The sequence below is a fragment of the Streptomyces sp. NPDC096079 genome, assembly GCF_040303145.1.
GTDB lineage: Bacteria > Actinomycetota > Actinomycetes > Streptomycetales > Streptomycetaceae > Streptomyces.
On the sequence record NZ_JBEOST010000001.1, the window covers coordinates 767943 to 823189 of the forward strand.

A 55247-nucleotide genomic window follows, 5' to 3' on the forward strand; every position below is an offset into this window, starting at 1 on the left:
CTCTGACCCCGGCGGTCGTACGGAGGGCCCGGCAGCGGACACGTCCGCTGCCGGGCCCTTCGGCTACCCCTTCCTGAGGAGCCGCTTGGCGCCGACGACGAGGACGGTGGCACCGGCGAGGACGAGGAAGCCGGTGGTCACGTTGCCCTTCTCGCCTTCGGCGGCGGGCGACGACGGGGAGTCGGGGGCGCCGCCGGGCGTCTTCGTCGGCTGCCGGGCGGGCCGGTCGGTGCGGTCCACGCGCACCACCCGGCTGTTCGCGCCCTCGGTGCCGAACAGGAACGCCGAGCCGTCCGGGGTGTACGTGACGGATTCCGCCTGGCCCTGGAAGGGCGCGCCGACGGGCGTGCCCTCGTCGCCGAGGCGGCCGTCCTTCCAGCTGTACTCCCGGGCGCTGAAGTAGCCGCGCAGCACGAGCCGTTCGCCGTCCGGCGAGAAGGCGCCGTCGGTCACCCACGGCACCTCGTCGACGCGGCGGAAGACGTTGGTGCCGGACGGGGAGAGGCGCTCGGGGCCGGCGTACAGGCCGCCGCCGTCCTCGTTCTTGCTCGCGATGTACACCCGGCCGGTCTTCGGATGGACCATGAGGGCCTCGGCGTTGCGGGCCCCGTCGGCGTACTTCACGACGTACTGCGTGGCCCGCACGGTCTGGTCCTTCAGGGTCTTCGGCTCGGGGAAGCGGTAGATCCAGACGTGGTCCCAGGTGCCGTCGCGGTTGTCGCCGATGTCGCCGACGTAGATGTCCCCGTCGGGGCCGACGGAGATCGCCTCCATGTCGCGGGGGGTGCCGACGCCGGCCATCGTCAGGGTCGCGACGGTCTTCCCCGTACGGGAGTCGACGCCGTAGATCAGGGGCGCGTCCTGGTCGTTGTGCGTCCAGTAGATCCCCGGGTGGGCACGGCTCGCGGCGAGGCCGCTGGACTCGGTGATCCGGGAGTCCTCGATCGTGAAGTCCCGGTCGGGTTCCTGCCCTTCGGCACGGGCATGGCCGGCCGGGAGCAGCGCGAGGGCGGCGGCCGCGCCGAGGGCGCACAGAGCAGATCGCATGGATCAAGCGTGCCACGGCGCCGGGGAAACCTGCTTGACCTGCGCGGAAGGCACTGTCATGGTCGCGCCCATGCCTACCTTCCCCGCGCCCGACGGAACCCTGCTCGCGTACCACGCGTCCGGTTCCGGCGACCCGCTGATCTGTCTGCCCGGCGGCCCCGTGCAGGACTCCGTCTACCTGGAGGGCCTCGGCGGGCTCGACGCCCACCGCACCCTGATCCGCCTGGACCTGCGGGGCACGGGGTCCTCCGCCGCTCCGGAGGACCCCGCCTCGTACCGCTGTGACCGGCTCGTCGAGGACGTGGAGGCGCTGCGCGTCCACCTCGGGCTCGACACGGTCGACCTGCTCGGGCACTCGGCGGGGGCGAACCTGGCCGCGCTGTACACGGTCCGGCACCCCGAGCGGGTGGCCCGGCTGGTGCTGCTCACCCCCGGCCCGGCGGCCGTGGGCCTGGAGACGTCCGGTGAGGAGCGGCTCGCGGCGGCGCGGCTGCGGACCGGGGAGCCGTGGTTCGCGGAGGCGTACGTGGCACTGGAGGACCTGACGGCGGGCCGGGGGACGGCGGAGACCTTCGAGGCCGTCCAGCCGTTCTTCCACGGGACCTGGGACGAGGCGGCGCGGGAGCGGAACGCGGCGACGGTGCGGCAGCGGAACGACGAGGCCGCCGGGATCTACGGGAGCGAGGGCGCGTACGAACCGGAGGCGACGCGCGCGGTGTTCGCGGAGTTCGGCCGTCCGGTGCTGGTCGTGGCCGGGGAGGGCGACGTGAACACGCCGGTGCCGACGGCCGCCGCGTACGCGGAACTGTTCCCGAAGGGCGAGCTGGCCGTCCTGGCGGGGGCCGGGCACTTCCCGTGGCACGACGACGCGGAGTGGGTCGTGTCGACGGTGGACGGGTTCCTGGCGTAGGGGGTGACGTGCCGGCCCGGCCGGCAGAACACCCCCAGGTCCTCGTGTCCCGGATCACGTCGCCGGTCCGGGACGGGGTCCGCGATGATGTGACCATGCGTTTTCTGTTCGTCGGCGACAGCATGACCATCGGACGCGCCGGCGACTGGACCTGGCGCTACCGCATGTGGGAGCACCTGGAGGCGACGCTCCCCGGCGGGTACGAGATCGTCGGCCCGCGTTCCGGCCTGTACGACCCCGCCGTCGACGCGCCGGCGTCGGAGGCGTACCCGGATCCCGCTTTCCCCGCCGCCGCCCGGCGCCACCTGGCCGGGTGGGGCGAGGGCTGGCTGCACATGGCGCCGGCGATCGGCGGGACGGTCGCCGCCACCGGCGCGGACGTCCTCCTGGTCTCGCTGGGCCTGATCGACCTGGGCTTCTACACGAACAGCGACCAGACGGAGGAGAACGTCCGGGCGTTCGTGGCGGCGGCCAGGGCCGCGAACCCGCGCGTGCGGGCCGTGTTCCTGCCCGTCATCCCGAACGTCCGGGCCGGGTACGACGCGGGCTTCGCCGCCGAGTGCGCGCGCTTCAACGAGCTCCTCGCGAAGGCGGTCGCGGACCTGGACACGGCGGCCTCGCCGCTGCTGCTCGCGTCGGTCCCGGAGTCGTACGACCTCCGCGTGGACACCTACGACGGCACGCACCCCGGCCCGACCGGGGAGCGGAAACTGGCCGCCGCGTTCGCCGACGCGATGCACCAGGCGTGGTCCCTGGGGGGCCCGTACCGGGGCTGACCGGCGGGTGCCGCCCGTCAGGCGGCGCGGGTGAGGCGGTTGGCGAAGGTCGACAGGGTGTAGGCGCCGATGCCGAGGACGACCTCCAGGGCGTTGCGGCGGGTGTAGCCGGCCTTCTCGAAGGCGGCGAGGTCCTCGTCGCTCACCGCGCCGGAGGAGGCGAGGACCCGCAGGGTGAACGTGCGGACGGCGGCGAGGCGTTCGGCGTCGGGGGCCGGGCCGAGGGCGGCCGCCTTCGCCTCGTGCAGGTCGACGCAGAGGTGGCACTGGTTGCGTTCGGCGACGGTCAGGATGACGGTCTCGCGGGAGTGCGGGTCGAGGGTGGTGGACTCGAAGGCGGCGCTGAGCTTGAGGAAGCCGTCGAGGGTCTCCGGAGAGGTCTCCTTGAGGAGGGCGACGGCGGCGGCGGTGCGGGCGGACAGGTCGAGCGGAGCGGACAAGGCGGGTTCCCCCCGGAGTAGGATGGACAACATGGTTGACCATGTCGCGGGAGAAAACGTAAACCAGGTTGTCGATACTGGCAAGGGGGTTCCGGACGACACCCCCGGATTCGAGCTGCCCCTGCTCCTCTTCGGCGGCTTCCGCACCCTCATCGACCGGCTCCACGTCCGCCTCGCCGACGAGGGCCACCCCGACATGCGCCCCGCCCACGGCTTCGCCATGCAGGCCATCGGCGTCCAGGGCGCCACCGCCAGCGAGATCGGCCGGCGCCTCGGCGTCTCCAAGCAGGCCGCGGGCAAGACCGTCGACCGGCTGCTCGCCGTCGGCTACGCCGAACGCACCGACGACCCCGAAGACGCCCGGCGCAAACTCGTCCGCCTCACCCCGCGCGGATACGACGCCCTCGCCCGCTCCGCCGCGATCTTCGACGAACTGCGCGCCGAATGGATCGCGGCCCTCGGCGCGGACCGCGTCCGCGACCTGGAGGCGGCCCTGCGGAACGTCGTCCCCGCCGAGACGGCGTTCCGCCTGGACGCCACGAGCTGGCTCGGGACGCCGTAGCGGGCATCACCAGGCGAAGGCCTCCGGGGACGGTCCCGGACCGGGGAAGGCCTCGTCCAGACCGGCCAGCAGCTCCTCGCTCAGCTCCAGCTCCAGCGCGCGCAGCGCGCCCGCCAGCTGCTCCGGGGTGCGCGGCCCGACGATCGGCCCGGTGACACCGGGCCGGGTCAGCAGCCACGCCAGCGCCGTCTCGCCGGGCTGGAGCCCGTGCTTGTCGAGCAGGTCCTCGTACGCCTGGAGCTGCGCCCGCACCGCCGGGTCGGCGAGCGTGGCCGCCGCCCGCCCCTCGGTGCGCCGCTTGCCCTCGGTCTCCTTCTTCAGGACACCGCCGAGCAGCCCGCCGTGCAGCGGCGACCAGGGGATGACCCCGAGGCCGTACTCCTGCGCGGCCGGGATCACCTCCATCTCGGCGCGCCGCTCGAAGAGGTTGTAGAGGCACTGCTCGCTGACGAGCCCGACCGAGCCGCGCCGGGCGGCGATCTCGTTGGCCTGGGCGATCTTGTAGCCGGGGAAGTTCGAGGAGCCGGCGTACAGCACCTTCCCCTGCTGGATCAGCACGTCGACGGCCTGCCAGATCTCCTCGAAAGGAGTCGCCCGGTCGACGTGGTGGAACTGGTAGACGTCGATGTAGTCCGTCCCCAGCCTCTTCAGGCTGGCCTCCACGGCCCGCCGGATGTTGAGCGCCGAGAGCTTGTCGTGGTTGGGCCAGGCCTCCCCGTCGAGGCCCATGTTCCCGTACACCTTGGTGGCGAGGACCGTGCGGTCGCGGCGACCGTCGCCCTTCGCGAACCAGGAGCCGATGATCGACTCCGTGCGTCCCTTGTTCTCCGCCCACCCGTAGACGTTGGCGGTGTCGAAGAAGTTCAGCCCCGCGTCGAGGGCGGTGTCCATGATGGCGTGGCTGGTGGCTTCGTCCGTCTGCGGTCCGAAGTTCATCGTCCCGAGGACGAGTCGGCTGACCTTGAGTCCGGTGCGTCCGAGCTGCGTGTACTCCATGGCGCTCAAGCCAACTGCTTCGAGCGCACTCGAAGCAAGGGAGTTCCCCTGAGAGGGGCTGGGGGTGCTACTGGCCGGCCAACGACGCCACCGCGATGATCGCGAACATCAGTACGAGCACGCCGGCCATGATCCGGTTACGGGTCTTCGGGTCCACCTCACGAGGTTAACCCGAGCGCCCCTCCCGCCCCTCAAGGGGCCAGGCACCCACCGTCTCGTACCGGGGCTGCGCGCCCGGCACCCCACCGCCCGGCAGGTTCGACCGGACGAGCGCCAGCTCGGTCACGGGCCAGCGCGTGCCCTCGAAACCACCCAGCTCGTCGACATAGGAACCGAGCGCCACCCCCGCCCCCCGCGCCCGGCCGACGGTCAGGTGCGCCTGGTAGCGACGGTGCTCGTCCATCGCGACCCCGGCCCGGCGGGCGGCGGCGTCGGACCGCTCGGCGAGGAGCCGCAGCGTGTCCAGATCCCCGGCGACCCCGGCCCACAGCGTCTGCCGCCCGAAGTGCCCGCCGCCGTGCAGCCGCAACGAGAAGGCCGGCGTCCGGTGCGCGGCCCGCCCGAGCCGCACCCGCAGCTCGGGCAGCAGCTCCTCGTCGACCTCCCCCATGAAGGCGAGCGTCAGGTGCCACCCGGGCCGGGAGGTCCAGCGGAGCCCGTCCGCACCGGGCAGCCCGTGCAGCCGGTCGACGACGCGTCCGAGCTCGTCGAGGCGCTCGGGCGGCGGCACGACGGCGGCGAAGAGCCTCATGGGGAAAGTCTGGCAGCCGCTAGCCTCTCCGGCATGAAGATCCGGAAGGGCGGGGCGGAGGACCTCCCCGCGATACTCGCGATACTCGACAGCGCCGTGGTCTGGCTCAACGGCAAGGGGATCACCGCACAGTGGGGGACGGATTCGTTCTCCGGGCGGCCGAAGGCGGTGGAGCAGGTCGAGCGGACGATGTCCGAAGGCGACCCGTGGATCGTCGAGATCGACGGCGTCCCGGCGGGCACGATGACGCTGACGCCGCACCCCGGCCAGTACATCGCCCCGGCGGACGAGCCGGAGGTGTACGTCCGGCTCCTGGCGACGGACGCCCGGTTCCACGGCCACGGGGTGGGGGCGGCGCTCCTGGCCCACGCGGAGGCGGAGACGAGGCGCCAGGGGGTCTCGCTCCTCCGCGTGGACTGCTTCGCGGGCAGCGAGGGCCGCCTGATCGCCTACTACGAGGGCCAGGGCTTCACCCGCACGGAGCCGTTCCAGGTCGGCGACTGGCCGGGCCAGGTCCTGGAACGACGCGTCTGATGCAGCGACCGGGGCGGGAACGACACCCACCGGACCGCACCGGGAGGCCCGCACCGGAGGCCCCGGCCCGGGAGGACCCGCGCCGGGAGGACCCGGTCCAGGAGGACCCGGCCCGGGAGGACCCGGTCCGGGAGGGCCTCGGTGCGACCCGCGCCGGGGCCCTTGCATGAGGGCCCCGGTACCGGTCCGCCGCCCGCCCGAGGGCTACGCCGCGGTGGCCAGGCGCTCCCGCGCCACGAAGCGCACCCGCGGGTGCCCGTCGTGCCATCCCATCGCGACCTTCAGGCCGCCGACCCGGGCCAGGACCAGGCCCACGACGACCGCCGCGGCCAGCGAGATGACGCCGCCCGTGGCGAAGCCGACGCGCGCGCCGTACGTGTCGGTCACCCAGCCGAGGAGCGGGGCGCCGATCGGCGTTCCGCCGGCGAAGACCATCATGTAGAGGCTCATCACCCGCCCCCGCATCGCGGGGTCGGTGGCCATCTGGACGGCCGAGTTCGCGGTGATGTTCACCGTGAGGCCGATCATGCCGATCGGCACGAGCAGCAGCGCGAACAGCCAGAACGCCGGCGACAGGGCCGCCGCGATCTCCAGGACGCCGAAGACGGCCGCGGCGATCACCAGCATCCGCAGCCGGGTGGAGCCGCGGCGGGCCGCGGCGAGCGCGCCCACGAGGGAGCCGGCCGCCATGAGGGTGTTGAGGAAGCCGTACGCGCCGGCACCGACGTGGAAGACGTCGCCGGAGAAGGCGGTGAGCCAGATCGGGAAGTTGAACCCGAAGGTCCCGATGAAGCCGACGAGGACGATCGGCCAGATCAGGTCGGGTCGGCCCGCCACGTACCGCAGTCCTTCCCGCAGCTGGCCCTTGCCGCGCGGGACGCGCTCCACCGGGTGGAACTCGGCGGGCCGCATGAGCAGCAGGCCGACGATGGGCCCGAGGAAGAAGAGCCCGTTGAGGAGGAAGGCCCATCCGCTGCCGACCCCGGCGATGAGGACACCCGCGACGGCCGGTCCGATGAGGCGCGCGGACTGGAAGTTCGCGGAGTTCAGGGAGACGGCGTTGCGGAGCTGTTCGGGGCCGACCATCTCGGAGACGAAGGTCTGCCGGGCGGGGTTGTCGACGACCGTCACCATGCCGAGGAGGAAGGCGATCAGGTAGACGTGCCAGACCTGGATGGATCCGGACAGGGTGAGGGCGGCGAGCGCGAGCCCGCACAGGCCGAGGGCCGCCTGGCTGACGAGGAGCAGGCGCCGCTTCGGGTAGCGGTCGGCGATGACACCGCCGTACAGCCCGAAGAGCAGCATCGGCAGGAACTGCAGGGCCGTCGTGATGCCGACGGCGGCGGCGGAGCCGGTGAGGCTCAGGACCAGCCAGTCCTGGGTGATCCGGGCCATCCACGTACCGGTGTTGGAGACGATCGCTCCGGTGAAGAACAGCCGGTAGTTCCGGATTCTGAGCGAGGAGAAGGTTTCCCCCCGCCCACGGGTCTTGAGGGTGGGTTGATGGACGGGTGCGGAGTCTGCTCCGGGTCCCGTACTCAAAGTGCGTCGCCTCCTTGGCGCATCGGTTCAGAGGTGGGCGAGCTTCTCCAGGACAGGGGCGGCCGCGCGCAGCTTCGCCCATTCGTCCTCGTCAAGACCTTCGGCGAGGGAGGCCAGCCAGGCGTTCCGCTTGCGGCGGGATTCCTCGAGCATGGCTTCCGCCTGCTCGGTCTGGCTGACCACCTTCTGCCGGCGGTCGTCGGGGTGCGGCTCCAGCCGGACCAGTCCCTTGGCTTCGAGCAGCGCGACGATGCGGGTCATCGACGGCGGCTGGACGTGCTCCTTGCGCGCCAGCTCACCGGGGGTGGCGGAGCCGCAGAGCGACAGGGTGCCGAGCACCGACATCTCGGTCGGGCTCAGCGACTCGTCGACGCGCTGGTGCTTGAGGCGTCGGCCCAGTCGCATGACGGAGGAGCGGAGCGCGTTCACGGCCGCGACGTCGTCGGCGGTGCCGTGGGACAGATCTGGCATGTTCTTTAGCCTAACTCATTACCCTGTCTAAATACCAACAGGAACGGGCGGACGTCGCACGCATCACATGCACAACCCGCACCCCGGGCGGCAGCACGGCACACGCCGGATCACGCTTCGGCATCCATGTATCACCCAAACGAGTGAGTCGGATCCGGAAAGTGACGCGAAGGAGCCCCAGCTGCCCCGACCCTGAACGGCATGGGATCGACAGTGCTCAGCCTGCGCATCGACGGTGAGCTGCTCGACCGGCTCAGGAGTCACGCCGCGAAAAGGGGAATGAGCGTCCAGGACTACGTGGCCCGGACGCTCATTCGCGAGGATTTCGACGAGCGGTTCAAGACCGCGGTCGACGAGACGGAGAAGTTCTACGGTTCAGCCTGCGGTCCCGCCGCGGCCGAACCCGGCGGTGATCACGTGAGGCCGAGCGCCGGCATCGCGTAGTAGAAGACGAAGACCGCCGACACGACGTACATGGCCACCGGGACCTCACGGCCCCGGCCGGCCGCGAGGCGCAGCACGCTGAAGGCGATGAAGCCGATGCCGATGCCGTTCGTGATCGAGTACGTGAACGGCATCATCAGCATGGCCAGGAACGCCGGCACCGCGATGGTGTAGTCGCTCCAGTCGATCTCCTTGATCGACCCGGCCAGGATCAGGAAGCCCACCGCGAGCAGCGCAGGAGTCGCCGCCTGCGAGGGCACCATGGTCGCGAGCGGCGTGAGGAACAGCGCCACCGAGAACAGACCGCCGGTCACGACCGAGGCGAGACCCGTGCGCGCGCCCTCGCCGACACCGGCCGTGGACTCCACGAAGCAGGTGGTGGCGGAGGAGGAGGTCGCGCCGCCCGAGGCGACGGCGAGGCCGTCGACGAGGAGGACCTTGTTGATGCCGGGGAAGTTGCCGTCCTTGTCGATCAGCTTGGCCTCGTCGCCGACGCCGAGGATCGTGCCCATCGCGTCGAAGAAGCAGGACAGCAGCACGGTGAAGACGAACAGGACGCCGGTCAGCATGCCGACCTTGTCGAAGCCGCCGAAGAGGCTGACCTGGCCGACGAGGCCGAAGTCGGGCGAGGCGACCGGGTTGCCGGGCCACTCCGGGGTCGTGAGGCCCCAGGACGGGACGGTCGCGACCGCGTTGATCACCATGGCCACGATCGTCATGACGACGATCGAGATCAGGATCGCGCCCGGCACCTTGCGGATGATCAGGGCGAGGGTGAGCAGGGTGCCCAGGATGAAGACGAGGACCGGCCAGCCGGTGAGGTGGCCCGAGCCGCCGAGCTGGAGCGGGACGGTGGTGTGCGCGGCGTCGGGGATGCGGGAGACGAAGCCCGAGTCGACGAGGCCGATCAGCATGATGAAGAGGCCGATGCCGATCGCGATGCCCTTGCGCAGGCCGACCGGGACGGCGTTCATGACGCGCTCGCGCAGACCGCTGGCGACGAGCAGCATCACGACGACGCCGGCGAGGACGACCATGCCCATGGCGTCAGGCCAGGACATCTTCGGCGCGAGCTGGAGCGCGACGACCGTGTTGACGCCGAGGCCGGCGGCGAGGGCGATCGGGACGTTGCCGATGACGCCCATGAGGAGGGTCGTGAACGCCGCCGTGAGGACGGTGGCGGTGACGAGCTGGCCGCTGTCGAGCTGGTGCCCGTACATGTCCTTGGCGCTGCCGAGGATGATCGGGTTCAGCACGATGATGTAGGCCATCGCGAAGAACGTGGCGAAGCCGCCCCGGACCTCGCGTGCCACGGTCGAACCGCGCTCGGAGATCTTGAAGAAGCGGTCGAGGCCGGAGACGGGGTGACCAGGGGTCTCCGGGGGCATGGCCTTGGCGGGGGCCGTCGTACTCATGGGGGTTCCTCTTCGGAGGTTCAGAGAAGTCCTTTTTGGCGGTTCATACGAAGGGAACCCGCCAGAGGCAAACCGTTTCAGTATGAACACATGAACGAGAGGGAGTCCATCTCCGCGCGTAGACCCCGAAACGCGCCACCTAGACTGAGCCCCATGGCGAAGTGGACACCGAAGCACGAGGCACCCGAGCCCCTCGAAGGGCCGGTCGTCGCCACCATCACCGGCGGAACGATCCTCTGGTTCGTCCTCTTCCTCGTCCAGGTCCCCTTCTACGGCTGGTTCGACGACCGGGACCTCACCTGGTGGGTGTGGACCTGCCTGGCCGGAGCGGGCCTCGGCCTGATCGGCATCTGGTACGTACGGAAGCGGGACGCGGCGATCAAGCGGCACGCGGCGGCACAGGCGGCCGAGGCTGCCGGGCCGGGCCAGGGCCCGGAGTAGCGTCCGGCACCGTAGCCCCCCGCCGTAGCCCCCGAGACCCCGCGGGCCGTGTGGGACCAGGGGACGATTCCCCTCCTCCCCCGGTCTGATCTTCGCCCTTCTCGGCAGGTGAACGACCGAATCCGGCCGTACCGTCGGAAACATGACTCAGCGGGCGAAGATCGACACGGACGGCGGCGGGACGGGAACCAGCGGGCCGCCCGTCGTGCACCGCCCCGCCGGACTCACCTCCGCCGAGGTCGCCGAACGCGTCGCGCGCGGCGAGATCAACGACGTACCCGTCCGAAGCTCCCGCTCGACCACGGACATCGTCCGCGCGAACGTCTTCACCCGCTTCAACGCGATCATCGGCGTCCTGTGGGTGATCATGCTCTTCGTCGCCCCGATCCAGGACAGCCTCTTCGGCTTCGTGATCGTCGCCAACACCGGCATCGGCATCGTCCAGGAACTCCGCGCCAAGAAGACCCTCGACGGGCTCGCCGTCATCGGCGAGGCGAAACCCACCGTCCGGCGCGACGGCAAGGCCGCCGAGATCTCCACCTCCGAGATCGTCCTCGGCGACCTCATCGAACTCGGACCCGGCGACAAGGTCGTCGTGGACGGCGAGGTCGCGGAGGCCGACAGCCTGGAGATCGACGAGTCGCTCCTCACCGGCGAGGCCGACCCGGTGGTCAAGAAACCCGGCGACCGCATGATGTCCGGCTCCTTCGTCGTCGCCGGCGGCGGCGCCTTCACCGCCACCAAGGTCGGCCGCGAGGCGTACGCCGCCCAGCTCGCCGAGGAGGCGTCCCGCTTCACCCTCGTCCACTCGGAGCTGCGCACCGGCATCTCCACGATCCTCAAGTACGTGACGTGGATGATGATCCCGACCGCGATCGGCCTCGTCATCAGCCAGCTCGTCGTCAAGGACGACGACTTCAAGAACGCGATCGCCCGCACCGTCGGCGGCATCGTCCCGATGATCCCCGAGGGCCTCGTCCTCCTCACCTCCGTCGCCTTCGCGATCGGCGTGATCCGCCTCGGGCGCAAGCAGTGCCTCGTGCAGGAACTCCCCGCGATCGAGGGCCTCGCCCGGGTCGACGTGGTCTGCCTCGACAAGACGGGCACGCTGACGGAGGGAGGCATGGACGTCACGGAGCTGCGCGCACTGAACGGCTCGGACGAGACGTACGTACGGAAGGTGCTCGGCGCCTTCGGCGAGTCCGACCCCCGCCCGAACGCCTCCCTCCAGGCGATCATCGACGCCTACCCCGACACGGTGGAGTGGCGCTGCACGGAGAGCCTGCCGTTCTCCTCCGCCCGCAAGTACAGCGGAGCGTCGTTCAGCGAGGGCGACGGCGAGAACTCGACCTGGCTCCTGGGCGCCCCGGACGTCCTCCTGAAGGCCGAGGACCCGACCCTTCCCGAGATCGACCACCTCAACGAACAGGGCCTCAGGGTCCTCCTCCTCGCCCGTACGACCCGGGAACTCGACTCCCCCGACATCAGCGCCCACACCCGCCCCACCGCGCTCGTCGTCCTCGAACAGCGCCTGCGCCCCGACGCGGCCGACACCCTCGCCTACTTCGCCGACCAGAACGTCGCCACGAAGGTCATCTCGGGCGACAACGCGGTCTCGGTGGGAGCGGTGGCCGGGAAACTGGACATGCCGGGCGCGGAGAACACCGTGGACGCCCGCCGGCTCCCCGGCGAACGGGAGGCCATGGCGAAGGTCCTCGACGAGAACGCGGTCTTCGGCCGGGTCACCCCGCAGCAGAAACGGGACATGGTCGCGGCGCTCCAGTCCCGCGGCCACACGGTCGCCATGACGGGCGACGGCGTCAACGACGTCCTGGCCCTGAAGGACGCGGACATCGGCGTCTCCATGGGCTCGGGCTCGGAGGCGACGAGGGCCGTGGCCCAGATCGTGCTCCTGAACAACAGCTTCGCCACGCTCCCGTCGGTGGTGGCGGAAGGCCGGAGGGTCATCGGCAACATCACCCGGGTGGCCACCCTCTTCCTCACGAAGACGGTCTACTCGGTCCTCCTGGCGGTCCTGGTGGTCTGCTCCCAGGTGGAGTACCCCTTCCTCCCCCGCCACCTGACGCTGCTGTCCACCCTCACGATCGGCGTCCCGGCCTTCTTCCTCGCCCTCGCCCCCAACAAGGAACGCGCGAAGCCGAACTTCGTCCGGCGGGTCATGCGGTACGCGATCCCCGGCGGCGTCATCGCGGGCGCGGCCACCTTCACCACGTACCTCCTCGCCCGCCACCACTACAGCGGCGAGGACGCCCTGGCCGCCGAGACCAGCGCGGCGACCCTCACGCTCTTCCTGGTCTCCCTGTGGGTCCTCGCGATCATCGCCCGCCCCTACACCTGGTGGCGCGTCACCCTGGTCGCCGCGATGGCCGCCGCCTTCCTCCTGGTCCTCGCCGTCCCCTGGCTCCAGGACTTCTTCGCCCTGAAGCTGGTGGGCGTGACGATGCCCTGGACGGCGGTCGCCATCGCGGCGGCGGGAGCGGCGCTCCTGGAGGTCACGTGGCGGTGGGTGGACCGCCGGTTCCCCGCGTAGGGAACCGCCCGCCCCTCCTACGCCGGGCCGGCGCCGGGCTGCTCGCGCGGGGCCGTCCACTCCTGGAGTTCGATCAGGTTCCCTTCCGGGTCCTCCAGGTGGGCGACCCGCATCCGGTCGCCCATCGGGGCCGGGGCCCGGAGGAACTCCGCCCCCTTCGAGGCGAGCTCCGCGTGTGCGGCGTCCAGGTCGTCCACCCGCAGCACCACCAGCGCGCGGTGTCCCTCCGGCTCCGCGCCCAAGCGCTCCAGCAGGCCGGCCATCTGCGCCCGGTCCTGCAGCGCGACCGCCGCGTGCCCGGTGCGGGGGCTGAGCTTGGCGTACGGGCCGCACTCGGCCTCGAACTGCGGCGCGAAGCCCAGCACGTCCCGGTAGAAGCGGTAGACGGCGGGGAAGTCGGACACCAGCAGGCGTATCTGGGTGAGTTCCACCGCCGTCACCTCACGTCGACGTGGTCGGCCGCGGCCTTCACCACGGCGGCGGCCAGACCGGTACGAGTGCGTGCGCGCAGGCGCAAGGGTCCCCCCGAGGACAGGATCCGGCCCCCTGGCCGGATCGCATGAGAATCTGCGCGGAGTCTACGGACCGCATCCGGCCGCGCCGGATGCGGTCCGCCCGCGGGCCCGGTCAGAACAGGTCGCGGTAGACGTTCCAGCCCGCGCCGATGGCGACGCGCGGCTTGAAGGCGCCCGTGCCGGTGGACGAATAGCGGTAGAGCACGCCCGCCCGGTCGACGGCCAGGAGGTCGCCCCTGCCGTCCCCGTCGAGGTCCGCGGCCGCCGCCAGCTTGCCGTACGCCTGCCAGCCCGTGCCGATCCGCACGCGCGCGGCGAAGGGAGCGGCGCCCCGGCCCGTCCCGGCGTACAGGTACAGCTCGCCCGCCGGGGTGCGGGCGACGATGTCCGCGCGGCCGTCGCCGGTGTAGTCGCCCGCGCCGAGGATCCGGTCGTACGCCTGCCAGCCGGTGCCGACCTTGACGCGGGCGTCGAAGGCGGTCCCCGCCGGCGTCGCCAGACCGGGGTCGGTCCGGTAGACGTAGAGCGTCCCGGACCGGTCCCGGGCGAGGAGGTCGCCCACCCCGTCCCCGGTGAGGTCACCGGGGCCCAGGATCCGGTCGTAGGCGTCCCAGCCCGCGCCGATGCCGGTCCGGTCGGTCGCGCTCGCGCTCAGCTTCCCGCCGCAGACCGTCAGGAGGTCCGGGCGGCCGTCCAGGGCGAGGTCGACGGCGAGGCCCCGGACGGCCGGCCCCGTCCCGCAGCGGGCCGGGGTGCGGGCGAGCTTCCGGGCGGAGAGCGTGCCGTCGCCGAGCGTGCGGTACTCGTACAGCTTTCCGTCGGTGCCGAGCGCCTGGATCCCGTTCTTCCCGAAGGCGGGGACGCCGCCCGCGCCCGCGAAGACCTCCGCGTCCTTCCAACTGGTGCCGCCGGGGCGGAGCGTGCGGGCGCCGAGCCCGCCGCGGCCGTCGCCGCTGTAGAGGTACAGCCGGCCCTCGACCGTCCTGGCGACGAGGTCGCTCACCCCGTCGCCGTCCATGTCGTCGCCGCCGGCCACCTGGTTGTAGACGCCCCAGCCGGTGCCGACCCTCACCGGCTCGGCGAACATCCGGGCCGGGTCACCGGTGCCGGCGTGGAAGAACAGCTCGCCCTTCGGCGTCCGGGTGTACACGTCGCCGACCCCGTCGCCGTTCGCGTCGGAGGCGCCGACCACCTGGTCGTACGCCTGCCAGCCGGAGGCCACCCGGGTCGCGGACGCGAGGTCGCCGGCGAGGTGCAGGTACACGTCCCCGTCCGGCGTCCGCGCCAGGACGTCGGCCTTCCCGTCGTCGTTCAGGTCGCCGGGCGACAGCACCTTGTTGTACTTCCGCCAGCTGCGGTCCGTGCTCCTGGGCCCGAACACGTTGAACCAGCTGCTGTCGTAGAAGACGTACAGCGGCTTCAACTCGCCGTCGGCGGTGAGATGGAGGACCTCGGTCAAGCTCTCGATGCCGCCGACCGCGATGTAGTCCTTGATCGCGATGTTCTTGTAGGCCTCGTCGACCGCGACGTCGAAGTGACCGGTGGTCCCGAGCCCCGTCCTCAGTTCGAGCGAGCCGCCGTACGAGCGGTAATAGAGGTCGCTGTGGCTGCCGTCACGGTAGAAGTCCGCCCGCGGCGGCGCCGGCACGGTCCCGGCCGCGGCCGGCTGGGCCAGGGCCAGGCCCGCGAGGACGGCGAGGCCCGTACAGGCCGCGAGGAGACCGGCCCGCGCCGGGCGTCGGCGCGGGCGGGCGGATGCGGGCGTCTCTCGTCCCGGGAATCGTCGAGTCACGCATGCTTGACCGCCGACGGCCCCTGAGGGTTGCCCTAGGGGGTGTTTCGAAAGTCCTGTGCGGTGCCCGCGGTGTCCGGTGCGTGCCCTCGGCGTGCCGGCCGAAGGCCCTCGTAGCGGAGCTACTTGGGTCTTTGGCCGGTGCGGCGAGGGGGCGTGCCGGGCGCCGCGGGTGCTGTGCGGGACTTTCGAAACACCCCCTAGTCGAACCAGCGGTCCCGCGCCAGCTCCGCCGTCCTCGACGGGTCCTCCAGGAGGGCCGCCACCTCGAAGCGGCGGGGCCACTGGCCGGCCGCCCAGGCCAGGCCCGCCGCCACACCCTCCAGGGTGGCCGCGTGGAGCACGCCGTCGGGCGTCTGCCGCCAGTCGAGTTCGGTGCCGCCCGCGTGGAGCTCCTCGTGCTCGATGTACGAGGCCGGGGTCGAGGGGCCCAGGAGGGCGTGGACCGACGGCGGGACCTCGTGCTCCTCGCCGACCGTCGTCACCTCCGCCTCCACGGTCTCGCTCAGCCGGCGCACCTGGAAGAGGTCCGCCAGATCGGCCGCGCGCGACGGCGACACCGGCAGCAGCGGCAGGTCGCCGACCAGCGGCAGGAGGTCAGGAGCGTCCGCGACCACGGCCTCCGAGGCCTCCACCACGACCAGGGTGCCGTCCACGACCGCGCGCAGGTCGTCCGGGAGCGTCACCTGATCGGGGTCCAGGTCCGCCAGGGCCGTGTACAGGGCGTGCAGCTGCGGCGCCGTGACCTCCCGCGCCGGGTCCGCCAGGCGGGCCAGCAGCTCCGCCGCGCCGCCCGGTTCGTCGAGGAGGGCCGCGACCGAGGTGCGGACGCCCAGGGCCCGCAGGACCTGCTCGTCCTCGAAGCCGGTCGCGTCGGCGGAGTCGTACAGGCCGGAGAGCAGCGGGTCCGAGCCCGCCGCCCGCAGGCCCGCCGGGCGGCGGCCGTCCAGCACGGGGTGGTCCCGCAGCCACCAGGCCGTGTACGAGCGGACGGTCTCCGTCCTCCCGTCCGGGAGCAGGATCCGCACGGGCTGGGTCAGGGCGTCCCGCAGCGGCGGCCGCGCGAGCAGCGCGAGGGCCTGCGGCCAGGCGTCGTCGTCGACCAGGTCCAGGTCCCGCACGGCCACGATCTCCGTCGCCACCGGCGGAACCGGCGTCATCGGGAGCCGGTCGAGGACGTCCTCGCACCACACGTCGACCGCGTCGAGGAGACCCGCGTCGTCCGGCTCCGGGTAGTCGCCCTCACGGGGCTCCACCTCGTCCGGGTCGAGGACCAGGTCCGTCGCGCGGACCAGGGCGAAGTTCGCCAGGACCCCGCACGCGGCGAGCGGCTGCTCGCCCCAGCGGGCCGCCAGCTCGCCGTCGACGAAGGCCAGTTCGTCCTCGCGCATCACCGACGCGAAGGCCGAACCGGGCAGCACCAGCTCGCCCGCCGGGGACAGCTCGCCGTCCTCGTCCGGCAGCGCCAGCGCGCCCAGCCACGGCTCGTCGCCCGGGCCGAGGTCCGCGTCCCGTACGAGGGCGAGGACGGTCTCGACCAGCTCGTCCGCGTCCAGGGCGTCCGCGTCCTCGTCCCAGATCTCCCCCGCGTCCAGGGAGCCCGCCACCGCCGCCCGCACCTGCGGGGTCGTCAGGACCGCGCGCGGCGTCGCCGGCAGGGCGCCCAGCTTCTCCAGGAGCGGGTGCGCCGCCTCCGGGTGCGCCACCTTCAGACCGAGCCGGGTCAGCTCGGCGGGCGTGCGGTCCTGCGGCAGGAGGACCTGACGGGGGCCGATCGTCGTACGGATCCTGGCGCCCTCCGCGGTCTCCGCGAGCGGCACCGGGAGCCCCGTCAGCCGGTCCGGGTCCACCCCGGCGAGGGAGTCGTACAGCCGCCACCACCACGTCGGCGCCCGGTCCACGCCCGCCAGACGGTCGATCGCCTCCGTCAGCGGGACCCGGCCCACGCCGAGCGTCCGCAGCTCGGGCCGGCGCTCCAGACCCGCGGGGAGGAGCGTCGGGAACACCTCAGCGAGGACCTCCACGGTCTCCGCGCCCGCGCCCTCCGCGACCTCCGCCTCGATCGGGCGGAGCGCGGGCAGCTCCTCGGTGGGCGCGGCCGGCGCCAGGAACGCGACCCTCGGCAGCCGGTCCAGGATCGCCTCGCGCAGCGCCCCGTCGACATGGCCCTTGCCCAGCGGGCCGGGAACCAGGTCCAGGGTCGCGGTCGTCACCGGCTGCCAGTCCGCGAGGAGTTCGGCGTACGCGTCGGCCGCCCGCTGCACCAGGAAGTCGGTGAGCGGGCCGGGCGCCGGGTGCCGCCGGGCCGTGTCCAGCGGAAGCGAAGCGATCAGCAGCGCGGGGATGCCGAGCGGCTCGTCGGTGGGGGTCGGCGCGTGCACGACGGGGGTCGTACGGGGGTAGCGCGGGGCCCCCTCCCCGTCCACGGGCACGGCCCAGGTCACCGACCAGTGCGGGCGCAGGCGCTCCTCCACCGGACGGTCCTTGAGGAGGCCGGGGTCCAGGGGACCCGAGTGGCTGACGGTCCGCCAGCGGTGGGTGCCCGTCGCCGAGTCGTCGATCCGGACGTAGCCGTCCTCCTCGGAGCGGGCCAGGGTCCGCACCCCCTCCGCCGTCTCCACGACGATCTCCGCGAGACCCGGAAGAGTGAGGAGCAGAGCGTCGTCGACGGACGTCAGCAGCCGCTCCGCCAGGTCCTCCGCCGCCGCGTCCCGCAGCGGCAGGACGACGACCGTGTCGTAGCCGTCCGGCGCCGTGCCCTCGGCGGGCAGCGGGAGACGCAGCAGCGGTACGTGGCCGTCGCGGCGGCGCAGCTCGTCCCCGAGGCCCGGGCTGTACCGGGCGGACTCGGCGGCCAGCTCGCGCGCCTCCGCCAGGGACCAGCGGACGCCGCCGTGCCGGCCGAGCACGGCGGGCTCGTCGGTCACCGCCAGGACGGCGGCGAAACCGACGCCGAAGCGCCCGACGGCGCCGTGCGTCTGCTCGCGCTTCGCGGACGCCCGGAGGGTGGACAGCGACTCGGCGCCCGCGGCGTCCAGCGGGGCGCCCGTGTTCGCGGCGGCGAGCACCGCGGGGCCCTCGTGGTCCGCGGGGTGCAGGGTCAGCCTGAGACGGCCGGTGACGCCGGCGCGGTGGGCGGCGTCTGCGGCGTTCTGGGCCAGTTCGACGACGAGACGGTCCCGGTAGCCGCCGAGGGCCAGGTCCTCCTCGGCGTTGGCGTCCTCGCGGAACCGGGCCGGGCTCGCGCCCCAGGCGTCGAGCACACCCCGCCGCAGCCGTGCGGTGCCGAAGGGATCGGTTCCGTCGGTCGACGTCCGGACGCTGACGCTCACGTCTGACTCCAGTCTGCGGGGCGGGAAGAAGCCGGGGCCCGAAGGTACCGCGCGGGACGGGGTGCGGGACGCGGGGGCGCGGTGGGGGCGGGGGCGCGCGGGGTCGTTCGGCGGGACGGCCGCCACGGCGACGGGGCGGGCGGTCGCCACGCCTGTTGCGGGCCCGCGCCCCGCCCGTTGCGGGCCGGCGCCCCGCCCGTTGTGGGCATGCGTTCCGCCGGGGCGGAACGGGTGGGCACAACGGACGGCGCCCTTGCCGGCGCCAGAGGCTGCCGAGCCCGGACCCGCACCCGTGTGCACCGTCGCCTGTGGTGCGGGTCAAGGCGCGGAACGCGGAGGCGCCGCGAAGGGCGCCGTCCCGTGTGCCCACCCGTCCCGCCCTGCGGGACACCTGCCCACACGGGCGTGGACACCGCCCCGCCCGGGCGCGGGCACACACGGGCGCGGGGCGCACCGTCCGCCAGGGCGCGGGTCCGCACGGGCGGGGCGCGCCGCACGCGAAGGCGCGGGACCCGCACGGGCCGGGCGCACCCGCACGCGTAGGCGCGGGACCCGCACGGGCCGGGCGCACCGCACGCGTAGGCGCGGGACCCGCACGGGCCGGGCGCACCGCACGCGTAGGCGCGGGACCCGCACGGGCCGGGCGCACCCGCACGCGAAGGCGCGGAACCCGCACGGGCCGGGCGCACCCGCACGCGAAGGCGCGGGACCCGCACGGGTCGGGCGTGCCGGGCGGCAGGGCGCGGCCCGCCGGGGTCGTTACGAGTGGCCCAGGTCTTCCGATGCCGCGTCCGGTTCCGTCGTGGAGCCGGAGTCCTTCGCCGGGCGGAGCGGGAACGCGTCCGCCGCCATGGAGTCGAGCACCGGCGGCGCCGGCCGCGGCGGCTTCGGCATGACCGCGGCCTCGGAGTGCCCGCCGCAGCCGTAGGCGAGGGACACGACCCGGCCGTCCGCCGGGGAGAACTCGTTCGCGCAGATGCCGAAGGCCTGCCTGAGGGACCCGGCGAGCGGCACCAGGAACGCGCAGGACTCGCACGAGGCGGGCGCGGCCTGCGCCATCGGGGTCTTCGCGCCGAACGCCTCGTCCCAGCGGTCGGCGGCCACGTGCAGGCCGTACCGGGAGAGGACCCGGGCCCGGCGCATGCCGAGTTCCTCCGCGACCGCGGCGATCGCGCCCCGGGACGGGGTGCGCGAGGTCAGCTCGGCGTCCTCCTCGTCGAGGTGCTCCGACATCTCCTCGGAGACCGCGGAGTTCGGCGGCGGCGTGTCCTCGCCCGAGTAGCCGGGCTCCAGGCGCAGGTCGTCCTGCTCGGTGGGGAGGAGGTCGCCGGGCCCCATGTCGCCGGGGCGCAGCCGCTCGCTCCACGGCACCCACTCGGGGGCGAGGAGGGCGTCGGTGCCGGGCAGCAGGACGGTTTCGTCAAGCGTGACGTTCTTGGCGCGGGAGGCCCTGGTGACGGTCACCGCCCAGCGCCAGCCGCGGTAGCCCGGCTCCTTGGACTCGAAGTAGTGCGTGACGACGCGGTCGCCCTCCGCGACGACCTCGACGTGCGCGCCGACGATCCCTGGCGCGGCCGCCTCCTCGGCGGCCTCCCGCGCGAGGTCTACGGCCTCCGCGCACAGGCGGTCGGGGATACGCGTGGCTCGCGGGGTACGCGGGGTACCGCTTCGCGTCGTCGCAGCACTCACAGGTCTCGCTTCTCTCCTACGCCGTCTCACGGGTGCGCCGGCCGAGGGGCGGGAGCGAAGCCACGGGCGGCGGGCGGAGCGGACCTGAGGGCCGCATCGACGTCCGCACCCGACTTGTCTCGCGCGTCTCGGGCACACCTAACGCCATCCATTCTGCGGGATGCCGAAGAGGCGCGCGGCCGAGAGATTCCGCCGGTGACGCGCTACGCACGCTACCCCGTTCGCGGGCCTCCGCCCACCTGCCCGCCCCAAGTGGCCCGGATCGCGGACGGCCGGAAGCCTCTCCCTCGTCGTGCCACCGGTTCGTCGGGCGCGCCCGTGGGGCACTATGACGGAGTGGCAGCCGCACGGTCCCCCGTACGATCGCATGATCCCGCCGGGCCGCTCCGCCGAGCGGGCCGGAGGGTCGGGCGAGCCCTGCACCTGCCGTTCACCGGGACGGCGAGGGGCATCCGGAAGGCCACGCACGCGCACGGCGCGGGCGAGTCGGGCCTCGGGAAGCTGATCGAGCTGCACGCCGTGAACGGCGCCGGGGACGTCATGATCACCGTCGCCCTCGCCTCCACCGTGTTCTTCTCCGTGCCGACCGACGAGGCCCGCGGCCGGGTCGCGCTGTACCTGGCCGTCACCATGGCGCCCTTCACCCTCCTCGCCCCCGTGATCGGTCCGCTCCTGGACCGGATCCCGCACGGGCGGCGCGCGGCGATGGCGGGCGCGATGCTGACCCGTGCCGTCCTCGCGGTGATGATGTCGAGCGCCGTGGCGACGGGAGGTCTGGAGCTGTATCCGGCGGCGCTCGGCGTCCTCGTGGCCTCGAAGGCGTACGGGGTGGTCCGCAGCGCCGTGGTGCCCCGGCTGCTCCCACCGAACTTCTCGCTCGTGAAGGCGAACTCGCGGGTGACCCTGGCGGGGCTGCTCGCCACGGGCATCGCGGCGCCGATCGGGGCGGGGCTCCAGATGATCGGGCCGGGCTGGCCGCTGTACGGGGCGTGCGCGCTGTTCCTGCTGGGCACGTTCTGGGCGCTGCGGATGCCGCACAAGGTGGATTCGGCGAAGGGCGAGCGGCGGGCGCATCTGCTGACGCACGGCGAGAAGAAGCCGAGCCTGCGGACGGTGGGCCCGTCGGTGCTGCACGGCCTGGAGGCGAACGCGGCGCAGCGCATGCTGTCCGGTTTCCTGATCTTCTTCCTGGCGTTCCTGCTGCGCGAGCATCCGCTCTCGGGGCAGAGCGCCGCCGTCTCGCTGGGGATCGTGGGCGTCGCGGCGGGCGTGGGGAACGCGTGCGGCACGGCGGCCGCCTCGCTGCTCCGGGACCGGGGCCATCCGCCCGAGGTGATCATCGCCACGATGCTGAGCGTGGTGCTCGGCACGGCGATCTGCACGGCGGTCTTCTTCGGCGGCCTGATGGTGGCCGTCCTCGGTGCGGTCGCGGGGATCACGCAGGCCCTGTCGAAGCTGTCCCTGGACGCGCTGATCCAGCGGGACGTGCCGGAGCTGGTGCGGACCTCGGCGTTCGCGCGCTCGGAGACGGCGCTGCAGATGGCGTGGGTGGTGGGCGGCGGGATCGGCATCGCGCTGCCGCTGAACGGCACTCTCGGCATGGCCGTCGCCGCCGGGATCCTGGCCCTGGGCTGGATCCTGGCGGTCCGCGGTCTGGTGGCGGCGGCCCGCCGGCCGGGCGCGAAGGGCGGCCGGCCGAAGACGAAGGTGGCGTAGGAACTCCCCGTACGAAGCGGTACGCGGTGGCGGCACGCCGTACCCCCGCGTGGCGCGGGCGCGGCGGCCCGATAGCCTTCGGCTCATGACCGTTGCGTTCTTCTCCGGCTCGCGCCGCCGGGCCGCCGTCGCCCTCGGGGCCGTCTCCGCCGGGCTCCTCGTACTCTCCGCCTGCGACAAGCCGACTCCGCTCGCGACCCTGACGGTCGGGACCGAATCGGTGCACTCCGAGGCCGCCTGCTACAACGACGGCGACGCCATCAAGGAGTCGCAGATCCAGCAGTGCCTCAACAAGAAGGCCGAGAAGACCATCACGGTCTCCGCGGACGACAAGATCCGCTTCGGCGTCGACCCGGAGATCGCGGACAACGGCTGGACGATCTTCCTCGGCGGCCAGCAGGCCGAGCCCGAGCCGTACAAGAAGACGTACCGGACCATTCCGGCCAGCGCCTTCTTCTCCACCCAGACCGGCGAGGCCACCGACAAGACCCAGGTGACCATCGTCGAGAACACCGGCAAGAAGCTGACCGGCATCTGGCACTTCCAGCTGAAGAAGGACTCCTGATCCGCCGGTGGTCCACCGGATCCTGATCGTGACGGCCGTGGCGGCTGAGGCGGACTCCGTCTCCGCCGGCCTCGGCCCCGGCGACCCCGGGCGGCTTCCGCTGCCGGGGGGATGCACGCTGCGCCGCCACCGGGACCGCGTCGACGTCCTCGTCGGCGGGGTCGGCCCGGCCGCCGTCGCCGCCGCGACGGGGACGGCGCTCACGCACGGGGCCCTGACCGGGGACCCGTACGGCCTCGTCGTGTCCGCGGGGATCGCGGGCGGGTTCCAGCCGGCCGCGCCGGTCGGCTCCGTCGTCGTGTCCTCGGCGATCGTCGCCGCCGACCTCGGCGCCGAGACCCCGGACGGGTACCTGCCCGTCGAGGACCTCGGCTTCGGCCGGTCCGCGCACGCCGTGCCCGAGTCCGTGACGGCCGGGATCACCGCCGCGCTCGCCCCGGGATGCGTCCTCGCGCCCGTTCTCACCGTCTCCACCGTCACCGGTACCGCCCGGCGCGCCGCCGAGCTGGTGGAGCGGCACCCGACGGCCGCCGCCGAGGCGATGGAGGGCTTCGGCGTCGCCGAGGCCGCCGTCGCACACGGCGTGCCCGTCGTGGAGATCCGGGCCGTGTCGAACGCCGTCGGTCCCCGCGACCGCGCCGCCTGGCGCATCGGCGAGGCCCTCGGCGCCCTCCGGCACACCTTCGAGCTGCTCGGCAGCACCGTCTTCGTGGAATCGTGAGAGGCATGGGAGCCGTCGTGACCAAGCTGAAGATCGCCTACTCGCCCTGCCCGAACGACACCTTCGTCTTCGACGCCTGGGCGCACGGCCGGGTCCCGGGCGCGCCCCGGCTCGACGTGACGTTCGCCGACATCGACGTCACCAACGGCTGGGCGGAGAGCGGCACCGACACCCACGACGTCCTGAAGGTGTCGTACGCGGTGCTGCCGTGGATCCTCGACGAGTACGCGCTGCTGCCCTGCGGCGGCGCCCTGGGCCGCGGCTGCGGGCCCCTCGTCCTGACCCGCGACGCGGGGACGGGAGCCGACCTCGCCGGGAAGACGGTCGCGGTGCCGAGCGAGCGCTCGACGGCGTACCTGCTGTTCCGGCTGTGGGCGGCGGAGACGGTGCCCGGCGGCGTCGGGGACGTCGTCGTGATGCCGTTCCACGAGATCATGCCCGCCGTGCGGGACGGGAAGGTCGACGCGGGGCTCGTCATCCACGAGGCCCGCTTCACCTACGGCAACTACGGGCTGCACTGCCTCGCCGACATGGGCGAGCACTGGGAGTCCACGACCGGCCTCCCGATCCCGCTCGGGGCGATCGTCGCCCGCCGCTCGCTGGGCGCCGAGACTCTCGAACGGCTCGCCGCGTCCGCCCGCGCGTCGGTGCGGATGGCCTGGGACGATCCGGCGGCCTCCCGCCCGTACGTCCTGGAGCACGCCCAGGAGATGGACCCGAAGGTCGCCGACCAGCACATCGGTCTCTACGTGAACGAGTTCACGGCCGACCTCGGCGAGCACGGCTACGCGGCGGTCCGCGGGCTGCTCACGCGCGCCGCGGCCGAGGGACTCGTACCGCCCCTCGGCCCGGACGCGCTGCGGTTCCCCTGACGGGCGCTACACGTCCAGCTGGTCGGCGACCGCGCGCAGCAGGCCGGCGATCTTCTTGCCGGCGGCCTTCTCCGGGTAGCGGCCGCGCTCCAGCATGGGCGTGATGTTCTCCAGGAGCGTCGTCAGGTCCTGCACGATGGACGCCAGTTCGTCGGGCTTACGGCGCTGCGCCGCGGCGACGGACGGGGTCGGGTCGAGGATCGTGACGGACAGCGCCTGGTCACCGCGCTGGCCGGCGACGACGCCGAACTCCACCCGCTGACCGGGCTTCAACGCGTCGACCCCGGCGGGGAGCACCGACGAGTGCACGAAGACGTCGCCGCCGTCGTCGCGGGAGAGAAAGCCGAAGCCCTTCTCGCTGTTGAACCATTTGACCTTGCCGGTAGGCACGTCTGTCCTCGTCCTCGTCCTCGTCGATGGGGATGGCAAACGGCGGGTCGTCGACCGACCCGCCGGCACCAGGCTAATGCTCAGGAGGCCGGTGACAAGACGTCGCCGATGTGTTCCTCCGGCCTGGGAACTACCCTGGCCGGATGCGTAGTGAAACCCCCGCCGTGCCGGTGGACGACAGTGCCCCGGGTGACGGACTCGTCAAGGCCGGTGTGATCGTGTTCGCGGTCGGCGCGGTCGCGACGCTGGTCACCGTGGCCCCGCTGTTCCTCGGGACGGACCCGTTCCCCACCGTGGCGTACCTCGTCTCGATGCTGATGGGGGTCGGGTTCCTCCTGGCCGGCGCCGGGCTGCTGCGCTCGGTCGCGGCCCAGCGGCGACAGGCCCGTTCCGGCCAGACGGCCTGAGGCTCAGGCCAGGTACCCCTCCCACCAGGCGCGGAAGTCCGTCAGGTCCGGCAGGACCACGTCCGCGCCTGCCTCCCGCAGCTCCTCGGCGGGGCAGGGGCCGGTCGCGACGGCCACCGAGTAGGCGCCCGCGGCGGCGGCGCCCCTGACGTCGCCCACGTGGTCCCCGACGTACACCCCGGCGCCGTGCGCGCGCAGGGCCTCCGCCTTGCCCTCGGCCCACAGGCCGCCCGCGACCGCGTACGGCTCGATGCCGAGGTGGGCCAGGTGCAGCTCGACGTGCGGGCCGTTCTTCGCGCTGACGACGATCGTGCGGCCGCCCGCCTCGTGGACGGCCTCGATGGCGTCCCGGGCGCCCGGCATCGGGACGGTGGGCTCGATCGCGTACGCCGGGTAGAGCGCCCGGTAGCGGGCGGTCATCTCCGTGACGTGCTCCGCCGGGAACCACTGCGCGATCTCGTGCTCCAGCGGCGGCCCGAGGCGGCTCACGACGAGGTCGGCGTCGACCGGGACGCCGACCTCGGCGGAGAAGGCGACCCATGTCGCCCTGATGCCCGGGCGGGTGTCGAGCAGGGTCAGATCGAGGTCGAAGCCGACGGTGGGCGCGGTCGCGGGCGTGGTCGTCATGGGACCCATTGTCGCGGGACCTCCGGCCCGGTGTTCGCACATGGATGCTGGCTACACTCAGGTAAGCCTCACCAAACCCGCTCTCCCCCGATGGGTCCCGATGCCAGCCGCTTTCCGTACCAGACGGGTCCTCGCGACCTCGGCGGCCCTCGTCGCCCTGCTCGTCGCCGTCCTGCTCAGCCTCGCCGTGGGCGCCCGCCCCATCGCGCCCTCCACCGTCCTCGACGCCCTCCTGCACGGGGCGACGGGCGACGACGCCGAGGTCGTCCGGCAGCTCCGCGTCCCCCGGACCCTCATCGGGCTGATGGTCGGCGCCGCCCTCGCGCTCGCCGGCACCGCCCTCCAGGGCATCACCCGCAATCCGATCGCCGACCCCGGCATCCTCGGCATCAGCCAGGGCTCGTCCGTCGCCGTCGTCCTCGCCATCGCCTTCCTCGGCGTGCACGAGCTGAGCGGGTACGTGTGGTTCGCCTTCGCCGGCGCCGCCCTCGCCTCGGTCGCCGTCTACGCGATCGCCGCCGCGGGACGCGGCGGCGCCACGCCCGTGAAGCTGGCGCTCGGCGGGGCCGCGATCAACGCGCTGCTGCTCTCGGTCACCACCGGCGTCCTCACGACCAGGGCCTCCGCGCTCGACGAGTTCCGGTTCTGGCAGATCGGCTCCCTCGACGGCCGCGACACCGAGATCGTCGGACAGATCTGGCCCTTCCTGCTGATCGGCGCCGTCCTCGTGCTGTCCGTGGCCCGCGGGCTCGACGCGCTCGCGCTCGGCGAGGACGTCGCCACGGGCCTCGGACAGCGGGTCGCGACCGTACGGATCGTGGGCGGGCTCGGCGCGACCGTCCTCACCGGCGCCGCCGTCGCCGCCGCCGGGCCCGTCGCCTTCGTCGGCCTCGCCGTCCCGCACATCGCCCGCGCCGTCGTCGGCTCCGACCACCGCTGGGTGCTGCCGATGGCCGCGGTCATCGGGCCCGTGATGCTGCTCGTCGCCGACGTCCTCGGACGGATCGTGTTCCCGCCGGGCGAGATCCCGGCCGGGGTGCTGACCGCCCTGCTCGGCGTGCCGTTCCTGGTCACGCTCGTCCGGCGCAAGGCGGTGCCGGCGTGACCTCCCTCGACGTCCGCCCCGCCGGCTACGGGCTCCTGCGCGCCGGACGGGGATCCTTCCTGGTCCACCGGCGCTCGGCCCTCGTCGCGACGGGCCTGCTGCTGCTCCTGGCCGCGGCCTGCGTCGCGTACCTCTGCGTCGGCGAGAAGTCCGTCGCCCCGGGCGAGGTCGTACGGATCCTCCTCGGCGAGCCCTCGCCGTCCGCGTTCGTCGTCGAGGAGCTGCGCGAGCCCCGGCTCGTCGTCGCCCTCGCCGTCGGCGCCGCCTTCGGCATCGCGGGCGGCCTCATCCAGACCGTCGCGCGCAACCCGCTCGCCAGCCCCGACATCATCGGCATCAGCCAGGGCGCCGGGGCCGTCACCGTCGCCGCGATGACCTTCGGCCTCACCTCGTACACCGTCTTGCCGTACGTCTCCATCGCCGGCGGCATCCTCGCCGCCGCCCTCGTCTACGCCTTCGCCTGGCGCGGCGGGCTGCACGCGACCCGCTTCGTGCTCATCGGCATCGGCATCGCGATCGCGCTGCGGTCCCTCATCACGCTCTTCATGACGAAGGGCGACTACCTCGTCGCCCAGCAGGCCCAGATCTGGATGACCGGTTCCCTCAACGGACGCGGCTGGGACGAGTCCGCGCCGATCCGCTGGACCCTGCTCCTCCTCCTGCCCGCCGTGCTGTGGGCGGCCCGCGCCCAGCGGACCGTGTCCCTCGACGACGACACGGCGACCGCGCTCGGCGTACGGCTCGGCGGGGTCCGTCTCGGGCTCGTCGCCGTCGGCGTCGTCCTCGCCTCCGTGGCCACCGGCGTCGCCGGGCCGGTCGACTTCGTCGCCCTCCTCGCCCCGCAGATCGCCCGCCGCATGACCCGGACCGCGCAGATCCCGCTGCTCTGCTCCGCGCTCACCGGCGCGGTCGTCGTCGTCGCCGCCGACCTCCTCGGCCGGCGCCTGTTCTCCCCCGTCGAACTGCCGGTGGGAGTCCTCACGGCCGCCGTCGGCGCCCCGTACCTGATCTGGCTCATCGTCCGGAGCCGAGCCGTTGGAGGAACGTCGTGAGCAGACTGCAGGCCCGCGGGCTGACCCTCGCCTACGAGGACCGCACCGTCGTCGAGGACCTCGACCTCGCCGTCCCCGACGGCAAGGTCACCGTGATCGTCGGCCCCAACGCCTGCGGCAAGTCCACCACCCTGAGGGCCCTCGGCCGGCTCCTCAAGCCCGCCGGCGGCGCCGTCCTCCTCGACGGGGAATCCCTCGCGAAGCTGCCGACCAAGCGGATCGCCCGCTCCGTCGGCCTGCTGCCGCAGACACCCGTCGCCCCCGAGGCCATCACCGTCGCCGACCTCGTCTCCCGGGGCCGGCAGCCGCACCAGGCCTGGTGGAAGCAGTGGTCCGAGGAGGACGAGCGGGCCGTCGCCGACGCCATGGAACGCACCGACGTGGCCGCGCTCGCCGACCGGTCCGTCGACGCGCTCTCCGGCGGTCAGCGGCAGCGGGTCTGGATCGCGATGGCCCTCGCCCAGGAGACGGACCTGCTCCTCCTCGACGAGCCCACCACCTACCTGGACATCTCCCACCAGGTGGAGGTCCTCGACCTGGTCCGCCGCCTCAACCGGCTGCGCGGCCGGACCGTCGTCCTCGTCCTCCACGACCTGAACCAGGCCGCCCGGTACGCCGACCACCTCGTCGCCATGAAGGCGGGGCGGGTGGTCGCGGAGGGGGCTCCGTCGGAGATCGTCACGTCGGAGCTCGTACGGGACGTCTTCGGGCTCACGTCGGTCGTGATCCCCGACCCGGTGACGGGCTCACCCCTGGTGGTCCCGAGCGCGCCGTGGCACGCGGACGCCCCGGTCCTGGACTGAGTCCGGGCCGCTCCGGGGGGGGTGCTCAGCGGCGGCGGGAGCGCCAGAGCAGGAACAGGGCCGAGGCGATCGCCGCGCCCCGCAGGGTCCACGGCCACGTCTCGGAGACCGCCGCCCCCATCGCCTCGCCCCCCGGCGCCACCGCCTCGCCCCAGCGGCCCTCCACCCGTCCCCACAACCAGACGATCCCGGCCGCGGCGCTGAGGCCGGGGATCACCAGGACGGCGCCCTTGATCTCGCCCGGGGTCAGCCGGCGGGAGCCGTACGCGAGGAGCCAGCCGGCCGCGAGGGCGACCAGGGAGCCGAGGACGGCGCCGCCGAGCAGGAGCAGCGCGGCGAGCAGCACGAAGGGGTTCGCGAGGCGGGCCCGGGCCGGCGCCGCCGGCTCGGTCTCCTCGGTGGTCTCCGCCACCGCCGGGGCCTTGCGGCGGAGCAGGACGCGGGCCAGACGGCGGGCCTTCCCGCGCGGCGGCTCCTCGGCCGCGTCCTCCTCCTCCTCCTCCGGGGCGGGCGGCGGGGCGAAGAGGTCGGGCCGCTCGATGCCGCCGACGAAGCCGAGGAACCCGTCGTCGTCGGTGGGGTCGTCGGCGTCGGTCCGCCACCAGTCCGCCACCGCGCGGTCGGCGCCGCCGCCCTGCGCGGGGATCGGGGCGGGCGCCGACGCGCCCGGCGGGTCCACCCGGTCCACGACGTCGTCCACGACCTCGTCCGGGGTCCCGAGGGCGCCGAGGATGCCGCGTACGGCCTCCGGGCTCTCCTCGCCGTGCGTGGCGCGCCGGCGGTCGATCTCGTCCCGCAGCCCCGACACCAGCTGCAGCCGCTCGCTCGCCGGCAGCTGCCGCTGCTGAGCCAGGTCGCCGACCCGGCTCAGATAGGCGTCGACCAACTGGTCGCTCTCGATCTCCACGGTGCCCCTCCACGGCCGGTTCGCCCGGTACGGCCCGACGTTAGCGCCTGGACAGCGGCTAACGTGGTGCGGATGGGGATCGGTGAGCTCGACCGGGAGGCGCACGTGCCCGAAGCAACTGGCGCCGGGGCGGCGCCCCGCACGCTCGCGGAAGCGCTCCGCGCGCGGGGCGACGAGGGGCTCGCCGCGCTGCTGCGCGCCCGGCCGGACCTGCTGGGCCCCGTGCCGAACGACCTGACGCAGCTGGCGACCCGCGCCGGCACGCGGGGTTCGGTGGTGCGGGCCCTGGAGCGTCTCGACCGGTTCGCCCTCCAGACGGCCGAAGCGCTCGCCGTGGCCCCGGACCCCGCCCCGTACTCCTTCCTCCTCGGGCTACTCACGGGCGACGAGGGCGATCCGGAGATCGAGGCGGCGCTGCCGGGCGCGGTGGCGCTGCTGCGCGAGCAGGCCCTGCTGTGGGGCGAGGACGACCGGCTGCGGCTGGTGCGGACCGCGCGGGAGCTGCTCGCGCCCTCGGCGCAGCACCCCTCGCCGACCGGGCTCGGGCCGACGGTCGCGGAGGCGACGGCGGGGATGTCGCCGGGCCGGGTGCAGGAGATCATCGCGACGGCGGGGCTGACGGCGACGCACGATCCGGTGTCGGCGGTGGCCGCGCTGACCGGGCTGTTCACCGACCGGGCGCGGATGGGCGCGCTCCTCGACGAGGCGTCCCCGGAGGCGCTGTCGGTCCTGGACCGGCTGGTGTGGGGTCCGCCGTACGGCGAGGTGACGGCGAACCCGGCGCCGCCCGTGCGCTGGCTGCGCGACCGGGGCCTGCTGCTGCCGGTGTCGGCGCGGACGATGGTGCTGCCGCGCGAGGTGGCGCTGCACCTGCGGGGCGGTCGGGCGCACCGGGCGCCGGAGCCGGTGGCGCCGGTGGTGGGGACGGCGCGCGACTACCGTCCCCAGGTGGTGGACAGCGCGGCGGCCGGGCAGGCGTACGCGACGCTCGCGACGGTCGAGGAGCTGCTGAAGTCCTGGGACCAGGGCGGCCCGCAGGTCCTGCGGGCGGGCGGGATGTCCGTGCGGGACCTCAAGCGGACGGCGGCGGCCCTGGACGTGACGGAGCAGCTCGCCGCGTTCTGGCTGGAGCTGTGCTTCGGGGCGGGGCTGCTCGCCTCGGACGGCGAGGCGGACGAGCGGTACGCGCCGACGCCCGCGTACGACGACTGGCTCGACCTGCCGGCCGCCGAGCGCTGGGCCCGGCTGGTGTCGCCCTGGCTGATGTCGACGCGGACGCCGGGACTGGTGGGCGGCGCGGACGCGAAGGGCCGCACGCTGGCCGCGCTCGGCCCGGACCTGGACCGCGCGCCGGCCCCCGAGGTCCGGCACCGGGTGCTCGAACTCCTGGCGACGCTCCCGCCGGGCGCGGCGGCGGACCCGGAGACGCTGTTCGCGCGGCTGCGGTGGGAGCGGCCGCCGCGGGGCACGGCACAGACGGCCCCGCAGCGCGCCGCGGCCGGTACGGGCGCGGGCCCGGCGGCCGGCAGCGGCTACGGCCCGGCGGGCGGTACGGGCGCGGCGGCCGGAACCGGCCACGGCCCGGCGGCGGGCGGCGGCTACGGCGCCGTCGTGCGCGGCGCGGCCGGGTCCGAGGAGACCGCAGCCGGCGCCCCCGACGTGCACTCCGACCTGCGCTCCCGGCTCGCCCGCTGGACGCTCGCCGAGGCCGAGCTGCTCGGGCTCACGGGCCGGGGCGCGCTCGCCGGCCCGGCCAGGGCACTGCTCAACCTGCCGCTCGCGGAGGCCGCGACCCCCGCCGATCACGGGGGCCGGGTCGAACTGTCGGTCGCCGCCGGACGGGCCGCGACCCTGCTCGCGCCACTGCTGCCCGAGGCCGTCGACCACGTGCTGCTCCAGGCGGACCTGACCGCCGTCGCGCCGGGGCCGCTGCGGCGGCCGCTCGCGGACGCGCTGGCGGTCCTCGCGGACGTGGAATCGAAGGGTGGCGCGACGGTCTACCGGTTCACGCCCGGTTCGGTGCGGCGCGCGCTGGACTCCGGGCGGTCCGCGTCCGACCTGCACGACTTCCTGACCGCGCACTCCCGCACTCCCGTGCCGCAGCCGCTCGCGTACCTGATCGACGACGTGGCGCGGAAGCACGGCCACCTGCGGATCGGGGCGGCGTCCGCGTACGTGCGCTGCGACGACGACACCGTCCTCGGCGAGATCCTGGCCGACCGGCGGTCCGCCGCGCTGGGCCTGCGGAGGCTCGCGCCGACGGTCCTCGCGGCGCAGGCGGACCCGGCGACGCTGCTGGAAGGACTGCGGGCGATGGGGTACGCCCCGGCCGCCGAGTCCGCCGAGGGCGACGTCCTGATCACCCGCGCCGACGCGTACCGCACCCCGGCCCGTACGGCCCCGGTGCCCGTCCCCGACGGCCCGCCGGCCCCCGACGCGACCCTGCTCGGCGCGGCCGTGAAGGCGATCCGGGCGGGCGACCGGGCGGCGACGGCGGTCCGCAAGGAGCCGGTGGCGCCGGTGGCGGCCGGCGGTCTGCCGCGCACCTCGGCCGCCGAGACCCTGGCGACCGTCCAGGCCGCGGCGATGACCGGCTCGGCGGTCTGGATCGGCTACGTCAACGCGGACGGCGCGGCGAGTCAGCGGGTGATCGCCCCGGTCCGCGTCGAGGGCGGCTTCGTGACGGGCTACGACCACACGGCCGACGAGGTCCGCACGTACCCCCTGCACCGCATCACGGGCGTGGCGGAACTGGCCGACGACCAGGTCTAGGGGGTGTTTCGAAAGTCCTGCGCGGGTGCTGTGCGGGACTTCCGAAACACCCCCTAGGACCGTCACCCCGCCCACCGCACCCCCGCATCAGGCAGACTGGAGGATTGGCCGTCACCCGAGCGGCCCGGGAAGGACCGATCGCACGTGAATGGGCCACTCATCGTCCAGAGCGACAAGACGCTGCTCCTGGAGGTCGACCACGAGCTCGCCGAGGCCTGCCGGCGGGCCATCGCTCCGTTCGCGGAGCTGGAGCGGGCGCCGGAGCACATCCACACGTACCGGGTGACGCCGCTGGGGCTGTGGAACGCGCGGGCCGCGGGACACGACGCCGAGCAGGTCGTCGACGCGCTCGTCGAGTACTCGCGGTATCCCGTGCCGCACGCGCTGCTCGTCGACATCGCCGAGACCATGGCCCGGTACGGACGGCTCACGCTCTCCAAGCACCCCACGCACGGGCTCGTGCTGACCAGCACGGACCGGCCCGTGCTGGAGGAGATCCTGCGGTCGAAGAAGGTGCAGCCGCTGGTCGGCGAGCGGATCGACCCGGACACCGTCGCCGTGCACCCCTCCGAGCGGGGGCAGATCAAGCAGACGCTGCTGAAGCTGGGCTGGCCGGCCGAGGACCTCGCCGGGTACGTGGACGGCGAGGCGCACCGGATCGACCTGGCCGAGGACGGCTGGGCGCTGCGGCCGTACCAGAAGCAGGCCGTCGACGGCTTCTGGCACGGCGGGTCCGGTGTCGTCGTGCTGCCCTGCGGCGCGGGGAAGACGCTGGTGGGGGCCGGGGCGATGGCCCAGGCGAAGGCGACGACGCTGATCCTCGTCACGAACACGGTGTCCGCGCGGCAGTGGAAGCACGAGCTGGTGAAGCGGACCTCGCTGACCGAGGACGAGATCGGCGAGTACAGCGGGACGCGGAAGGAGATCCGACCGGTCACCATCGCCACGTACCAGGTCCTCACGACCAAGCGGAAGGGCATCTACCCGCACCTGGAGCTCTTCGACTCCCGCGACTGGGGCCTCATCGTCTACGACGAGGTGCACCTGCTGCCGGCGCCGGTCTTCAAGTTCACGGCCGACCTCCAGGCCCGTCGGCGCCTCGGTCTCACCGCCACGCTCGTGCGGGAGGACGGGCGGGAGTCCGACGTGTTCTCGCTGATCGGGCCGAAGCGGTTCGACGCGCCGTGGAAGGAGATCGAGGCGCAGGGCTACATCGCGCCCGCCGACTGCGTCGAGGTCCGGGTCAACCTCACGGACTCCGAGCGGCTCGCGTACGCGACGGCCGAGGCGGAGGAGAAGTACCGCTTCTGCGCGACGACGGCGACGAAGCGGAAGGTGACGGAGGCGCTGGTCAAGAAGTTCGAGGGGCAGCAGATCCTCGTCATCGGGCAGTACATCGACCAGCTGGACGAGCTCGGCGAGCACCTGGACGCGCCGGTCATCAAGGGCGAGACGTCGAACGCGCAGCGCGAGAAGCTCTTCGACGCGTTCCGCAACGGCGAGATCAACGTGCTCGTGGTGTCGAAGGTCGCGAACTTCTCGATCGACCTGCCGGAGGCGACGGTCGCGATCCAGGTCTCCGGCACCTTCGGCTCCCGCCAGGAGGAGGCCCAGCGCCTGGGCCGGGTGCTGCGCCCGAAGGCGGACGGTCACCAGGCGCACTTCTACTCGGTGGTCGCGCGGGACACGATCGACCAGGACTTCGCGGCCCACCGGCAGCGGTTCCTGGCGGAGCAGGGCTACGCCTACCGGATCATGGACGCGGACGAGCTGCTGGCGCCCTAGGCCCGGCTGGTCTGCTTGCCGGGAATCGGATCGCCGTCAACGGGGTTGGGGGGACGAACCGTTACTGGAGGGGTCATGCGAGCGATTCAGGTGTACGAAGTGGGCGGTCCCGAGGTGCTGCGGGAGGCCCAGGTGGACCAGCCGCGGCCGGGTCCGGGCGAGGCGGTCGTGGAGGTCGCCGCATCCGGCGTCAACTTCCTCGACGTCTACCACCGCGAAGGCCGGTACAGCCTCCCGCTGCCCTTCACCCCGGGCACGGAGGGCGCCGGCACGGTCGTCGAGGTCGGCCCCGGCGTCACTGACGTCGCGGTCGGGGACCGGGTCGGCTGGGTGGAGATTCCCGGCACGTATGCCGAGCGGGCCGTCGTGGACTCCTCCCGGCTGGTGCCGCTGCCCGACGACATCGGCTTCGAGACCGCCGCCGCCGTGCTCCTCCAAGGCATGACCGCGCACTATCTCGTCAAGGACGCCTACCCGGTTCAGGGGGGCGACACGGTGCTCGTGCATGCGGCTGCCGGTGGCATGGGGCTGCTTCTGACCCAGCTCGTCACCCATCTCGGCGGCAGGGTGATCGGCACGACGTCGACCACGGCGAAGGCCGAGCTGGCGAAGCGTGCCGGGGCCGCCGAGGTGATCCTCTCCTCCGCGGTCGACGATCTCGCAGCCGAGGTGAGGCGGCTCAACGGCGGTCGGGGACTGCCGGTCGTCTTCGACGGCGTCGGCGCGCACACCTTCGACGCGAGCCTCGCCAGCCTGCGGACCCGCGGCCATCTCGTGCTCTTCGGCGCGGCAAGCGGTGCCGTGCCGCCGTTCGATCCGATGCGGCTCGCCCAGGGCGGTTCGCTGACCCTGATCCGGCCCAGCCTCGGGGACTTCATCGCCGACCGGTCCGAACTGCTCCGGCGGGCCGCCGATGTGTTCGAGTGGGTGCGCTCCAAGGCGCTTGAGGTCACCGTGACGGGCCGCTACGCACTGTCCGAGGCCGCCCGGGCGCACAGTGATCTGGAGGCTCGGCGTACCACCGGCAAGCTGCTCGTCGTACTCGACGAGGCCGCATTGGGGCGCCGCGAGGAGACGCAGGGCTGATCGCGGGTGGAGGGCCTCGCGGCGGAGGCCCTCCACGTCGTCCGTCAGGCGGCCGGGTTCAGGACCAGCTTCGCCTTGTCGTTCTTCGTGTTCGGGTCGAACGGGAAGCCCGTGCCGTACGGCGGCTTGAGGACGATCGCGCCCTTCGCGCCGGTGACGACCGTGTCGACGCGCAGATCGAACGGGAACGTCACGCTCTGCTTCTCGGCCACCCACATCGGCAGCTGGCACACGTAGCGCGGCGCGCCGGTGCGCACCTCGCTCTCCCACCAGCCGCCGTCCGCGGTGCGCGGCTCGCAGGCGTCCGACACCGCGGTGACGGTCGCGCCCCGCGGGACCGTGACGTCGACGGAGCCGACGGGGTCGCCGGAGCCGAGGTTGGCGACCCAGGCCGGGCCCCGGTTGCGGAAGGTCACGTCCGCGCGGACGGTCTCACCGGCGGCGGCGGTGAGCCGCGCGCCGCGGACGGCGAAGTCGGCGGTGTTGGTGACGCCGATCGAGGCGACCGTGCCGTTGTTCCCCGGGTCGAGGTCCTCGGCGCCGCCGCGGGCGTTCACACCGATGTCGATGCGCTCGGACAGCGCGTACGCGGCGGTCCTCGCCTGCAGCGCCGTCGGCAGCGCGAAGGAGCCGCCCGGGGCCACGACGTCGTCGAAGGCGCAGTCGATCTTGGTGACCGGCTCGGTCGTGCCCTGGCCGAGCGGCTTGCCGGTGCACTGGGGGGCGACCGTCCCGAGGTCGATGCCCCGGGTGACGTAGAGGGTGACCTGGACGCCGTTCGCCGGCTCGTTGCCCCTGTTCACCACGGAGACCGGTACGGGGACGGTGCTGCCGGGGGCGACGCCGGTCACGGGCGCGGCCTGGGCGACCACGAGGTCGGGGCCGGACGCGACGCGGACGGTGGTGGAGCTCCCGGACGCGGTGATCGCGCCGCTGTCGGTGTGGGCCGTGCCCTGGTACGTGATCTGGCCGGTGACGCCCGCCCCGGTGCCGGCGGCGGCGCGCAGCGTCACCTCGACGGGGGCTTCGCCGGTCAGCGGCACCTCGGGGAACGAGCAGACGGCGGTGGCTCCGGACGGGGCGCAGGTGTCCGGCCAGGTGACGTCGGCGACGCCGGTCAGGCCGGAGACGTCGACGGTCAGCTCGCCGCCGGTCACGCGGACGTCGGCGTTGTCGTGGTACAGCCCCAGGCCCAGGGTGACGGCCTGGGCCTCGCCGCCGTCGATGCCCTTGGGCAGCGCGAGCTCCCAGGGAGACACGATCCACAGCTGGTCGCTGTTCGCGGCGGCCGGCGCCGCGGTCACGCCGACGGTGACCAGGCCGGCCGCGGTGGCGCAGGCGGCGAGCCGCGCGAGACGGCCGAAGGAGGACTTCCTCATGATCTCCTGTGTTCCTCACTGCTTCGGGGAAGAGCGATGCGATGAGGAGACCGTCGAGGGTGGCGAAGAGTTGCACGCCGGAGCGGATTCAGTGGCTCCGGCGCGTCGGGCGCGGGTCGCGGACACCCGCTTCGGCCGGGCCGTGGTCGCCCAGAAGGACCACCGCGGCCGCCGCGCCGCCGAAGGCGCGTATCGCGCGGGCGGCGGTGGCGAGGTGGCGGGTCCGGGGCCGGGGGGCGGTGGTCACGAGGGTGAAGGTCGTCGCGGTCATGTCTCCATGATGGAATCCGGACATCGCGGACACATCGGCCTGGGGTGGGAACCGGGGTCCGTCTCACGTCGGATCCCGCCCCCTAGGGGGGATATCCGTTCGCCGTGCCGCCCGCCCGGAGTTACACTTGCCGGCTTCCCCCGCTTCCCGTCCGTGGAGCGCCGCCTCCCGTGCGTGGAGCGCCGCCTTCCGTTCGTGGGGCGCCGCCGTCCGGTCGGAAACCGGCGGCCACCTCGTCGTGTCCGCGTATCCACCTGCCCGGAGGCTTCACCGTGTCCGTTTCCGACCTCCTCGCGCGCGAGCGCGCCCATCTGACCTCCTCCCGCGCCGCCCTGCGCGCGATGCGCGAGGACGTCGAGGCGCTCGACATCAAGGACGTCACCGCGAACTGGGTCAACTCCCTGGTGCTCGGGCGCCAGATCGAGGACCGGATCAAGGCGCTCGCCGACCTCGCGGACACCCCGCTCTTCTTCGGACGCCTCGACTACCTGCACACCACGCAGGAGGGGCAGCGCTTCTACATCGGACGGCGGCACGTCCACGACGCCGACGGCGACCCGATGGTCATCGACTGGCGCGCCCCGGTGTCGCAGCCGTACTACCAGGCCTCGAAGAAGGACCCGCAGGACGTGGGCCTGCGCCGCCGCTTCGGGTACACGGGCGGTGACCTCACCGCGTACGAGGACGAGCACCTCTCCGACCCCGAGGAGCTGGAGCACACCAGCCGGCTGCTCCAGGCGGAGATCGAGCGGCCGCGCGTCGGCCCCATGCGGGACATCGTCGCCACCATCCAGCCGGAGCAGGACGGGATCGTCCGCTCCGACCTGTCGGGGACGGTCTGCGTGCAGGGAGGACCGGGGACCGGCAAGACGGCCGTCGGCCTGCACCGTGTCGCCTACCTCCTCTACGCCCACCGGGAGCGGCTCGCCCGCACCGGCACCCTGGTCATCGGGCCGAACCGCTCCTTCCTCCACTACATCGAGCAGGTCCTGCCCGCGCTCGGCGAGCTGGAGGTGCAGCAGGCGACCGTCGACGACCTCGTCGCGCACGTCGAGGTCCGGGGCACGGACGAGGCGGCCACGGCCGTCGTGAAGGGCGACGCGCGGATGGCGGAGGTGCTGCGGCGCGCGGTCCGCTCGCACGTGACGCTGCCGACGGAGCCCCTGATGGTGGTGCGCGGTTCCCGCCGCTGGCGGGTCCCCGCGTACGAACTGGAGGAGATGGTACGAGAGTTGCTCGACCGCGACATCCGGTACGGCGCCGCCCGCGAGGCCCTGCCGCAGCGCATCGCGCACGCCGTCCTGGTCCGGATGGAGGAGGCCGGCGAGGCCCCCGACGACCGGGTGCAGAACGCCGTCGCCCGGAACGCGGCCGTGAAGGCCGTCGTGAAGGAGTGCTGGCCGCTCGTCGAGCCCGCGAAGCTGCTGCTGCGGCTGCTCGGCGACGCCGGGTTCCTCGCCGAGCACGCCGAGGGGCTGCTCACGGAGGACGAGCAGAAGCTGCTGCTGTGGACGAAGCCGGCGCGGAGCGTGCGGACGGCGAAGTGGTCGGCCGCGGACGCCGTCCTCATCGACGAGGTGAAGGACCTGGTCGAGCGGACGCACTCGCTCGGGCACGTGGTCCTCGACGAGGCCCAGGACCTGTCCCCCATGCAGTACCGGGCGGTGGGCCGCCGCTGCACGACCGGCTCGGCGACCGTCCTGGGCGACCTGGCGCAGGGCACGACGCCGTGGGCGACGGAGAGCTGGGCGCAGGCGCTCGGGCACCTGGGCAAGCCGGAGGCGGTGGTGGAGGAGCTGACCGCCGGTTTCCGCGTGCCGCGTGAGGTGATCGCGTACGCCTCCCGGCTCCTTCCGCACATGTCGCCGGGGCTCGCGGCGGTGGAGTCCGTCCGGGAGAACCCGGGTTCCCTGGAGGTCCGCCCGAGCGACGACCTCGACCAGGACGTCGTCGCCGCCTGCGTCGAGGCACTGGCCCACGAGGGCTCCATCGGCCTGATCGCCGCCGACGCGCGGATCGCGCCGCTCGCCCAGGCGCTGACGGCGGCCGGCCTCGCGTACCTCTCGCCCGGCGAGGAGACCACCGCCGAGTCACGCCTGACGCTGGTCCCGGCCTCGCTCGCGAAGGGCCTGGAGTACGACTACGTGGTCCTGGACGAGCCGGCGGCCGTCGTCGACGGCGAACCCGACGAGCGGACGGGCCTGCGCCGGCTGTACGTGGCCCTGACCCGTGCGGTGTCGGGCCTGACGGTCGTTCACTCCGCCCCGGTTCCGGCGCAGTTGGGCGAGCTGTGAGCCGCGTCGGGTCGCTCCACCACGTCGAGCTGTGGGTGCCGGACCTGGAGCGCGCCGAGCGGAGCCTCGGCTGGCTGCTCGGGGCGCTGGGCCACACGCCCTTCCAGTCCTGGGAGGGCGGCCGCAGCTGGGCGCTCGGCTCCTGCTACCTGGTCGTCGAGCAGTCCCCGGCCCGTACGTCGGACCACCACGACCGCCTCCGTCCGGGCCTGAATCACCTCGCCTTCCACGCGGGCGACCGGTCCGCCGTCGACCGGCTCGCCGCCGACGCACCCGCGCACGGCTGGCGGCTGCTGTTCGCGGACCGGCATCCGTACGCGGGCGGGGACGGCCACTACGCGGCGTACCTGGAGGACGAGGACGGGTTCGAGGTGGAGCTGGTGGCGGACCAGGGCCCGTCCTAGTGCTGTGACCGGAAAGGTTCACCGCACTAGGCGCTGAACTCCGGGAGCGCCTGGGTCCACGTGCGGTGGGCGACGTCGGCGAGGACCGGGTTCTTGCCGCGGTAGTAGTGCTCGGTCACGACGCCCCAGCACAGGGCCCAGCCGCGGCCGCGCGCCCAGGTGGCGTCGTCGACCTCGGCGGCCTCGCGGAAGAGGGGGCGGGTGTCGGGGGTGAGCAGGGACCAGGCGGCCAGCATGTCGGCCGCCGGGTCACCCGCGCCGAGGCCGCCGAAGTCGATGACCGCGCACAGGCGGCCGTCGCGGGTGAGGAGGTTCCCGGGGAGCAGGTCGCCGTGCAGCCAGACCGGTCCGCCCCGCCAGGCCGGGAGGCGCAGCACCGACTCCCAGGCCTCGGTGACGGCCGCGGCGTCGAGGGTGCCGTCCGCGCCGAGGTCCCGGACGGCGGGCGTCATGGCGCCCTCCTCCCAGTCGGTGACGGGTCCGCCCCTGAAGGAGGCCGGTCCGCCGCTCGCGTCGACGGCGCGCAGGGCGCGGCCGAAGCGGCCCAACTCGACGGCGGCGTGGGCGAGATCGCCGATCGGCGCCTCGTAGGCGTCGGCCCCGTCCAGCCAGGCGAGGACGGACCAGGACCGGTCGTACCCCTCGCCGGGCGCTCCCTGCGCGACGGGCACGGGCACGGGCAGCGGCAGGTGCGGCGCGAGGCGGGGCAGCCACGTCTGCTCCTTCTCGGCGTGCCCGGCGGCCCAGTCGGCCTTCGGCAGCCGGACGGCGAGCTCGTCGCCGAGCCGGAACATCGCGTTGTCGGTACCGGCGGAAGGCACCGCGCGGACGGGAAGCCCCGCCCACTCGGGAAACTGGGCGGCGATCAGCCGCTCGACGAGCGCGGCGCCGATGACGGGTGCGGTCATGCGCGCGAGGCTAGCCATCCGGACACCACCGGGGCGAGGCGTTTTCGCACGGCGGGACGGGCCGCCGGGCGGCGGGTACGCGCGGGGAACGGGTCGCCGGGCGGCGGACCCGTGACCCGGCGACCCGCGCTCAGGGCCTGCCTGTTGAGCGCCTACCCGTCGAGGGCCTCGCGCCAGGTGCGGACCGCGGGGGCCGAGACCGGGGCCGTCCAGCCCTGGGGGCGGGCCGCGCCGCCGATGTGGAAGGCGGTGAGGCCGGCGGCGCGGAGGGTCGGGAGGTGGTCGAGGCGGAGGCCGCCGCCCACGAGGACCTGGGGCTCGTAGCCCGGCTCGCCGGCGCGGGCGGCCTCGGCGCGGAGGGTCGGCAGGCCGTCGTCGACGCCGGTGGCCGCGCCGGCCGTGAGGTAGGTGTCGAGGCCCGGCAGGTCGGCGAGGCGCTTGCGGAGGCCGTCGCGGTCGGCGGCCCGGTCGATCGCGCGGTGGAAGGTCCAGCGGCAGCCGTCGAGGACGGCGACGAGGCGCTCGACGGCGACCAGGTCGGGCTCGCCGTCGGGGGTGAGGAAGCCGAGGACGAACTCGGTCGCGCCCGCCGAGCGGAGTTCCTCCGCCCGGCCGACGAGGGCGTCGACGTCGCCGGCCGCGAAGCCGTCGGTGAGGCGGAGCATCACGCGGAGCGGGATGTCGACGGCGGCCCGGATGGCGGCGAAGGACGCCGTGGACGGGGTGAGTCCGTCCGCCGCCATGTCGGTGACGAGTTCGAGCCGGTCGGCTCCACCGGTCTGGGCTGCGACCGCGTCTTCCTCGTCGAGGGCGATCACCTCAAGGACAGCACGGTTGCTCATCTCGCCCATTCCTCCATGAATGACGACTACAGGTCTAGTCCAATGACCAGACTAGCCGTGCGTGTGACCTCCCGCATCGTGCCCCGCCTCACCCGTCCCACTCTCCTTCGGTGCGGGCGCCGTCGGAGCGGGCGCCGCCCCCTTCGCGCCGGCCGTCACGGTGAAGGAGGCCGTGCGGACCTTGCCCCCGTGCCGGAAGTCGAGGAAGAGGCGGTACGTGCCCGCGCTGGGGGCCGTCGCCGTGAAGGAGACGTCCGGGCCGGGGCCGCCCTCGTTGGGGTGGACGTGGAGGTAGGCGAGGTCGCCGTCGCGCAGGGCGACGAGGTGCCCGTACGCGCCGAGGTACGGCTCCAGGTCGGTGACGGGCTTCCCCGCCTTGGTGACGGTGAGCTTGAGCTCGCCCGCCCTGCCCGGGTCCAGGACCCCGCCCAGGCGGACCTGGTAGCCGTCGACGGTGGCCGTCGGGGCGACGGCGGGCAGCGGCTTCGGGGCGTACGCGCCGGGGACGGAGAGGTCGGCGCCGAGCGTGACGCCCCGCGCGCCCTTCACCGCGGGCTTGAAGTCGGCGAAGGCCTTGTAGCCGCCGGCCGCCGGGAGGTCGGCGTCCACCGTCCAGGTGCCGTCGGCGGCCTTGACGGGGTGCAGGTGACGGAAGGTGGTGAGGTCGCGCGAGGCGACGATGAAGTGCAGTTCCTTGCCGTGCTCGGTGGTGAAGGCGGTGACCTTCCTGCCGGAGGCGTCCTTGACGGAGAACTTCAGGGTGCTCCGGCCGACGGCGGGGGTGGGGGTCTCCAGGGCGAGGGTGTAGCCGTCCTGGGAGATCTGGAGGCCTCCGGGGAGTGACGAGGCGGGGGCGGCGGCGCCCTGCTCGTGGCCGGCGTGGCCGTCGGCCGGCTCCTGCCGGGGCTCCTGCGCCGCGTGCTCCCCGTGGCCCGCCTTCGCCGGCTCCTCGACGGGGCCGACCCCCTTGCCGACCCCGTACGCGGTCCCGAAGGTCGCGGCGAGCGCGGCGGCAAAGGCAGTGATCTTCACTCCGGTGTTCATGACTGCTCTCCCGTACGTGGGTGGCGTGGGCATTCCTGCGTCCGATGCACTTCACCATACCCCTGGGGGGTATCAAGTCAAGTCGGATCGACACTTGCGCCGGATACCACCGGGGGGTATACATGGACTCGCAACCAGATACCCCCCGAGGGTATCTCCCAGTGGAATCGACCGAGGAGGAAGCCATGGGCTCCTGCTGCACCCCCGACAACAGCTGCTCGACCACCCCGGAGACCGCCGCCGTCGCGGTCGCCGAGAGCACCGTCACCGTCTACGCCGTCTCCGGCATGACGTGCGGCCACTGCCGGACCGCGATCACCCAGTCCGTCGGCGCCCTCGACGGGGTCATCTCCGTCGACGTCGACGTCACCGGCGGCCTGGTGACCGTGACCACCGGCGGCGCGCCCGACGACGCCGCGATCACCGCGGCCGTCGACGACGCGGGCTACGAGCTGACCGGCCGGGCCTGATCCGCCGCCGGGCCGACCCGACCCCACCGGCGTCCCCCGTCCCGGTACCCGACGGTCCGCCCGGCAGGCGGACACCGCCCGCACCACCCCGGCCGCCGGGGCCCGACCTCTCTCAAGCCCGGGCCCCGGCCCCCGAACCCGCTACACCGAGGAGCAGGAAATGACCACGACCACTCCGGGCACCGCCCAGGTCGAGCTCGCCATCGGCGGCATGACCTGCGCCTCGTGCGCGGCCCGCATCGAGAAGAAGCTCAACCGCATGGACGGGGTCGAGGCCACCGTCAACTACGCCACCGAGAAGGCGAAGGTCACCTTCGACGCCGACATCGACGTCGCCGACCTGATCGCCACCGTCGAGGCCACCGGCTACACCGCCCAGGAGCCCGCTGCCCCGAAGACCGAGGAGGGCGGCGGCGGCCCGACCGACGAGGAGATCGCCGACGCCGAGCTCCGGCCGCTCAAGCAGCGCCTGATCACCGCCGTCGCCCTCGCGGTGCCGACGATCCTGATGGCGATGGTCCCGGCCTTCCAGTTCGAGTACTGGCAGTGGCTGAGCCTCACGCTCGCCGCCCCGGTCGTGGTCTACGCCGCCTGGCCCTTCCACAAGGCCGCCTGGACCAACGCCCGGCACGGCGCGGCCACCATGGACACCCTGATCTCGGTCGGCACGATCGCCGCGTTCCTCTGGTCGCTGTGGGCCCTGTTCTTCGGCACGGCCGGCACGCCGGGCATGACGCACCCGTTCGAGTTCACGATCGCCCGCACCGACGGCGCCGGGAACATCTACCTGGAGGCGGCGGCCGGCGTCACCGCCTTCATCCTGGCCGGCCGCTACTTCGAGGCCCGCTCGAAGCGCAAGGCGGGCGCCGCGCTCAAGGCGCTCATGCAGCTGGGCGCGAAGGAGGTGACCGTCCTCAAGGGCGGCCGCGAGCTCACCGTACCGACCGCCGAACTCCAGGTCGGGGACCGCTTCCTGGTCCGTCCCGGCGAGAAGATCGCCACCGACGGCACCGTCGTCGAGGGCTCCTCGGCCGTCGACGCCTCGATGCTGACCGGCGAGTCCGTGCCCGTCGAGGTCTCCGCCGGCGACTCCGTCACCGGCGCCACCCTGAACGCCGGCGGCCGCCTGGTCGTCGAGGCCACCCGCGTCGGCTCCGACACCCAGCTGGCCCGCATGGCGAAGCTCGTCGAGGACGCGCAGAACGGCAAGGCCGCCGCCCAGCGCCTCGCCGACAGGATCTCGGCCGTCTTCGTGCCGATCGTCATCGCCCTCGCGCTCGGCACCCTCGGCTTCTGGCTGGGCACCGGCCAGGGACTCACCGCCGCCTTCACCGCGGCCGTCGCCGTCCTGATCATCGCCTGCCCCTGCGCCCTCGGCCTGGCCACCCCGACCGCCCTCATGGTCGGCACCGGACGCGGCGCCCAGCTCGGCATCCTGATCAAGGGGCCCGAGGTCCTGGAGACCACCCGCAAGGTCGACACGATCGTCCTGGACAAGACCGGCACCGTCACCACCGGCCGGATGACCCTCATCACGGTCCACACCGCCGCCGGTACGGACGAGACCGACGTCCTGCGCCTCGCCGGCGCCCTGGAGCACTCCTCCGAGCACCCGATCGCCCAGGCCGTCGCCACCGGCGCCGCCGCCCGCGTCGGCAGCCTGCCCACCCCGGAGGACTTCGCCAACATCCCCGGGCTCGGCGTGCAGGGCGTCGTCGACGGCCACGCCGTCCTCGTCGGCCGCGAGAAGCTGCTCCAGGAGTGGGCGATGGAGCTCAGCCCGTCCCTCAAGGCCGCCAAGGACGCCGCCGAGAAGACCGGCAAGACCGCCATCGCGGTCGCCTGGGACGGCGAGGCCCGCGCGGTCCTGGAGGTCGCCGACGCCGTCAAGGAGACCAGCGCCGAGGCCATCGGGCGGCTGCGGGCCCTCGGCCTCACCCCGATCCTGCTCACCGGTGACAACAGGGCGGTCGCCGAGGCCGTCGCCGCCGAGGTCGGCATCGACGAGGTCATCGCGGAGGTCATGCCGCAGGACAAGGTCGACGTGGTCAAGCGCCTCCAGGACGAGGGCCGTTCGGTCGCCATGGTCGGCGACGGCGTGAACGACGCCGCCGCGCTCGCCCAGGCCGACCTGGGCCTGGCGATGGGCACCGGCACGGACGCCGCCATCGAGGCCGGCGACCTGACCCTCGTCCGGGGGGACCTGCGGGCCGCGGCCGACGCGATCCGGCTCTCCCGCAGGACGCTCGGCACCATCCGGTCGAACCTCTTCTGGGCCTTCGCCTACAACGTGGCCGCGCTGCCGCTCGCCGCGGCCGGACTGCTCAACCCGATGATCGCGGGCGCGGCCATGGCCTTCTCCTCGGTCTTCGTGGTCGGCAACAGCCTCCGCCTGCGGGGCTTCCAGGCCGCCGACCGCTGACGAACCCCCTTCCGCGCCAATCCCCGAGGAGCCCGCCGTGGCCGGTTACGGACAGCACAAGGAAGACATCATCAGACGCCTGAGGCGCATCGAGGGCCAGGTGCGGGGGGTGCAGCGGATGGTCGACGAGGACGTCTACTGCATCGACGTCCTCACCCAGGTCTCCGCCATCAACGCGGCCCTCCAGTCCTGCGCGGTGGCCCTCCTGGACGAGCACCTGAGCTGCTGCGTCACGGAGGCCATCGCCCAGGGCGGGGACCAGGCGAAGGTGAAGGTGGGTGAGGCGTCGAAGGCCATCGCCCGGCTGATCCGGACGTGAGGGGCCGGTGAAGCAGGACCGAAAGGTGTCAACCGCCCTTGCGTGAAGGGCAGTCGGCGGACAGCGTGAGACTCAGCCGGAGACAGAGGCCGAGCAGCTGGCGGAGGAGCACCAGCTCCACCGATCCGGGCGGACCGGAGTCGCAGACCTTCGCGCAGGGGCGGTTCTTCATGAGGGTCGACATCCTGCCATCGTACCCCTGGGGGGTATACCTCGGCGGGGGAAGCGGCCCGTACGATGACAGGCCCTACGGGGGAGGGGATGCACGTGCGCCGGCTGGGAGAGCTGGAGGCCGAGATCATGGACCGGCTGTGGGCCTGGGAGCGGCCCGCCACGGTCCGCGAGATCGTCGACGACATCAATCGGGGCCGCCGGGTCGCCTACACGACGGTGATGACGGTGGCCGACATCCTGCACCGCAAGGGCTGGCTCCGCCGCGAGAAGTCCGGACGGGCCTGGCTGTACGAGCCGGTGCGCGGCCGCGAGGAGTACACGGCGGGCCTGATGCGGGACGCCCTCGGCGACAGCCAGGACCGCCCGGCCGCCCTCCTGCGCTTCGTCGAGGTCATCTCGGACGAGGACATGGCCGCCCTCGACGCGGCCCTCCGCGCGGCGCGGGCGGACCAGGCGCGCGGGGACCGGCCCGGGGACGGGGGCGGCGCGTGAACCACCACGTCCTCGTCCCACTCGGGCTCGTGCTCCTCACCGGCTTCGCCGTGCCCTGGCTCGTGGCCCGGGCCCGCTGGGCCCAGCAGGTGCCCCGGCTCGCGCTCGCCGTCTGGGCCGCCTGCGGCGCCGGGTTCGCGGTCGCGGCCGCCCTCCTGCCCGCCCAGATGGTCCTGTCCGCCGAGAGCAGCCACCGCCTGGCGGACATGATGTTCACCCTCCGGCCGCCCACGCCCGAGCAGCTCCTGCACCTGGACGGGCGCGAGCGGTTCGCCTTCGCCCTCTCGCTGCTCTTCCTCTCGGTGCCCACCGCCGCCTTCCTCCGCCGTCTCGTCGCGGCCCGCCGGGCCCGGACGCGGCACGCGGGGGTGCTGCGGCTCGTCGGACGGTACGACCCGGCGCTGCGGGCCACCGTCCTCGACGACGACCGGCCGGCCGTCTACTGTCTGCCGGGCCGCTCGCGCCGGGTGGTGGTCTCCTCGGGCGCGGTGCACACCCTGACGCCCGCCCAGCTCGCGGCGGCCCTCGCGCACGAGCGGGCGCACATCGCGGGGCGGCACCACCTGCTGGTCACGGCGGCGGAGGCGTTCTCGGCCGTCTTCCCGCGCCTCCCGCTCGCGCGCCACGGCGGGGGCGCCGTGCCGCTGCTGCTCGAAATGGCCGCGGACGACCGGGCGTTGCGCCGGTGCACCCGGGACGCGCTGGCGACGGCGCTGTACGCGCTGGCCTCGGGGCGGGCGCCCCGGTCGGCGTTCGCCGCGGGCGGGCCCTCGGCGGCGCTGCGGATGCGGCGCATCCTCACCCCGTACCGCGCGGGACACCCCGTGCTGCGCGGGCTGCTCACGATCGCGGCGGCGGCCCTCGCGATGGCTCCCTTGATCGTCGCCTGCTGCTCGTTCCCCCGGTAATCATGAACACCGTTATTTACTAAGCGAATTCGTAGATTTCGCATCGGTCACGGACCGCGGAATGCGCCGCTATTGTGGGTACGTTGGGGCTCGGACTCGGCACGTCGAAGGGTGCAAAACCAATGCAGCTCGCTGGCGTTCGTACGGCAGCGGCCGGCGACGCGACGACGATATCCAGACTGCTTGCCGACATCATCCGGAGCAGCTACGCCGGAATACTGGACGAAATCCCGATGCGCCGGCTGATCTCGGCGCAATGCGCACTCCCCCGCATCCGCGCGGAAATTGAAATTCCGGGGGGCGCGCCCGGATGGCTCGGCTGGCTGGTCGCCACGGACGCGGAGGGCACGGTCGTCGGCGTGGCCGCCGGCGGCGTCCCGGTGCCGGGCGAGGGCGAGGTGTACGCGCTCGCGGTGGAGCCGGGAGCGCGCCGCGCCGGGGTCGGTACGGCCCTGCTGGCCGCCGCGACCGAGCGGATGCGCGGCTTCGGCGCCCGCGAGCAGCGCGTGGAACTCCCCGCGGTGGCCGATCCGGCGCTCCCCTTCTACTCCCACCTGGGCTTCGCGGCCCTCTCCCCGCGCCGGTGGAGCAGACCGCTGCCCTAGGGATCCGGAAGGTCCCGCCCGGCTCGCGGCCCACCGTGGCAGATCCACGCCATCGCGTGTTCACGCAGCCCGATCCGGTGGATCGGGGCTCCCTCCCCAGGTCAGGATGGGTTCAGCGGCGCGGGCCCGGCGGCACGGGTACCTCGCCCGGACGGCATGGACCGAGCGAGCCCCTGGAGGAGCGATGCACACACCGAGCGGCACTTCCCTGCCCGTCGTGCCCGCAGCGCTCGCTCCGGTCCTGCCGTCCCGATACGGCCCCGCCCGGGAGCCCGGCCCGGGCGCCGGCATCCGGGTCACCGCCGACACCCTCCCCGGGCTCGAATCGGTCTCCCCCGCCGACGAGAACTCCGTCTGGCTGCACGACGCCCTGCTCGGCCCGCACAGCGCGGACATCGTCCGCTACCTCAGCCTCGCCCGCTCCACCGGCGGACCCGTCCTCGACCTCGGCTCCGGCGCCGGGCGGCTCGCCGTCCCGTTCGCCCGGCACGGCTTCGCCGTGGAAGCCGTGGACCGGGACGCCTCGGCCCTGGAGCGCCTCGAAGGCTGGGCGCGCAGGATCGGCCCGCAGGTGGCCGGGCTCGTCGTCACCCGTCACGCGGAGCTCACCGGGCTCCGTCTCGACGGCAGCTACCGGCTGGCGCTCCTCGCGGGCGCGATGGTCTCCGCCGTCCCGCCGGCCCGCCGGCCGGAGCTGCTCCGCGAGGTCGCCGCCCATCTGGAGTCCGGCGGCGCGCTGGCCCTCGACTACACGGCGCACCAGCTGCCGGGGCTGATCGCGGAGCCGCAGCGGACCTGGGCCTTCCAGGTGCCGCGCTTCGACGGGATCGACGAGTGGGTGGTGGCCCGGCAGGTGTTCGACCTGCCGTCGATGAGCGAGCGGATCACGTACTACGCGGCCAGGACCGGGAAGCTCTCCTCGGAGCGGGTGGTGCTGACCACCGACAAGTGGATCGTGGACCCCGAGCGGCTCGCGGCCGAGCTGCACTCGGCGGGGCTGCACATCGAGGGGCGGCGACGGCACCGGATCGACGAGCGCACCGAGTCCGTGCTCCTGGTGTGCAGGACGGACGACTGACCGGACGGCCGAAGACAGCCTGCCGAGGTTGACGAGCAAGAGGTACGATGCTGGCAAAAGTTTGGGCCGACCAGGTGGCGGGCGGAGAAGATGGCAGTCGTGGAAGAGCTGACGGGCCGCGAGGCGGTGATCCAGCGTCTGCGCGATGTCGGGCTGCGGGTCACGGGTCCGCGCCTTGAGGTGCTCACGGTGCTCGCCGCCGGCGGCCATCTGGACGTCGAGGCCATCACCACGACGGCCCGCGAGCGCCTCGGCACCCTGACCAGCCAGGCCGTGTACGAGATGCTGCGGCACTTCCAGGAGACCGGTCTGGTCGGCAAGTTCGACCGGCCGGGCCTCCCCGCGGTCTTCGAGATCTCGGGACCGGCCCACCAGCACGCCCTGTGCACCTCGTGCGGCCGGGTGGAGAACGTGTCCGCGACCGCGCCCGAGCCGCCCCGGGGCGCCCTGCCGCAGTGGCGGGTGGACGACGCGGAGGTCGTCTTCAAGGGCCTGTGCCCCGACTGCCGGGCGGACGGCCCCGCCGCCTGAGGCGTGGTCAACTCCGTGCGTGTCGTTCGATTTTGTGGCAGGGTCTAGCGGGGCGATTCAACAGGGTCCGCGTGGATCCGAGGGGAGTCTGCTGCGTCGTGTCCAGAAACGCCGTGACCCGCGCGGGTAGCGAGCAGGCCCTCGCCGTCTACCAGGAACTGCGCGCCCGCCCCGAGGCGTCCTTCGACGAGATCGCGGACCGGTTCGAGCTCACCGCCGACGAGCGGGAGCGATGTCGGTGCGAACTCGCCTCCTTAGGACTCACCGCCGCCCGCGAGGCCGCAGACCCCGGCCTCCGCCCCCTCGTCGTCGACCCCGACGTCGCCCTGCTGCGCCTGCTGCGCAGGGAGCGCGACCGGCTCCAGGACCGCCTCGCCGCGACCAGCCGCGCGCACACCGCCCTCGAAGCGCTCGCCGGACCGTTCCTGCGCGCCGGGGCCGCGCCCCGCTCCGAGGTCGAGGTGGAGATCGTCACCGACCCGCAGCGGGTGCTGCGGGAGCTGGAGGACCTGACCGAGTCCGTCCGCACCGCCGTCCACGTGATGCACACCGGCTCCGTCCGGCGCGAGGACATGGCCGCCGAGCTGGAGCGGGACCGCTCCCGGGCCGCGCGCGGGGTGCGGGTCCGCGCCATGTACAGCCGGCGGGTCGGCACCGTGCCCGAGATGACCCAGCACCTGGAGGACCGGGCGGCGCTCGGCGTGGAGCTGCGCCTCTCCCCCGTGGTCCCGATGAACATGGTCCTCGCCGACGAGAACTTCGCCCTGCTGCCGACGGACCCGCACGACCCCGATTCGCCCACGATCCTGGCCCGCGGGCCCGGACTCGTCCGCTCGTACCTCGCGCTGTACGAGTACTGCTGGCAGGCGGCCGCCCGGTACGGCGAGGAGCCCGGGGAGCCCGGCGGCGACGGCCTCTCGGACCAGCAGCGGGCCGCGCTGCACATGCTCGCCTCGGGGATCAAGGACGAGCAGATCGCGCGCAGCCTCGGGGTCTCGCTGCGCACCGTCAGCCGTCTGCTGTCCGAGGTCATGCAGGAGCTGGGGGCGGCGAGCCGATTCGAGGCCGGGGTGAAGGCGGCCCGGCTCGGTCTGCTCGACGGCGAGGGGCCGGAACCCGTGGCCTAGCACGAGGAGTTCGGATGTCATGGAGGACGCGCACGGGCCGCAGGGGCCGTGCGGACCGCAGGAAGCGCACGACGGACTCCCGCCGAGCCGGATGAGGTGAGGGCGGGGCGACTCGGAGGATGAGGGGGTCACTTCGCCATGGTCACCGCGGGCGACGGCATCGGGGGCGGCACGACCGACGCCCTGCTGGCCGTGTACCAGGAGCTGCGCCGCCGGGGCGTGTCGGACTTCGAGGAGGTCCGCGGGGAACTCGGCCTCGCGCCGGAGGAGTACGAGCGATGTCGTCGTGAACTCCTCTCGCTGGGCCTCATCGTGCCCACGGACCACGTGCACGCCACCGTCGACGCCGTGCAGGACGGCAGCTGGCGCTCCGAGACGGACACGGTGGCGGCGATCGACCCGGAGATCGCGCTGCTGCGGCTCCTGGAGCGGGAGCGGGAGCGGCTGCGGGAGCACCTGGCGGAGGCGGACGAGGCGTACGGCACGCTGGAGGTCCTGGCCGGCTCCTATCTGCGCGCGGAGGCGCTGACGCGGGCGGAGACGCACGTCGAGGCGCTGACGGACTACCGCAGGATCCAGCAGGCCATCGAGGACATCACCGATGTGATGCAGGAGAGTTCGGCCTCGCTGCACCCGGGGACGCCGGGGCGGCAGAACCCGGAGCGGATGCTCGACCGGGACCGGCGGCAGGTGGCCAACGGGGTGCGGGTGCGCGCCATCTACGGCCGGCAGGAGGCGACGGACCCGCAGATGGAGAAGTTCCTCGGGCAGCGGGCGGAGCTCGGGGTGGAGATCCGGCTCGCTCCGGTGGTGCCGATGAACCTGATCATCGCCGACCAGCAGTTCGCGCTGGTGCCGATCCGCCCCGAGGAGCCGGGCGAGGGGGCGATCCTGGCGCGCGGCAGCGCCCTGGTGCGGCCGTATCTGAGCCTGTACGAGCACTGCTGGCACACGGCGACCCCGTACGGGAACGAGGCGACGGCGGAGGCGGGCGGCGACGGGCTCTCGGAGCAGCAGCGGGCCGCGCTGCACATGCTGGCCTCGGGGATGAAGGACGAGCGGATCGCGCGCACGCTCGGGGTGTCGCTGCGGACGGTCAGCCGGATGATCTCGGAGCTGATGCAGGAGCTGGGGGCGACGAGCCGTTTCGAGGCGGGTGCGCGGGCGGTGCGGCTCGGCTGGCTGGACTGATTCCCTTTCGGGAAAGCGGGGGAATGTGACGGGCCCCGCGATCGTGGCAGCGATTGCGGGGCCCGGGGTGGTGCGTGGGAATGGCCGGGGCAATTCCCGGAGGAAAGGTCTCAGTTGGTCGGGGTCGGCTTCGGGGGGACGACCGGCCAGCCGTTGTCCTCGGTGACGCCCGCGACGGTCTGCGGGGTGACCGGCGCGCTGCCGGAGTCGACGGCGAAGGCGGCGCCGCCCGCGACGGCGGTACAGGCGACCATGGCGACCAGGAGCTGACGGGCGGCCTTGCGGATTCCGGTGTTCTGCGCAACGGACATGATTCCTCCAGGACTTGAATAGTGAATTCCGCCTTCCGGGGCCCGTGCCGCCGGGTGTTCCCTGAAGACATCTCCATTCTGTCCCCGTCCCCGAATCGAATCCAGGGATTCTCTCTGCGTGGATCCGCCATGGCGTGGATGCGTCAATACGCCGTCCTCACAACGGAATTGAGGGATCCGGAGCCCGTCATATCTTTGGTCGAACCAAAAGAGATGCTAGACTTGTGCTACGGCCTTCTCGTTCCTCCAGGAGAGAGGGGCCGCCGGGGCAGGGGCGTGCCGCCGCCCCTGCCCCACCCCCTCCGCGAGCGCCCCCCGGTACACCTCGACGGTCCGCACGGCCGAGGCCCGCCAGCTCATCCCGCGCGCATGGCGCACCGCCGCCGCCCCCATCGTCGTCACGGCCTCCGGGTGCTCCGCGAGCCAGCGCAGCCGGCGCGCGTACTCCGCCGGGTCGTGGCCCCGCACCAGGAGCCCCGTCACCCCGTCCCACACCGCCGTCGGCAGCCCGCCCACCGCCGCCGCGAGCACCGGCGTCCCGCACGCCTGCGCCTCCAGGGCCACCAGGCCGAAGGACTCGCTGCGCGAGGGCACGACGAGCACGTCCGCCGCCCGGTACCAGTCCGCGAGCCGCTCCTGCGGCACGGGAGGGCAGGGCCGCAGGACGTCGGTGACCCCCAGCTCCTCCGCGAGCCGCCGGACCGAGCCCCGCTCGGTCGCGCCCGAATGACCGCCCACCACCGGCACCAGGAGCCGGCGGCGCAGCTCCGGCGCCTCCGCCAGCAGCTCCGCCACCGCCCGTACGAGCACGTCCGGACCCTTCAGGGGCTGGATGCGGCCCGCGTAGAGCGGCACGAACGCCCCGGCCGGCAGTCCGAGCCGGGCCCGGGCCGCCGCCCGCCCGTCCCCCGGGCGGAAGGCGCGCAGATCGACCCCGGGCCGTACGACCTCGGTCCGCGCCCCCTCCGCCCCGTACAGCGCGCGCAGCGCCTCCGCCTCGTCGGCCGTGTTGGCGATCAGCCGGTCCGCGCTGCCCACCACCTGGTGCTCGCCGCGGACCCGGAGTTCGGGCTCGGGGGTGTCGCCCTCGGCCAGCGAGGCGTTCTTCACCCGGGCCAGCGTGTGCGCGGTGTGCACGAGCGGTATCCGCCAGCCCACCGAGGCGATCCGGCCCGCCTGCCCGGAGAGCCAGTAGTGCGAGTGGACCAGGTCGTAGCGCCGCTCCTCCTTGAGCAGGGCCAGCGAGAACGGCACCACCAGGCCGGGCATCGCCTCCTTGGGCAGCGCCCTGCGCGGCCCGGCGTGCAGATGGCGGACCCGCACGCCGGGGGCGAACTCGACGAGCGGGGGCGCGCCCTCGCCCCGGCAGCGGGTGAACAGGTCGACCTCCGCGCCCTGTTCGGCGAGGGCGCGGGACAGTTCGACCATGTAGACGTTCATGCCGCCGGCGTCCCCCGTCCCGGGCTGGTGGAGCGGGGAGGTGTGGACGCTGAGCATGGCGACGCGCAGGGACACGTGGGGCTCCTGGGGAGTGGGGGGCCACGTGTCCCTGCGCGTCGCTCGCGCGCTCGGTCACGCGGCGGGGAACATTGCTACTGGACTACTTAGTTGATTAGTAGTTACGGGGATCAGAATCCGAACACCGGTCCCGACGGCGGCGCGAGCCGCGTCCCCGGCAGCGGACCCGTCAGGGCCTGCCAGTCGACCGCCCGCCCCGGCTCCACCTGGAGCGCCGCCGCGAGCCGGTCGGCACCCTCCGGCATCACCGGCCGCGACCACGCCGACAGCGCCGAGGCCACCGCCAACTGGGCCGCCAGCGCCGGAAGATGACGGCAGGACGTACTGGGCCGGCACCGCTCATGGGCGTTCACGTGCCCGAAGTCGGCCACCGAGCGGACCATCTCGTCCAGGACGGCGACCGCCCGGCGCGGGTCGAAGGCGTCGGGGCCGTAGGCCTCGCGCAGGTCGTCCACCCCCCGGTGCAGCCGTCGCTCCAGGATCTCCCAGCCCGTGCCGCCGGGCAGCGCCTGCGGGGCGAGGCCGCCGCACTCCTCCCGCACGGCCGTGAAGAGCCGGGACAGCCAGTTGTTCCAGTTCTCGTCCAGCTCGCACCTGGCGGTCGCGAGCCGCTCCCGCTGGAAGACCGTGCGGCGGCCCAGCGGACGGGCCTGGAGGACATGGCGGCGCAGGGTGTCGGAGCCGTACTCGGTGAGCAGGTCGAGGGCCCAGACGTTGCCCTCCTGGACGCCCTCCTCGATGACGTACGACTCGTTGACGTTGAAGTCCTGCGGCAGCTTGACGTCCTGCGCCAGGAGCAGCACCGGCAGCAGCACGGCATGGCAGAACGCGTGCCCGAAACCGCAGAAGTGGATCGCCCGGCGGGGCAGCGGGCCCGACACGTCGTAGCCGAAGAGGTGCATCGCCGCCGCCTCGAAGCAGCCGTCGACGCGGTGCTCGGGGAAGCCCTCCACCGGCACCGGGAGGCCCCACTCGGCGGGGTGCCCCACCGCGATGTCCGGCAGCCCGTCCTCCACGAGCGACTCGCACAGCGCCGCGAGCCGCGGCGGCAGGCCCGCCGTCGCCCAGTACTCGGCGAGCGTCTCCCGGAACGGCTCCAGGGGCACGTAGAGACGGCGGCAGCGGCGGGCGACCGCCGGGGTGTCGCAGAGCGCGCAGCGCGCCGAGATCAGGTCGCCGCCGTCGTTCGGACGGGCGCACTCGTGGCACATCCCGCCGTCGCTGGCCGCGCCGCAGTGCGGGCAGGTGCCGGTGGCGTGCGCCCCGTACAGCCAGCGGTCGCACGGCTCGCAGTACGGGAGCAGCCGGGTCCGGGGGGCGATGACGCCCTGCGCGTACAGCTTCGCGAACAGGTCCTGCACCCAGCGTCCGTATCCCTTGTCGCGGCGCGGGCGCACGATGTGGTCGAACTCCACGCCGGAGCGCAGCCAGTCGGCGGTGATCGCGGCGCGGTAGCCCTCCGCGACCTCCTCCGGCTTGCGGTGGTGGCGCAGCGCCCGCACCTCGACGGAGCTGGCGTGGTCGGCGGTGCCGGTGGTGAACCGGACGGCCTCGCCCTCGGCGCGCAGGAAGCGGGACAGGACGTCGGCGGCCACGTACGGGCCGGCGAGGTGGCCGATGTGGAGTTCGCCGTGGGTGGCGGGAGGGGTCGCGGTGATCCAGACGGGGGTGCTCATGGGACCTCCTTGACGTTTTTCGACGGTCAGCGGGGCTCGAAGTGGAAGGACCGGATGAAGCAGTCGCGGGGCTGCTCGACGGCGTAGACGATGCATTCGAAAAGCGCCTGCGTGGTGAGTTTCTCGTCGGGCGCTATTCCGTCGGGATTCGATCCGTCCCATTCCGCGAAACGCGGGTCCGAGGTCGAGAAATCGGGCGGGAAGAGGGAGAACACCCGGACCCCGGAGGGCCGCAGCCGCCGCGACAGGATGTCGGCGAAACCGGCC

At 73.6% G+C, this 55247-nt stretch carries 55 protein-coding genes (2 of these 55 cut by a window edge); 31 read left to right on the plus strand and 24 right to left on the minus strand.

The window, feature by feature from the left end:
* Window positions 1-6, plus strand: the 3' end of a protein-coding gene (serC, locus tag ABTY59_RS03625; protein WP_352017220.1) for a phosphoserine transaminase. The gene continues 1113 nt to the left of window position 1, outside the view; the window shows 6 of its 1119 coding nt (coding positions 1114-1119); its start codon lies beyond the left edge, outside the window; the stop codon is at window positions 4-6.
* A 57-nt stretch (window positions 7-63) separates the two neighbouring features.
* Here the strand turns inward: serC and ABTY59_RS03630 are convergent, their stop codons facing one another.
* Window positions 64-1047: a WD40 repeat domain-containing protein gene (locus ABTY59_RS03630; RefSeq protein WP_352017221.1), complete on the minus strand. Its 984-nt coding sequence runs from the start codon at window positions 1045-1047 to the stop codon at window positions 64-66.
* Window positions 1048-1117: 70 nt separating this feature from the next.
* On the opposite strand from ABTY59_RS03630, the gene ABTY59_RS03635 reads away from it, so the two are divergent.
* Both ABTY59_RS03635 and ABTY59_RS03640 read left to right on the plus strand, forming a co-directional pair.
* Window positions 1118-1957, plus strand: a complete 840-nt coding sequence (locus tag ABTY59_RS03635; RefSeq protein WP_352017222.1) for an alpha/beta fold hydrolase — start codon at window positions 1118-1120, stop codon at window positions 1955-1957.
* Window positions 1958-2052: 95 nt separating this feature from the next.
* Window positions 2053-2733: a GDSL-type esterase/lipase family protein gene (locus tag ABTY59_RS03640; RefSeq protein ID WP_352017223.1), complete on the plus strand. Its 681-nt coding sequence runs from the start codon at window positions 2053-2055 to the stop codon at window positions 2731-2733.
* 17 nt (window positions 2734-2750) lie between these two features.
* On the opposite strand, the gene ABTY59_RS03645 is transcribed toward ABTY59_RS03640, so the two are convergent.
* Window positions 2751-3173, minus strand: coding sequence for a carboxymuconolactone decarboxylase family protein (locus ABTY59_RS03645; RefSeq protein ID WP_352017224.1), 423 nt, complete (start codon window positions 3171-3173; stop codon window positions 2751-2753).
* Between the two features lie 31 nt (window positions 3174-3204).
* On the opposite strand from ABTY59_RS03645, the gene ABTY59_RS03650 reads away from it, so the two are divergent.
* Window positions 3205-3735, plus strand: a complete 531-nt coding sequence (locus ABTY59_RS03650; RefSeq protein ID WP_352017225.1) for a MarR family winged helix-turn-helix transcriptional regulator — start codon at window positions 3205-3207, stop codon at window positions 3733-3735.
* A gap of 6 nt (window positions 3736-3741) precedes the next feature.
* Here ABTY59_RS03650 and ABTY59_RS03655 read toward each other — a convergent pair whose 3' ends face one another.
* Together ABTY59_RS03655 and thpR are read right to left on the minus strand one after the other, a co-directional pair.
* Entirely contained in the window at window positions 3742-4731 is a 990-nt protein-coding gene (locus ABTY59_RS03655; RefSeq protein WP_352017313.1) for an aldo/keto reductase, read from the minus strand.
* Between the two features lie 166 nt (window positions 4732-4897).
* Window positions 4898-5482 carry an RNA 2',3'-cyclic phosphodiesterase gene (gene thpR / locus ABTY59_RS03660; protein WP_352017226.1) on the minus strand — a complete coding sequence of 195 codons (585 nt, stop codon included), beginning with the start codon at window positions 5480-5482 and terminating at the stop codon, window positions 4898-4900.
* Window positions 5483-5515: 33 nt separating this feature from the next.
* Between thpR and ABTY59_RS03665 the strand changes: the two genes are divergently transcribed.
* Window positions 5516-6016, plus strand: a complete 501-nt coding sequence (locus ABTY59_RS03665) for a GNAT family N-acetyltransferase (RefSeq protein ID WP_352017227.1) — start codon at window positions 5516-5518, stop codon at window positions 6014-6016.
* A gap of 204 nt (window positions 6017-6220) precedes the next feature.
* Here the strand turns inward: ABTY59_RS03665 and ABTY59_RS03670 are convergent, their stop codons facing one another.
* Complete coding sequence (locus ABTY59_RS03670) at window positions 6221-7558, minus strand: MFS transporter (RefSeq protein ID WP_352017228.1); 1338 nt, start codon at window positions 7556-7558, stop codon at window positions 6221-6223.
* A gap of 27 nt (window positions 7559-7585) precedes the next feature.
* Complete coding sequence (locus ABTY59_RS03675) at window positions 7586-8029, minus strand: MarR family winged helix-turn-helix transcriptional regulator (RefSeq protein WP_329851296.1); 444 nt, start codon at window positions 8027-8029, stop codon at window positions 7586-7588.
* A 201-nt stretch (window positions 8030-8230) separates the two neighbouring features.
* On the opposite strand from ABTY59_RS03675, the gene ABTY59_RS03680 reads away from it, so the two are divergent.
* Window positions 8231-8473 carry a hypothetical protein gene (locus ABTY59_RS03680; protein ID WP_352017229.1) on the plus strand — a complete coding sequence of 81 codons (243 nt, stop codon included), beginning with the start codon at window positions 8231-8233 and terminating at the stop codon, window positions 8471-8473.
* Here ABTY59_RS03680 and ABTY59_RS03685 read toward each other — a convergent pair.
* Window positions 8443-9888 (minus strand): NCS2 family permease, encoded by a 1446-nt coding sequence (locus ABTY59_RS03685; protein ID WP_403535199.1) that lies wholly within the window; start codon window positions 9886-9888, stop codon window positions 8443-8445. The genes ABTY59_RS03680 and ABTY59_RS03685 overlap by 31 nt on opposite strands.
* Window positions 9889-10041: 153 nt before the next feature.
* On the opposite strand from ABTY59_RS03685, the gene ABTY59_RS03690 reads away from it, so the two are divergent.
* The gene (locus tag ABTY59_RS03690; protein WP_352017230.1) at window positions 10042-10329 is read left to right on the plus strand and encodes a DUF2530 domain-containing protein; all 288 of its coding nucleotides are present in this window, start codon (window positions 10042-10044) and stop codon (window positions 10327-10329) included.
* Window positions 10330-10471: 142 nt separating this feature from the next.
* On the plus strand, window positions 10472-12880 hold the full coding sequence (locus ABTY59_RS03695) for an HAD-IC family P-type ATPase (protein ID WP_352017231.1): 2409 nt from the start codon (window positions 10472-10474) through the stop codon (window positions 12878-12880).
* A gap of 17 nt (window positions 12881-12897) precedes the next feature.
* On the opposite strand, the gene ABTY59_RS03700 is transcribed toward ABTY59_RS03695, so the two are convergent.
* The 4 genes from ABTY59_RS03700 to ABTY59_RS03715 all read right to left on the minus strand — a co-directional run bounded on the left by ABTY59_RS03700 (window position 12898) and on the right by ABTY59_RS03715 (window position 20208).
* Entirely contained in the window at window positions 12898-13311 is a 414-nt protein-coding gene (locus tag ABTY59_RS03700) for a VOC family protein (protein ID WP_352017232.1), read from the minus strand.
* 196 nt (window positions 13312-13507) lie between these two features.
* Entirely contained in the window at window positions 13508-15187 is a 1680-nt protein-coding gene (locus tag ABTY59_RS03705; RefSeq protein WP_352017233.1) for an FG-GAP repeat domain-containing protein, read from the minus strand.
* Between the two features lie 200 nt (window positions 15188-15387).
* The gene (locus tag ABTY59_RS03710; RefSeq protein WP_352017315.1) at window positions 15388-18531 is read right to left on the minus strand and encodes a sacsin N-terminal ATP-binding-like domain-containing protein; all 3144 of its coding nucleotides are present in this window, start codon (window positions 18529-18531) and stop codon (window positions 15388-15390) included.
* Window positions 18532-19278: 747 nt separating this feature from the next.
* Window positions 19279-20208: a DUF3027 domain-containing protein gene (locus ABTY59_RS03715; RefSeq protein ID WP_352017234.1), complete on the minus strand. Its 930-nt coding sequence runs from the start codon at window positions 20206-20208 to the stop codon at window positions 19279-19281.
* Between the two features lie 336 nt (window positions 20209-20544).
* On the opposite strand from ABTY59_RS03715, the gene ABTY59_RS03720 reads away from it, so the two are divergent.
* From ABTY59_RS03720 to ABTY59_RS03735, 4 genes are all read left to right on the plus strand, one after another.
* A complete protein-coding gene (locus tag ABTY59_RS03720; protein ID WP_352017235.1) occupies window positions 20545-21924 on the plus strand; it encodes an MFS transporter in 1380 nt (459 codons plus the stop codon).
* Window positions 21925-22009: 85 nt separating this feature from the next.
* The gene (locus ABTY59_RS03725) at window positions 22010-22489 is read left to right on the plus strand and encodes a DUF2771 domain-containing protein (RefSeq protein WP_352017236.1); all 480 of its coding nucleotides are present in this window, start codon (window positions 22010-22012) and stop codon (window positions 22487-22489) included.
* 37 nt (window positions 22490-22526) lie between these two features.
* Window positions 22527-23210, plus strand: coding sequence for a futalosine hydrolase (locus ABTY59_RS03730; RefSeq protein WP_403542162.1), 684 nt, complete (start codon window positions 22527-22529; stop codon window positions 23208-23210).
* Between the two features lie 5 nt (window positions 23211-23215).
* A complete protein-coding gene (locus tag ABTY59_RS03735) occupies window positions 23216-24082 on the plus strand; it encodes a 1,4-dihydroxy-6-naphtoate synthase (RefSeq protein WP_352017238.1) in 867 nt (288 codons plus the stop codon).
* A gap of 6 nt (window positions 24083-24088) precedes the next feature.
* On the opposite strand, the gene ABTY59_RS03740 is transcribed toward ABTY59_RS03735, so the two are convergent.
* Window positions 24089-24472, minus strand: coding sequence for a cold-shock protein (locus tag ABTY59_RS03740; protein WP_030694234.1), 384 nt, complete (start codon window positions 24470-24472; stop codon window positions 24089-24091).
* A 143-nt stretch (window positions 24473-24615) separates the two neighbouring features.
* On the opposite strand from ABTY59_RS03740, the gene ABTY59_RS03745 reads away from it, so the two are divergent.
* Entirely contained in the window at window positions 24616-24879 is a 264-nt protein-coding gene (locus ABTY59_RS03745; RefSeq protein ID WP_352017239.1) for a hypothetical protein, read from the plus strand.
* A 3-nt stretch (window positions 24880-24882) separates the two neighbouring features.
* Here ABTY59_RS03745 and ABTY59_RS03750 read toward each other — a convergent pair whose 3' ends face one another.
* A complete protein-coding gene (locus tag ABTY59_RS03750) occupies window positions 24883-25515 on the minus strand; it encodes an HAD family hydrolase (RefSeq protein ID WP_352017240.1) in 633 nt (210 codons plus the stop codon).
* A 91-nt stretch (window positions 25516-25606) separates the two neighbouring features.
* Between ABTY59_RS03750 and ABTY59_RS03755 the strand changes: the two genes are divergently transcribed.
* The 3 genes from ABTY59_RS03755 to ABTY59_RS03765 are packed head-to-tail and all read left to right on the plus strand — an operon-like array spanning window position 25607 to window position 28466.
* On the plus strand, window positions 25607-26611 hold the full coding sequence (locus ABTY59_RS03755; protein WP_352017241.1) for a FecCD family ABC transporter permease: 1005 nt from the start codon (window positions 25607-25609) through the stop codon (window positions 26609-26611).
* Window positions 26608-27663, plus strand: a complete 1056-nt coding sequence (locus ABTY59_RS03760; RefSeq protein ID WP_352017242.1) for a FecCD family ABC transporter permease — start codon at window positions 26608-26610, stop codon at window positions 27661-27663. The genes ABTY59_RS03755 and ABTY59_RS03760 overlap by 4 nt, the downstream gene beginning before the upstream one ends.
* Window positions 27660-28466, plus strand: a complete 807-nt coding sequence (locus tag ABTY59_RS03765) for an ABC transporter ATP-binding protein (RefSeq protein ID WP_352017243.1) — start codon at window positions 27660-27662, stop codon at window positions 28464-28466. The genes ABTY59_RS03760 and ABTY59_RS03765 overlap by 4 nt, the downstream gene beginning before the upstream one ends.
* A gap of 25 nt (window positions 28467-28491) precedes the next feature.
* On the opposite strand, the gene ABTY59_RS03770 is transcribed toward ABTY59_RS03765, so the two are convergent.
* Window positions 28492-29373: a hypothetical protein gene (locus ABTY59_RS03770; protein WP_352017244.1), complete on the minus strand. Its 882-nt coding sequence runs from the start codon at window positions 29371-29373 to the stop codon at window positions 28492-28494.
* A gap of 72 nt (window positions 29374-29445) precedes the next feature.
* On the opposite strand from ABTY59_RS03770, the gene ABTY59_RS03775 reads away from it, so the two are divergent.
* From ABTY59_RS03775 to ABTY59_RS03785, 3 genes are all read left to right on the plus strand, one after another.
* Window positions 29446-32145, plus strand: a complete 2700-nt coding sequence (locus ABTY59_RS03775) for a helicase-associated domain-containing protein (protein ID WP_352017245.1) — start codon at window positions 29446-29448, stop codon at window positions 32143-32145.
* 144 nt (window positions 32146-32289) lie between these two features.
* The gene (locus ABTY59_RS03780; protein WP_352017246.1) at window positions 32290-33930 is read left to right on the plus strand and encodes a DNA repair helicase XPB; all 1641 of its coding nucleotides are present in this window, start codon (window positions 32290-32292) and stop codon (window positions 33928-33930) included.
* 75 nt (window positions 33931-34005) lie between these two features.
* Window positions 34006-35016 (plus strand): quinone oxidoreductase family protein, encoded by a 1011-nt coding sequence (locus ABTY59_RS03785; RefSeq protein WP_352017247.1) that lies wholly within the window; start codon window positions 34006-34008, stop codon window positions 35014-35016.
* Between the two features lie 44 nt (window positions 35017-35060).
* Here the strand turns inward: ABTY59_RS03785 and ABTY59_RS03790 are convergent, their stop codons facing one another.
* Both ABTY59_RS03790 and ABTY59_RS03795 read right to left on the minus strand, forming a co-directional pair.
* Window positions 35061-36395, minus strand: a complete 1335-nt coding sequence (locus ABTY59_RS03790) for a COG1361 family protein (RefSeq protein WP_352017248.1) — start codon at window positions 36393-36395, stop codon at window positions 35061-35063.
* 88 nt (window positions 36396-36483) lie between these two features.
* Window positions 36484-36666 carry a hypothetical protein gene (locus ABTY59_RS03795; protein ID WP_352017249.1) on the minus strand — a complete coding sequence of 61 codons (183 nt, stop codon included), beginning with the start codon at window positions 36664-36666 and terminating at the stop codon, window positions 36484-36486.
* A 272-nt stretch (window positions 36667-36938) separates the two neighbouring features.
* On the opposite strand from ABTY59_RS03795, the gene ABTY59_RS03800 reads away from it, so the two are divergent.
* Together ABTY59_RS03800 and ABTY59_RS03805 are read left to right on the plus strand one after the other, a co-directional pair.
* Complete coding sequence (locus ABTY59_RS03800) at window positions 36939-38960, plus strand: HelD family protein (RefSeq protein WP_352017250.1); 2022 nt, start codon at window positions 36939-36941, stop codon at window positions 38958-38960.
* Window positions 38957-39364, plus strand: a complete 408-nt coding sequence (locus tag ABTY59_RS03805; RefSeq protein ID WP_352017251.1) for a VOC family protein — start codon at window positions 38957-38959, stop codon at window positions 39362-39364. Before ABTY59_RS03800 ends, ABTY59_RS03805 begins: the two co-directional genes overlap by 4 nt.
* Before the next feature lie 26 nt (window positions 39365-39390).
* Here ABTY59_RS03805 and ABTY59_RS03810 read toward each other — a convergent pair whose 3' ends face one another.
* The 3 genes from ABTY59_RS03810 to ABTY59_RS03820 all read right to left on the minus strand — a co-directional run bounded on the left by ABTY59_RS03810 (window position 39391) and on the right by ABTY59_RS03820 (window position 42158).
* Complete coding sequence (locus tag ABTY59_RS03810) at window positions 39391-40272, minus strand: aminoglycoside phosphotransferase family protein (RefSeq protein ID WP_352017252.1); 882 nt, start codon at window positions 40270-40272, stop codon at window positions 39391-39393.
* A gap of 152 nt (window positions 40273-40424) precedes the next feature.
* Window positions 40425-41114 (minus strand): copper homeostasis protein CutC, encoded by a 690-nt coding sequence (locus ABTY59_RS03815; protein WP_352017253.1) that lies wholly within the window; start codon window positions 41112-41114, stop codon window positions 40425-40427.
* A 51-nt stretch (window positions 41115-41165) separates the two neighbouring features.
* Complete coding sequence (locus ABTY59_RS03820; protein WP_352017254.1) at window positions 41166-42158, minus strand: DUF8832 domain-containing protein; 993 nt, start codon at window positions 42156-42158, stop codon at window positions 41166-41168.
* A gap of 185 nt (window positions 42159-42343) precedes the next feature.
* On the opposite strand from ABTY59_RS03820, the gene ABTY59_RS03825 reads away from it, so the two are divergent.
* The 3 genes from ABTY59_RS03825 to ABTY59_RS03835 all read left to right on the plus strand — a co-directional run bounded on the left by ABTY59_RS03825 (window position 42344) and on the right by ABTY59_RS03835 (window position 45369).
* Window positions 42344-42628, plus strand: coding sequence for a heavy-metal-associated domain-containing protein (locus tag ABTY59_RS03825; protein WP_352017316.1), 285 nt, complete (start codon window positions 42344-42346; stop codon window positions 42626-42628).
* A 160-nt stretch (window positions 42629-42788) separates the two neighbouring features.
* Window positions 42789-45050, plus strand: a complete 2262-nt coding sequence (locus ABTY59_RS03830; RefSeq protein WP_352017255.1) for a heavy metal translocating P-type ATPase — start codon at window positions 42789-42791, stop codon at window positions 45048-45050.
* A 37-nt stretch (window positions 45051-45087) separates the two neighbouring features.
* Window positions 45088-45369, plus strand: coding sequence for a metal-sensitive transcriptional regulator (locus ABTY59_RS03835; RefSeq protein ID WP_015035316.1), 282 nt, complete (start codon window positions 45088-45090; stop codon window positions 45367-45369).
* A 28-nt stretch (window positions 45370-45397) separates the two neighbouring features.
* Here the strand turns inward: ABTY59_RS03835 and ABTY59_RS03840 are convergent, their stop codons facing one another.
* Entirely contained in the window at window positions 45398-45553 is a 156-nt protein-coding gene (locus ABTY59_RS03840; protein WP_352017256.1) for a hypothetical protein, read from the minus strand.
* A gap of 83 nt (window positions 45554-45636) precedes the next feature.
* Here ABTY59_RS03840 and ABTY59_RS03845 point away from each other — a divergent pair, with 83 nt between their 5' ends.
* The 7 genes from ABTY59_RS03845 to ABTY59_RS03875 all read left to right on the plus strand — a co-directional run bounded on the left by ABTY59_RS03845 (window position 45637) and on the right by ABTY59_RS03875 (window position 51475).
* Window positions 45637-46035, plus strand: coding sequence for a BlaI/MecI/CopY family transcriptional regulator (locus ABTY59_RS03845; RefSeq protein ID WP_352017257.1), 399 nt, complete (start codon window positions 45637-45639; stop codon window positions 46033-46035).
* Entirely contained in the window at window positions 46032-46943 is a 912-nt protein-coding gene (locus ABTY59_RS03850) for a M56 family metallopeptidase (protein ID WP_352017258.1), read from the plus strand. The genes ABTY59_RS03845 and ABTY59_RS03850 overlap by 4 nt, the downstream gene beginning before the upstream one ends.
* A gap of 122 nt (window positions 46944-47065) precedes the next feature.
* The gene (locus ABTY59_RS03855; protein WP_352017259.1) at window positions 47066-47548 is read left to right on the plus strand and encodes a GNAT family N-acetyltransferase; all 483 of its coding nucleotides are present in this window, start codon (window positions 47066-47068) and stop codon (window positions 47546-47548) included.
* A 217-nt stretch (window positions 47549-47765) separates the two neighbouring features.
* Window positions 47766-48626: an SAM-dependent methyltransferase gene (locus ABTY59_RS03860; RefSeq protein ID WP_352017260.1), complete on the plus strand. Its 861-nt coding sequence runs from the start codon at window positions 47766-47768 to the stop codon at window positions 48624-48626.
* 90 nt (window positions 48627-48716) lie between these two features.
* Window positions 48717-49157, plus strand: a complete 441-nt coding sequence (locus ABTY59_RS03865) for a Fur family transcriptional regulator (RefSeq protein ID WP_352017261.1) — start codon at window positions 48717-48719, stop codon at window positions 49155-49157.
* Window positions 49158-49255: 98 nt separating this feature from the next.
* Window positions 49256-50284, plus strand: a complete 1029-nt coding sequence (locus tag ABTY59_RS03870; protein ID WP_352017262.1) for a LuxR C-terminal-related transcriptional regulator — start codon at window positions 49256-49258, stop codon at window positions 50282-50284.
* 138 nt (window positions 50285-50422) lie between these two features.
* Complete coding sequence (locus ABTY59_RS03875) at window positions 50423-51475, plus strand: helix-turn-helix transcriptional regulator (protein ID WP_352017263.1); 1053 nt, start codon at window positions 50423-50425, stop codon at window positions 51473-51475.
* A gap of 110 nt (window positions 51476-51585) precedes the next feature.
* Here ABTY59_RS03875 and ABTY59_RS03880 read toward each other — a convergent pair whose 3' ends face one another.
* The 4 genes from ABTY59_RS03880 to ABTY59_RS03895 all read right to left on the minus strand — a co-directional run.
* Window positions 51586-51786: a hypothetical protein gene (locus tag ABTY59_RS03880; RefSeq protein WP_352017264.1), complete on the minus strand. Its 201-nt coding sequence runs from the start codon at window positions 51784-51786 to the stop codon at window positions 51586-51588.
* A 216-nt stretch (window positions 51787-52002) separates the two neighbouring features.
* Window positions 52003-53283, minus strand: coding sequence for a D-inositol-3-phosphate glycosyltransferase (gene mshA / locus ABTY59_RS03885; protein WP_352017317.1), 1281 nt, complete (start codon window positions 53281-53283; stop codon window positions 52003-52005).
* A 131-nt stretch (window positions 53284-53414) separates the two neighbouring features.
* Window positions 53415-54980, minus strand: coding sequence for a class I tRNA ligase family protein (locus tag ABTY59_RS03890; protein ID WP_352017265.1), 1566 nt, complete (start codon window positions 54978-54980; stop codon window positions 53415-53417).
* Window positions 54981-55006: 26 nt separating this feature from the next.
* Window positions 55007-55247, minus strand: partial view of an SDR family oxidoreductase gene (locus tag ABTY59_RS03895; RefSeq protein WP_086832434.1) — the end only. 506 nt of this gene lie beyond the right edge of the window; 241 of the gene's 747 nt are visible here — the last part of the coding sequence; the start codon falls outside the window, past its right edge; its stop codon occupies window positions 55007-55009.

What these genes read in the sequence shown, in the direction of transcription:
- ABTY59_RS03630 (WP_352017221.1), bottom strand. Translation starts at nt 1,047, where the DNA reads ATGCGATCTGCTCTGTGCGCCCTCGGCGCGGCCGCCGCCCTCGCGCTG.
- ABTY59_RS03635 (WP_352017222.1), top strand. Translation starts at nt 1,118, where the DNA reads ATGCCTACCTTCCCCGCGCCCGACGGAACCCTGCTCGCGTACCACGCG.
- ABTY59_RS03640 (WP_352017223.1), top strand. Translation starts at nt 2,053, where the DNA reads ATGCGTTTTCTGTTCGTCGGCGACAGCATGACCATCGGACGCGCCGGC.
- ABTY59_RS03650 (WP_352017225.1), top strand. Translation starts at nt 3,205, where the DNA reads ATGGTTGACCATGTCGCGGGAGAAAACGTAAACCAGGTTGTCGATACT.
- ABTY59_RS03655 (WP_352017313.1), bottom strand. Translation starts at nt 4,731, where the DNA reads ATGGAGTACACGCAGCTCGGACGCACCGGACTCAAGGTCAGCCGACTC.
- thpR (WP_352017226.1), bottom strand. Translation starts at nt 5,482, where the DNA reads ATGAGGCTCTTCGCCGCCGTCGTGCCGCCGCCCGAGCGCCTCGACGAG.
- ABTY59_RS03665 (WP_352017227.1), top strand. Translation starts at nt 5,516, where the DNA reads ATGAAGATCCGGAAGGGCGGGGCGGAGGACCTCCCCGCGATACTCGCG.
- ABTY59_RS03675 (WP_329851296.1), bottom strand. Translation starts at nt 8,029, where the DNA reads ATGCCAGATCTGTCCCACGGCACCGCCGACGACGTCGCGGCCGTGAAC.
- ABTY59_RS03680 (WP_352017229.1), top strand. Translation starts at nt 8,231, where the DNA reads ATGGGATCGACAGTGCTCAGCCTGCGCATCGACGGTGAGCTGCTCGAC.
- ABTY59_RS03685 (WP_403535199.1), bottom strand. Translation starts at nt 9,888, where the DNA reads ATGAGTACGACGGCCCCCGCCAAGGCCATGCCCCCGGAGACCCCTGGT.
- ABTY59_RS03690 (WP_352017230.1), top strand. Translation starts at nt 10,042, where the DNA reads ATGGCGAAGTGGACACCGAAGCACGAGGCACCCGAGCCCCTCGAAGGG.
- ABTY59_RS03695 (WP_352017231.1), top strand. Translation starts at nt 10,472, where the DNA reads ATGACTCAGCGGGCGAAGATCGACACGGACGGCGGCGGGACGGGAACC.
- ABTY59_RS03725 (WP_352017236.1), top strand. Translation starts at nt 22,010, where the DNA reads ATGACCGTTGCGTTCTTCTCCGGCTCGCGCCGCCGGGCCGCCGTCGCC.
- ABTY59_RS03735 (WP_352017238.1), top strand. Translation starts at nt 23,216, where the DNA reads ATGGGAGCCGTCGTGACCAAGCTGAAGATCGCCTACTCGCCCTGCCCG.
- ABTY59_RS03745 (WP_352017239.1), top strand. Translation starts at nt 24,616, where the DNA reads ATGCGTAGTGAAACCCCCGCCGTGCCGGTGGACGACAGTGCCCCGGGT.
- ABTY59_RS03750 (WP_352017240.1), bottom strand. Translation starts at nt 25,515, where the DNA reads ATGGGTCCCATGACGACCACGCCCGCGACCGCGCCCACCGTCGGCTTC.
- ABTY59_RS03755 (WP_352017241.1), top strand. Translation starts at nt 25,607, where the DNA reads ATGCCAGCCGCTTTCCGTACCAGACGGGTCCTCGCGACCTCGGCGGCC.
- ABTY59_RS03775 (WP_352017245.1), top strand. Translation starts at nt 29,446, where the DNA reads ATGGGGATCGGTGAGCTCGACCGGGAGGCGCACGTGCCCGAAGCAACT.
- ABTY59_RS03785 (WP_352017247.1), top strand. Translation starts at nt 34,006, where the DNA reads ATGCGAGCGATTCAGGTGTACGAAGTGGGCGGTCCCGAGGTGCTGCGG.
- ABTY59_RS03790 (WP_352017248.1), bottom strand. Translation starts at nt 36,395, where the DNA reads ATGAGGAAGTCCTCCTTCGGCCGTCTCGCGCGGCTCGCCGCCTGCGCC.
- ABTY59_RS03795 (WP_352017249.1), bottom strand. Translation starts at nt 36,666, where the DNA reads ATGACCGCGACGACCTTCACCCTCGTGACCACCGCCCCCCGGCCCCGG.
- ABTY59_RS03810 (WP_352017252.1), bottom strand. Translation starts at nt 40,272, where the DNA reads ATGACCGCACCCGTCATCGGCGCCGCGCTCGTCGAGCGGCTGATCGCC.
- ABTY59_RS03815 (WP_352017253.1), bottom strand. Translation starts at nt 41,114, where the DNA reads ATGAGCAACCGTGCTGTCCTTGAGGTGATCGCCCTCGACGAGGAAGAC.
- ABTY59_RS03820 (WP_352017254.1), bottom strand. Translation starts at nt 42,158, where the DNA reads ATGAACACCGGAGTGAAGATCACTGCCTTTGCCGCCGCGCTCGCCGCG.
- ABTY59_RS03825 (WP_352017316.1), top strand. Translation starts at nt 42,344, where the DNA reads ATGGGCTCCTGCTGCACCCCCGACAACAGCTGCTCGACCACCCCGGAG.
- ABTY59_RS03830 (WP_352017255.1), top strand. Translation starts at nt 42,789, where the DNA reads ATGACCACGACCACTCCGGGCACCGCCCAGGTCGAGCTCGCCATCGGC.
- ABTY59_RS03840 (WP_352017256.1), bottom strand. Translation starts at nt 45,553, where the DNA reads ATGTCGACCCTCATGAAGAACCGCCCCTGCGCGAAGGTCTGCGACTCC.
- ABTY59_RS03855 (WP_352017259.1), top strand. Translation starts at nt 47,066, where the DNA reads ATGCAGCTCGCTGGCGTTCGTACGGCAGCGGCCGGCGACGCGACGACG.
- ABTY59_RS03865 (WP_352017261.1), top strand. Translation starts at nt 48,717, where the DNA reads ATGGCAGTCGTGGAAGAGCTGACGGGCCGCGAGGCGGTGATCCAGCGT.
- ABTY59_RS03875 (WP_352017263.1), top strand. Translation starts at nt 50,423, where the DNA reads ATGGTCACCGCGGGCGACGGCATCGGGGGCGGCACGACCGACGCCCTG.
- ABTY59_RS03880 (WP_352017264.1), bottom strand. Translation starts at nt 51,786, where the DNA reads ATGTCCGTTGCGCAGAACACCGGAATCCGCAAGGCCGCCCGTCAGCTC.
- mshA (WP_352017317.1), bottom strand. Translation starts at nt 53,283, where the DNA reads ATGCTCAGCGTCCACACCTCCCCGCTCCACCAGCCCGGGACGGGGGAC.
- ABTY59_RS03890 (WP_352017265.1), bottom strand. Translation starts at nt 54,980, where the DNA reads ATGAGCACCCCCGTCTGGATCACCGCGACCCCTCCCGCCACCCACGGC.